Source organism: Melghirimyces algeriensis, assembly GCF_900182565.1.
Classification (GTDB): Bacteria; Bacillota; Bacilli; order Thermoactinomycetales; family DSM-45169; genus Melghirimyces; species Melghirimyces algeriensis.
The window spans coordinates 115343-173013 of record NZ_FXTI01000005.1; the positions used below are offsets into that span (position 1 = coordinate 115343).

Here is a 57671-nt window from a genome sequence, read left to right on the forward strand (position 1 = left end):
TGGACTTCTTCAAAGGGGATTCGTCCATGAAGATAAACTCCGTTCTTTTGAAGCTGTTCTTCATTGCGGTCCTCCGGTTTGATATGCTGGAGCGGTCCAATCAGGTGAAGTTCAGCGTTTAAAGAGGGAGACAGATAATCCATCATTTTCACCATTTCACGGTATCCTCGAAGGTATGATATCCCTCCCACATAAAGAATCCGGTTTGTTTCTTCCCCTTCCGGATGAATAGCTGGAAAAGGGAGCGGATAATTTTTGATTACCGTCACCTGTGGACAAGAGGCAAAATTGCGGGCAATCGGTTCCGTCGCGGTCACGACAGCCGCCAGTTGTCTTGCTGTCCATTTTTCAACCCGATCCGCAACCCAGGAAACTATTTTTCTTAAGGGAGCCGGGATCCATGGTTTGGTTTGAATCTGTTTTGGCAAATCCTCATGGGCATCGTAAATAACAGATGAACCCGTGATCCACTGAATCAACACACCCCAGGGAAGCAGCTCCGGATCATGAAAATGAAACCGATCTGCACCGCTGGAAAGGGCCCTTCGAAACAAACGCCAACCTCCCAAAAGTCGCATCCATTTGTTGTCCGGTTTAGGCAAGCCTACAATTTGGATACCTTGTATTTTGCGCCAGTCAAAGTCTGCAAGCGCATGCAGTTCCACATCATATCCGGCTTTTGCCAAAGAGACAGCTTCTTTATGAAACACACGGGAGTCATTGTAATGGTGTACGGAGGTGAATATCATGACTTTGCCCTTCACATGACGACTCTCCTTTAAGTTGACCCTTCAGCCTTTGCGACCCTTTCTTGTTCCCTTTCTCCTACGGCAACCACGGCCAATGCAAAGCCATATACAATCCACATTGGGGTGAAGTGAATGGCCGTACTGGGAGACATCGCTCCAAAAACATAACCGATTAAAGCGATCAGGCTGGCAGTGGCCCCCCATCGAATCACCGGGGATAGACCCGTATTTGTAATCCGTGCCAACCTCCACAATCTGTGAAGAAGCCAAATATATAAACACATATACAAGGTAAAAACCAATACACCAAAGTTCACAAGGATCTCTGCCCACCAATTGTGTATATTGGTCTTGTTATATACATTGGGGGCACCTTCCATGAAATATTCAATATTTCCGGCCCCCACCCCCAGGTAGTTACTGTGATGAAGAAATCGCAATCCATTGATAATCAACGCTTTTCGTATGCTGATGCTTTTACCCTCCGGAGCAGGGTCACCCGACTCTACTACATCCCCATCCTGCTGAAGTTGCCAGTCTTTCTGTAGATTCTGGATCACTCCCATCGTTGTTCCCAATTTGTCACGGATCTGTGGAGATATCAGAGTGGAGCTGAGAACCGCGACCAATAGAATGCCCAGAAAAACCCAGCCCACTCCTTTCAAAAAGTGACGGCGAAGCTTTGTACGTTCCACCGTAAAGAAAATAGATATCAACCAGCTGATTGTGATCAAAGGCAATGCAAAACCACTGTTGCTTCTGGAACCGGTAATCAATAGACAGCTCAGGGCTATAATCCCCGTGGTATAGATCAATCCCTTATTTCGACGACGCATGGGAATCATGTACAGAGCCGTAACCAAAAAAGGGAGCCCCAATGTAATGGTTGTGGCAAAATCGTTTTGGTTGGTAAAAAACGACGTTGGATAGGGAACATTTTGTTCATAATAGCGGGAGACGGGAAGGTGCCACAAAAAAACGGATTCAGACAAGCCAAAAACAACTAGGATGAAAAATACACCAAACAAAACCTTGGAGGTATTCTCCATGTTCAGGTGATTTTTAATGAATAGCGGAAAAGACAGACATAAGCTGAGCATGATTAGAAGAAAAGCAGAATATCTCAATCCTTTATAGAGATCGGCAACCCAGGTCAGGGAAACCGTTGCATACAGAATCCAAAAAGCAAAAAATGCGGTAAACCATCTGACAGGATACATATGTGAAGATTCCAGCGAATGTTCATTGACCCACCGAATGACCAGTCCGGCCACCAATAAGAAAAACGTGGCACGAAAAAATGTGACATTGAGCCATGGGTCAGACGTTCCCCATGGAACTTGAACCCCCAATGTCGGACCCAAAACAGCAAATACCACCATAAGATGGAACAGCCGATTGAGTTGTTGTGATCCCGGTAGAAGCAATGAACTCATCCAACTCACCTTTTTCCAATGATTTTCGGCAACCGGTGTCGAAGATAAGCAATGGATTCAGTATTAAACAAACCGGTCAAGAAGACGGACGCTACCATAACAGCCAAGGCGGTCAGATAATAAATCCACATTCCTTCCCAACCTGCTACCTGTCCCCATGTGATAAAAGAAAGTGTTGCCAGGTATATCAAGAGATAAACGAGCATTCTGCGCATGCGGAAATCCACCTGATATACTTTTTGGCTCTTGCGATAAATGGATAAAAAAGCATACAAGTATGTGACGACATTCATTACCGCAGTTCCCCATGGACCGAAGACAGGGATCAACAGAGCATTACCCGCCAAATAGATCCCTGCTGCAACTAGGAATGTCTTTGAGATATCCTTTGTCTTTTTCTGGATTAAAAGTCCAACGCCGACAATCAAATGCATGGTGTTCAGCATTGTTCCTGTTGCCAACATCCAGACAAACGGATACGCGTCAAAATACTCCTTCTTTCCGGCTACAACCTGAATGAGCGGTTCAATAAAAAAGGTAAGAAACAGAATGAAGAAGGTTCCTACCACAAGAAATGCTCGACCCAACAGGCTGTAGATATCGGGAGCATCTTCCCGTTCCTTGATTGAAACAGAAAAGGGTCGCCAAGCCAGTTGAAAAGCCGTCGTCAAAAGGGCAATCATACTGGCGAAGCGAAGAGCCAAGCCAAAAATCCCCGCTGCATCGGAAGAAACCATATGATAGATCATGGGACGACTGACAGCATTCATCACCCAAAAAGCAAACAATGCCGGTAACAGTGGAATTCCATAGCTTAACAGGTCATTGATATGCTTTTTCTTCACTGACAGGGTAAATTTGTCTCGGTAGTACCATAACAGGACAGCCGCCACCAGGGATTGTGCCAGAATCTGTCCATAGAAAATCCCCAGAACGCCTTGTTTTTCTACAACAACAAAGTAAACACTGGCAATCGATGAACCGATTACAAAGCTCATGCTTCCAAAGTTAAATGTCCAAACTTGCCGGCTGAAGCGGGCATAAGCCAGTGTCTGCTGAATGATCACGTTAAAAACAATCACTAAAACCGCTAATGTCAAAAGATGTGGATATCCTTGGGGGTCCTCATACAAAAGGAGTGCCGAAGGCTCACTCAAAAAAGACATAAGGGCAAGAAAAGCCAGACTGATCAAAGCTGGGACTCCCACTGCTGCCGTAAAATAGCGATTGCGCTCTTCTTCATCCTTTGCTTCAAAATAATAATAAGCAAACGCCGTATCGGTACCCAAAATGCACAGATAAGTGAGAACCATTGCAATGGTGTTGGTTAAATCCCAGTCGCCGAATTCAGATGTCTGAAGCTGGCGTGTATAAACCGGCACCAAGAGAAAGCTGACAATTTTGTTTCCCATTAAGGCCACAGCAAACGCAGTGGAATCAGAGAACAGTTGTTTAATCTTGGTCAGCATAGCGCTTTTACCTCTCTTACTCGCGCATCAGCTCCCTTTCCGGAACCGGTCGCAATGCATGGGCCGGCACCCCGACATAGACCATGGCAGGTTCCGTATCCCGGTTAACCACCGCACCTGCGGCAATGAAGCACTCCTGTGCAACAACCACACCAGGCAACAAGATTGCACCTCCCCCAATCCGGGCTCTTCGTTTAACAATCGGTCCCTGTACAGACTTGAAACGTTCCTCGGTTCGACCCATGAAGTTGTCATTGGTGGTTACTACACCCGGAGCAATGAATACATCCTCCTCCACCCGGGAATAGGCAGTGATATACGCGTTGGATTGTATTTTGGTGCGGGAGCCGACCTTCACTTGGTTTTCAAGAGCCACACCCCGGCCAATCACTACCCTGTTATCGATTGTGCACTTTTCTCGAATAAAGGACTGATCCGCCACCAGAACCTCCCGTCCGATGTAACTTCCTCGATAAAGGACAGTGTTGGCCCCAATTGTGCATTCTTCTCCAATCACCAATTCTGAAAGATCAGCATCCACCTTCACCGTGCTCGTTTTTGCCGGCCGGGGCCATCGTCCGACCACTGTATGGTCATCAATAACCGACCCATTTCCAATAACTGTATCCGAATGGATGGTTACATGGTTGCCGACCGTGACATTATCACCTAAAACAGCTCCCTCTTCAATAAGGGTAAAATGGCCTATACGTACATCTCTCCCAATCCGGGCAGTTGGATGGATCAATTGACTCATGCCGAATCCTCCATTTGGATTAGATCTTTTCGTAGTCTGCTGAGATCGACTGAATGTTTTTCATTCCATTTCGCGTATCAAATATTACTTTGGCATGATTGGCGATAAACTGATAGTCGTATACGCTATGGTCTGTTGTGATTAATACAATATCCGATGAGGCCAATAATTCCTCTGTCAATGTCTGACTTTCATAGGATCGCCCATTAAGCTGAAAAGATGAAATATACGGATCATTCACCCAAATTCGGGCACCTTTTTTCTCAAGCTTATGGATCACCTCAATTGCAGGTGACTCCCGGATATCATCAATATCTTTTTTATACGTGACGCCCAGAAGAAGGACGTTGGAGCCTTTCAATGGTTTTCCATGACGGTTTAGCATTTGTATCGTGCGTTCCACCACAAAGTCGGGCATATAATTGTTGATTTCCCCTGCCAGTTCAATCAACCGGGTATGGTACTTATACTCTCTGGCTTTCCATGTCAGATAGTACGGATCAATCGGAATACAATGTCCTCCCAATCCGGGCCCTGGGTAGAAAGGCATAAAACCGTAAGGCTTTGTTTTTGCAGCCTCAAGCACTTCCCAGTAGTCAATCCCCATTTTGTTACAAAGAATCGCCATTTCATTCGCTAAAGCAATATTAATATTTCGAAAGGTATTCTCCAGGATTTTTTCCATTTCAGCAACTGCCGGAACGGAAACCTCAAACACTTCACCTTCCAGCACATTGCGATAAAGGGCGGCAGCCACACGGGTGCAGTCTTTTGTCACGCCCCCTACCACTCTGGGCGTGTTTTTCGTTTTGTAAACTTTGTTCCCCGGATCAACCCGTTCCGGAGAAAAGGCAAGAAAAAAACCTTCACCCACTTTTAGGCCGCTTTCCTCCAAAATGGGCAAAACCACCTCTTCCGTTGTTCCCGGATACGTCGTACTTTCCAAAACAACCAACATGCCCGGATGAATCCGCTTGGCAATCTCTCTGGCAGAAGCCTCCACGTAAGAAGTGTCCGGTTGTTGGTACTGGTCAAGAGGTGTAGGAACACAAATCGCCACTGCATCCACTTCGCTGATATCGGAGTAGTTGGTTGTCGCCCGCAACTGTCCGGTCTGCACCATTCGGGTCAGTTCTTCGTCCACCACATCCCCAATATAATTGATCCCTTGGTTTACCATATCCACACGCTTTTGCTGAATATCAAAACCGATGACGCGGTATCCGGCATTTGCCTTTTCTACAGCCAATGGAAGTCCCACATACCCCAGACCCACCACACCGATCACGGCTTCTTTCCGATCGATTTTTTCCAATACTTTTTCAGCGATCATTCAGCCTCAACCCTTTTCACCATAAGTGAAAAACTGTTTGATTGCTTTCACCACTTGGAACTGACTTTCTTCGTCCAACTCTGGATGGAGGGGAAGCGCCATTGATCTTTTACATATTTTCTCAGATATCGGAAAATCTCCTTCTTGATACCCCAAACTTTTGTATACTTCTTGAAGATGGAGTGGAACCGGATAGTAGGCTGCTGTAGCAATTCCCTCGCTTTTAAGATGGGTGATCAATGCATCCCGCCGGTCTGTCTGAATGATGTACAAATGGTAGATATGCGTTCGGTCTCTTTCAGCAAAAGGCGTTATCACCGGAACGTCCTTCAGCAGTTGATTATAGAGGGTGGCTCGTTTCCTGCGAGCCTCATTCCATCGATCTAGATATGGAAGTTTCACTCTTAGTAGCGCGGCCTGCAATTCATCTAGCCGACTGTTGTATCCAACCGAGGCATGATGGTATTTGGATTGAGGACTTCGACCATGTACACGCAGACGGCGGATTTTTTCATTCAATCCTTCATCACTGGTAACCACCATTCCACCGTCTCCATATCCACCCAGATTTTTGGTGGGAAAAAAAGAGAACGTGCTGGCATCTCCGAATGAACCGATCTTCTGTCCTTTATATTCCGCCCCGATCGCCTGGGCGGCATCCTCAAGCACCCAAAGACCATGATCCCTGGCAACATCCATCACTTCATCCATGTCCACAGGCTGGCCAAAAATATGAACCGGAATGACCGCCTTGGTTTTATCCGTTATTTTTTCTTTTAATTGGGAGACATCCAAATTATATGTTTGTGGGTCCACATCCACAAATACAGGTCGGGCGCCCAATTGGGAGACAACTTCTGCTGTTGCAAAGAACGTAAAGGGGGTTGTAATCACTTCATCCCCTGGACCCACCCCCCAAGCATCCAATGTCAACTGAAGGGCATCGGTCCCGTTGGCAACACCGATCCCAAAGCGTGTACCGCACAATGCGGCCACTTCCCTTTCCAGAGCTTCCACTTCTGTACCCAGGATATACCGACCACTTTCCAAAACGCGGCTGATCGCTTCTTGAATGTCATCCTGTATCTGACGGTACTGTGCTTGAAGATCAAGCAAAGGGATCTCCTTCATTTCATCTCTCCCTCTTTTCCAACAAATTCTTCAAGGAGATCATCGATATAAACGGATTGGCCGGTCTCGGCCGATCTCTGACAAGCTACAGCCAGACTGAGTGCTCGCATACCATCTTCCCCGGTCACTAAAGGACGGCTCCCTTTTTGAACCGCTTCAGTCATATCCTGAATCAAACAGTGATGACCGGGAATGCCGTATGGATTATCATTCACCCGCCGCATCACCGCTTCTGTCTCTCCATCCGTCATATCTGCAAACTTCCAGGCTTGAATCCAGTTGGCGGTTGGACCTCCGACCACCGCAGTTCCGGTCTCACCAAACAGAGATAATGATTCTTCCAGATTACGCGGATAAAGTGTTACAGCCGCTTCAACCACTCCAAGAGCCCCGTTTTTAAAGGTCAGAATCGATACGGATGTATCTTCTGTTTCAATGTTACGTAGGCGGGTCGAGTGAAAGGATGATACTTTCTCCACCTCTCCCATCATCCAGAGAAGGAGATCCAGGTTATGAATCGCTTGATTCATCAACACACCACCATCCATCCTGCGGGTGCCACGCCATGAAGCTTGGTCGTAATACTCCTGATCCCGATTCCAGCGAACCGTCGCATTGGCGTGACTGAACGTTCCAAAAGCCCCCTCTTCCACCCGGCATCTCAATGCCCGGATGGCTGGGCGAAACCGATTGGGATGCACCACACTCAGCTGGACACCATGATGGTCACAAGCCTGAACCATGCGAACAGCATCCGTGAGTGTCAAAGCCATTGGCTTTTCTACGACAATATGCTTTCCCTGTTCAGCCGCCCGTACAGTCAAATCAGCGTGGAGACCGCTTGGAGTGCATATATTCACCACATCCACATCCGGGGAGGTCAGGATTTCCATCACATCCGTGCTCCCCGACACTCCCTGTTCGGTAAAATGTGTCAGCTTATCGGGATCTTTATCACAAACCCGAACCAATTTGGCTCCATCTACATCATCGATGGCTTTCTTGTGTTTTTTCGCAATATGCCCACAACCGATAATCCCATACCGTATCATCCTGATCCCTCTCCCCCCAATCGATCAAACAGGTCCGAGTTATATTTCTGTATTGTTACATTGTTACAATGAGGTTACAAACAATGTAGCATAGATTAGGTGGATGGATATTGTTTCGGGCGATTCTTAAAAAAATCTTAGCGATCTGTTAAAAAATATTTATATTTACAAAAGATCTTGGTACAAACCCTTCATTTTTTCCGCATTCTTTTGCCAAGTGTAGGAGCCGGATTCGGAATAGGCGCGCTCACCCATATCGCGGGCCAGTTCTTCATTTTCCACCAACAAAGTGGATAAACAGTGGGCCAATGCTTCCGGATTCTTCGGTTCCACCAAAAAACCCGTTTTACGGTGCTGAAGGACCTCGGAAATTCCTCCGACATCCGTCGCCACCACCGGCTTGCCACACCCCATGGCTTCCAAAAGAACGGATGGTAACCCTTCACTTAAACTAGGCAGGACAACGACATCACAACTGTTAATCCACCAAGGAATCTCATCGTGTGGTTTCCGTCCCACAAATTGAACGTTTTTTTGAATCCCGCTTTCCCTCGCCTGTTTCTTTAGTTGGGATCTGAGGGGGCCATCTCCCAACAAATACAATTGAACATCAACAGACTGGTGAATCAGTTTGGCAAACGCTTGCAAAAGATATTCAATCCCCTTCACTTTATAGAAATTGCCGATAAACAGAACATGCTTTTTCTCCTTTGGCAACCCCAGCTTTTGTCGAGCTTCATTCAAGGGTCGCGGATAAAAACGTTGCGGATCAAATCCATTGTATATCGTGACCGCCTCCACCCCGGCCACAATCTGTTGAGCATCCCGTTTCAAACGTTGACTGACTGTTACTACATGATCCAAAGTGCGCAAGGCAGACTCTGTTCGAGCGAAGACACCCCGACTCCGGAATGGATAGATCCGTATATCGGAGCCGTGAATGGTGCTTACCACCGGAACCTGAAACGTTTTTTTCAGTAGGCTTCCGGCATATCCATCCGGGTAAATGGTATGACAATGAATAAGGTCAAAGGGAAAACATTCCCTCAGTTTTTCCAGTTTTTCATGCAGTGACTGAAAATAAAGGTATCCATAAGCTTGAAAAAAGAGTCCTCCAGGAAACATCCAGGTGGGAACATAGCGAATCGGAATGCCATCCATCGTAGCGACTTTGGGAAACCGACGAAATGATCTCCATTTCGGGTAAAACGGAAATCGCGGGATCGGTGAGACAACTTGACAATTCACTTCCAACGCTTTTAATGCTTTCACCTGATTGTGCACAAAAATTCCGGACATTGGGTTCGCAGGGTTTGGATACATATGTGAAATAACCAGTATATTGAGACTCATGATGTTAAACGCTCTTCCCTTCTGGCACAGGAACCTCCATCTTTGTGGTTCACTGTGGTTTAATGAGATGTTTCACAATACGTTGTGATGCATTTCCCTCCCCAAAGATCGGTTTTACATTAGAAAAATCTACCTGGAAATGTTCCGCATGTTGGACGATTTTCCTTTTATCTGATCCAACCAAGATATTGGCCTTTTGTTCAATGGTTTCCGTCCACTCTGTTTCATCACGCATGGTAATACAAGGAACATTCAGTAAAAACGCTTCTTTTTGAACGCCTCCCGAATCTGTCAGAATTTTGGATGCATTGGCTTCCAACTGAATCATATCAAGATAACCGACTGGCTCAATCACTTTTAAACGGGGATTGGTAAATGACAAGCCAGACTGCTTGATTTTATTTCGAGTTCGGGGGTGAAGCGGCAATACAGCCGGTTTGGAAAGATGATTTAAGGCAGAAACGATGTTTTCTAGGCGGTGATCCACATCGGTGTTTTCTGCACGATGAAAGGTGACCAACAGGTATTCTTTCGGCTTGATTTCCAACCGTTCCAAAATGTTGGAATGATCCAAGGCAAGTTTCCGGTTGAATTGTAAAGCATCTGCCATGACATCACCCACATTGTACACTCCCCGTGTTATTCCCTCCGAAGATAAATGCTGTACAGCTGTTGTGGTTGGACAAAACAGGAGTGTGGATAGTTGATCCGTCAACACTCGGTTAATCTCTTCAGGCATCCGACGATTGAAGCTGCGCAAGCCCGCCTCCACATGAGCAATCGGAAGATGCATTTTGGATGCTGCCAATGCACCAGCCAGGGTACTGTTGGTATCTCCGTAAACCAATACCCAATCCGGTTTTTCCGTCAACAGGACACGTTCCACTTCACTCAACATCTCACCTGTTTGAGCTCCATGGGATTTGGAACCAATCCCTAGGTGATAATCGGGATGCGGAATGTTCAATTCCTTAAAAAAAATATGAGACATGGATGTATCATAATGTTGACCGGTATGAACCAGAATCTCTTTTCCATAACGACGAAGAGCACGGGATACGGGAGCTGCCTTGATAAATTGGGGTCGGGCTCCTACAACGGTTACTACTTTCATATCAATCCCCTCCAAGAATTATTCGTGGGAAATACAAATGAGCCCTTGTAAAAAACGGATAACCTTTACCCAAGGTTCCAAAATTCACCCCCTTTTAACCAATTCTTTACAAATAAAAAACAAAGCAATCCCTTATTTGATTTTATTTTCCAAAAAAATCAAAAACAAGCCCTTTCAACCAGGGCTTGTTCCAACCAACAATCGGTATCTACATATTTTTATTCCTGATCCTGAAAGGCAAACAAAAGTTCAGCTTCTGCAACTACCTGATTGTTGACACGGGCCACTCCTTTTCCCCTGCCAAGGGATGAACGCAAACGCAGCATCTCCACTTCCAGGTGCAATATATCGCCTGGCTTCACTTGCCCTCGAAAACGGCACTTTTCTATACCGGCAAGTAAACCGATTTTCCCCCTGTTTTCTTCCATCCCCAAAACCGCCACAGCTCCCACTTGAGCCAGAGCTTCAACGATCAGGACACCGGGCATCACAGGATACTGGGGGAAATGTCCTTGAAAAAACGGCTCATTCACCGTCACATTTTTAACGCCCACCGCTTTTTTACCCATCTCGCATTCCAAGATTTGATCCACCAATAAAAATGGATATCGGTGGGGAATCACTTTTTGTATTTGTGTGATATCCAGTTTCATCTGAATCCCTTCCCTTTTCATGGGTCCATTCGAACCGCAAACTTCAACTTGATTGTAACACAAAGAAAATCTCCCATAAAAAGAACCTTCAAAAAAAAGCTGTACCATCAATATGAATCAGGAAATCCTTCTTTGATGTATGAAAGTTATTGTTTGTCATTACAATAAAAATACCCCTCCATATATGGAGGGTTCAAATAAAGGCACCGGGGATCATCCCTGGTGCTTTTTATTTCACAAATTCCTTTTTGCCTTGGCTTCCACTGCCTGTGAAACCACACTGTGAACACGCGGGTCCAATGGATGTGGAACCAATTCCCCTTTTTTGGTGCTGTCTGCAATCGCTTCAGCTGCTGCCACCAGCATATCATGGGTGATCTCTTTCGCCCTGGCATTCAGGGCTCCCCGGAAAATTCCCGGAAATCCTAAAACATTGTTGACAGAACGACCATCAGCGGCATAAGCGGCTCCCGCCTCAAGCGCTGCTTCCGCCTCAATTTCCGGCTTGGGATTAGAAAGAGCAAGAATGATCTGCCCTTTTTTCACCCATTCTTTCTGAATCAACCCCGGAACCCCCGTCGTAGTTACCACGATGTCGGATCGTTCCATCAGTTCTTCCAGACTGTCAATGGTTTCTCCACCGTAATCTTGCAAATATTTTTTGGCTGCTTCCGATTTATCCGCTCCAATCACCTGACGAACACCATAAGCCATAAACATCCGACAAATGGCAAGCCCTGCCGCTCCAAGCCCAACTTGGCCCACCACGGCCTCCTTCAGATTGACACCCGTATGCCTTGATGCGGAAATGACTGCGGCCAGCGTTACAACAGCGGTACCATGCTGGTCATCATGCATCACCGGGATATCCAATTCTTTCTTCAGCCGCTCTTCCACTTCAAAACAATGGGGAGATCCAATATCCTCCAACAAGATCCCACCAAATCCGGACGCGATATGTTTTACCGTTTGAACGATGGCATCCGGATCCTTTGTCGACAAAAGGATCGGAATCCCGCTGATACCCACAAAACGATCAAAAAGAGCCGCCTTTCCTTCCATTACAGGCATACCGGCCAAAGGCCCCACATCGCCCAATCCCAGAATTGCCGTTCCATCTGTTACAATGGCAACATTATTCCCAATTCCTGTATATAAACGAGCTTTCTCCGGCTCTTTTTGAATCAAACGACACACATCCGCCACACCCGGAGTATATACCCGGCGCAGATCTGCGAGAGAACGAACATCCAAACGGCTCTTCATATGAATTTTACCACCTTCATGCGCCCGCAACACATCATCGGAGACGGCATGAAGATGGATTCCGTTCCCCAGTTGGTTAATCGTATCCAATACTTTATTCAGTTGTTCCTCATGATCACAATGAACGGTGATGTTGCGAATGGTGGAAGTAGGCCCCACCTGAACCGTTTCAATATCTCCGATATCAACACCGGCTAAACCGATGGCAGAAGCTACTTTCCCCAAGTTTCCAGGAGCAGAAGGGGTCTCCACCACCAACGCTCTGATAATATTTCTGTCAATCACAAATGGACACCTCCGACCGACTACACCTTACAAAAGATCGCAAATGGTTTTTGTCTTCCAGCATTCTTCATGAGTGTCTTCTTCATCTATCCATTAGAGCTTGTATAATCAATGAGCACAATGTGATAAAACATAACAAATAAATGCAATATCAGCCCAAAAGCCAAAATCAAGAAAGAACCCGCCTCCACCGTCCAGGGATGGGAAGCGGGAACGGATTTAACCGTAAATCAAATTGTAAATGTGTTCCCACATATCCAAATCAAATACCTCACCGACGGGATCTTCTCCAATGACACTGTAACCGATTAATATTCCACCGACAAGGGCGGCTACTGCCAACAGAGGAAGCCAAAGAAAGACGAACATCATCCAACGGGGACGTTTCCGCTTTTTTTCTTCAGACGCTGACTGCTCATCCTCTAGAGGTTCTGTTTTGGAATCGGATGCTGGCTCGTCCGATGGAGAAAGCTCTTCCACTTCATCGGATGTGATTCCATCAGCTTTTGTCCATTTCAAGACACCAGCCGGCTTGCGATATTCCGATTGGTTTTCTGTATCTTCCAGATCTTCGTCTTCCTTCTTCGACCGTTCCACCTCTAGTCTATCTTCATCTTCCTGTTTCGACCCTTCCAAGTTCTGTCCATCTTCAACTTCCTGTATTTCTTCTGAAGAACCCTTTTCTGCGGAAGAAGTGTTTTCCGGGGTATTCGGATGTTCATCCAGTCTCTCTTGAAGTTGATTACTGATGACTTCCTCGTGATCCCTTTTTTGTGAAGATACGTCTGTCCGTTCTTTCTGTACTCCTTCATCAGATTCAACTTCCGTCTTATTTCCAACGGGATCTTGCCCTGTAACGGATTCAGAAGGATTCTCTTTTCTTTCATCCATATCCGCCGTATCTTCTTGCGCTTCTGTCATAGTAGATTCATTTGTTTCCTCAACCGCCGCTTCGGAAGAAAAACCCAAACCCTCTTCCTCGTGGGAAAGCGTGGATTTAGGTTCCGGTGTCTTCTTCATCGGTTCGGTTGCGGTATCCGATGTCTCCGACCGGAAATCTTTCGTTGTACGCAATTCATCTGTTTTTTGTTTTTGTTCCGGTTCACCGTCCCGGATCCGTTTCTTTTCCTGCTGCATTGCTATCCTCTCCGAGCAGCCATTAGTTTTAGTTAAAAGCCTGTCCTTTCAAAGGCCATACAAGTTATTTATAACCAACCCGAAACAAATCACCCAATGACAAATCCTCCATAGATGTAATATATCGCAATCAGGAAGCGAAGTCTACATTTGTTCAAACCATCTTTTTCAGCAGAAACCAGGCGGAACCTCGCTATTTCCCCCTGGATCTTTTTTGCATGTAAAACCGGGATCAACCGGATTTTATATGAATATGTATCGGTTTTCAAAACGATCCCGGCAAATTTTCAACCTGATGGCGGACGGGGTGTGCGGACGCAGGGCGCTCAGACCTCTGTAGTCTCCATTTTCTTTTCTTTCTGTGGGCGTGTCAGTTTATATTTTACCTTTGTTGCTTCTCCTCCCCGCAGATGGCGAATCGATTTATGATACTCCAGGATTTCTTTTACCTGATTCGCCAAATCAGAGTTGATTTCGGGAAGCCGTTCCGTCAAATCTTTATGCACTGTACTCTTGGAAACCCCAAACTCTTTTGCAATGTTGCGGACCGTGTTTCGGGTTTCCACAAAGTAACGCCCTATTCTGATTGTCCGCTCTTTGATGTAATCATGCACTCCCCTCGCCTCCCTAATCCGAATGTCTGATACATTATATGAACGGATTGTGGGGTTATTCTCATCTAACAAGCCCTGACGAGCCTGAGAATACAAATTTTATCCAAACAAAAAAGGCCGCTCCCAAATGGAGCGGAACGACCGACATAGCATTCAATTTTTCAAATAGGATTCGGGGTTTACCGATTTACCATCTTTTCTGACTTCAAAGTGCAGATGTATCCCCGCTTCTTTCTCAAATTTATTTCGTCCAGCTTCAGCAATTTTGTCACCCTGTTCCACGGTGTCGCCCACTTGGACCCGAGGGTTGGACAAGCTTTGGTACACTGTGACCAATCCATTCTTATGCTTAAGCTCCACCTGTTTTCCGGTAAGCGGGTTTTCCTCCACCTTGATCACCTTCCCGCTGACAGCAGCCAGAACATCAAAGCTTTTGCCGTCTTTACGGGTGAAATCAAGACCGGTATGCGGCCAAAATGTTTTGTCATATTGGACCAACGCAGCCTCTTTCGATTTTTCTGAACCCGATTCCTCATAATAACCTTTTTGCTGATTTGCTTTGGAATCGGAATTAACCGGCAACTTCATCTGTTCTACCGTTTGATCTGCCGGTGTGGTTTCCTCCTGCCTCAGCTCTTCCAAGCCGGTATTGGGTTTAGTAACACCCATATCCTGAGCATTTTGATACCACCATACCAGGCTTAGAATGAGTGCTGCGACTGCCAGGTAGATGGCGGGAAAAAACCACTTCTTCGCCATCAGTCTTTTCCATTTTAAACGCGGAATTTTTTCAACCGAACCCGTCGGTTTTCGATCTTCTGGTTTCATTTTGGTTATCACCTCAAAATCCAGTGTGACCACAAGATCCCTCATTCATACCTTTTTCCATATTTTTCATCTATTAAATAGTAAGGTTGATGCTTTACCTGACAATCCTCAGGCCATAACCATATCCAAATTGCATCTCCTATAGATGTTCACTGCCAACTGCCCCCATACATACACGGAATCAGAAACAAGAACTCTGAGATAGAATAAGTCTGCCCTCCTTGACGGAAGGGCAGACTGAACGGATCGCGTAACTCTATTTTTTTCATCTTCTGATTGTAAAAGGTCATTTCCAACCCTTGGGCTAAAAATTTGCAATGATAGTCTTTAAATATAGATGCAGGTTCAGGTCGATGTTTTTATGCTTGAACGGACATAACCCTTAGATATGTTAAATAGTTTACCAGCCGAGAAATCATATATGTCCTCATAGAATCGAGTCTTTACATTGCACTTCTGGTATCACCAAAATTGAATTGCAACACAAAAAAACGGATGATTCTTTAGGTTGTTTTGTGATACAAGAATAAAGATGAGACCACATTACGTGTATAAATCGATTCAACCGGATCGAGAGGGAAGAGCTAAGGGAGAAAACCAAAAAAAAACCTTCGACAATGGAAGGCTTTCATCCTATTGTATTTTCTCTTTTCATTCTAAGGGGAGAATATTCATGACTTAAACCGATTCCTTTTTTATATATTGGTTCACTTTTTCAACCTCCATCAAGATGGTTTCAGCATGCTTTTTTAACAGTTTTCCTTCCGGAGTCAGTTGTACCCCTTTTCGCGTTCGCAATAGCAATTTCTGTCGCATTTCTTCTTCCAGACATTTCATCTGTTTACTCAAAGCCGGTTGGGTGATATGAAGCTGTTTTGCAGCTTTGGTGAAATTCTTACACTTTACAATCGTTAAAAAGTAACGGAGCTGGTAGATTTCCATCCTTGTCCCTCCCGCATCTGAAACGCTGTCATTCAGCAAGCTTTCAACGTGCTTTCAACCTAAATTCTCATTTGTAACTGGGCGGATTTCACACTCCGTTCCACTACTGAGATCGATCAAAACCTGTTGAAACCCGTTCCTTCCTGTTTTTAATGAGCTTGTTGCCATACAGTCAGTTTATTGTGAAGGAGGAAAATCACACCATCACATTGAAGCGTGGGGACAATGATTTCTACATATCCATCATAGTGTGTACAAGAGATCCCGCGATGCCTGCAAAGTATCTCCTTAAGCAGCTCTTCCATATCTACTGGTCTGTTTCGCGGTTCAAAAACAATCGTAATTCGCGCATATCCTTCTTCGTACTCTTGACTGGTCACGGAAAAACGAAAGAAGGGGTCTTTACCATTCTGTTGAACCGTCTCACCAATCCAGGTTCCAAGAGATGAGTCAAAACAATCAAAACGTGTAATACGCATCGGAATCCCAGCTTTAAAGGCCCAGCTGATCGATTCCTCATGAAGGACACCGGCTCCTTTGGATGCAAGCAACCGTGCAGCTTCATATGATAAACGGGGTACGACTTTCGCTTCCCGTACAATGTGAGGATCTGCGGTCAGAATACCGGGAACATCTGTAAACAACACAATTTCATCAGCATGTAAAGAAAGACCGATGGCAGCAGCCGTTGTATCGCTGCCACCCCGGCTTAACGTCGTAATGTCTCCAAGAACATTCCGCCCCTGAAACCCTGCAATCACAGGTACATACCCGTTTTGAATATGCTGTTGGGTCTCTGTGGAGTCCACATACAGCACAGACGAATTCACCACAGAACGGGTGGTAAAGATGCCCGCTTCCCCGCCAGTCAGGCAGATGGAATCAATCTGTTCCCGCTCCAGCATGTTGGAAAACAATGTTGCTGAGATAATCTCACCACATGTTGCCAAGAGGGTATAGTTTCTTGCTGACGGGTTTTTAAGCAGGCTGAGCAATTGATCCGTGGAATAGGGATTTTCCCTCCGTCCAATGGCAGACACCACAACAACAGGCGTAAAACCGGCCCGTAACGACTTTTTCACCTGAGAAACAGCAGAAATCCTTCGCTGATGGTCTAAGAGGGAAGTTCCTCCAAATTTTAGAATCTGAACCGTCATCTTAAACTCCCCTTCAATTGATCACTTGAAACCACCAAACGGTATACACTCTTTATGAAACGAAAGAGGAATCGGCTCAAGACTTTCCACGTGAGACCATTTAAGCGGCTGTGAAGGCATCCCCAAAGATTTGCACAGCTGGGTCGAAAATTCCGGCATGATGGGATAGGCAAAATAAACCAAACCATAGAACATAAAACCGGTTGAAATCAAGCGATCACGATAAGCCGTAACATTTGTAGAGCGCATGGGAAGAACATAACGGTTAAAATAGGATTGAATCGCTTGACTGTAATCACGAAGAACAGCACTTGATTGATACAAGCTGAATGAGTGAATATCCAAATAGGTTTCCATCCCTTTTTTCACCCATTCCAAACAGCCTTTCGTCTGCAAATCCAGTTTTTGAGGTTCCAGCAGTAATCCATGTGGAAAATCCGAATCAAGAAGATCACCAAATCTCTCCAGTGTTTCAACCAGTGGCTTTAGCTCATTTTGCATCATACGTTCAAACGCACGCTTCGAAAAGTTTGTTTGCATAAATTCCGGATTGGTGCGACACAGATAGTAACGCAAAGCATCCGATGGCACTTCCTCGAAGATTTCCCGTCCCCAAATGGCATGCCCTCTGCTTGTAGAGAACTTTTCATTCTCCAATAAATAGAATTCGTTTGTTATTACATGGTCCGGATAAATATATTTTCCATCTAATGCCAAACTGGCGGTTACGTGTAAGACGGCATTGAAGAAACTGTTATCATAGCCCAGAAATTGAACAAATGTGGTATCTTTATTGGTAGGGTTTAGATGGGGATGATCATACAATTGAGCCCATTGAAGTGCGGAGTAAATATGTCCCGGATACATCTCAAACCAGACATTGATGACTTGATCTTCAAATCCCTGAACAGGCACCCGAATTCCCCAATCCGCTGGATAGGTAACAGGATAATCAGGAATGGGCTGATCTGTAATCCACTGACAAAGAGCTTTTAAGTGCGGACGCCAACTTTTTCTGGAGTTATAAAATGACTGAAGGGCTGTTCGGTACTGATCAATGGGTAAGAAAAGCCCGCGGTATTGAGTGATTTGTGGTGGAGATTCACATGAACTGCAGTAAGAGTCAATCAATTCAACCGGTCTGTTCACACGACCGCAGGCTTCACACAGGTTTCCTGCCGCAACTTCATAGCAGTAAGGGCATTTCCCTTTAATATGTGATTCAAACAAATAGGTTTGACATTGATTACAATAGTGGATCGGTTCTGTTTTTTCTTTCAGGAGCCCTTTTTCATACATTTCTAGGAAAAAGTTCTGGACAAATTGGATGTACTCCCGATTCCCCAATGAGTTTATAAATCCATCCAGTTCAATGTTTGCCGCTTGAAAGGTGGATAAAATGTTCTCCGTCTGCTTTTTGATCAATCTTTCCGGGCTGGTTCCCAGCCGTTTGGAAGTTGTTACAACATAACTTTGATGGTCATCCCCACCGCTGAGATAAACAACATGGTTTTGTTGCATTTTTTGATAACGGCTAAACACATCCGCTGCCAAATACGGTCCCGATAAATGACCCACATGCAAATCTCCGTTTGTCGTGGGAGGGGTGGCCGTAACCAAATAGGTTTTCACATTCATCACACTCCTTTCTTATTTTTCGGACGTTTCTCCCCACCAAATACAAAGGATCTCCATATCCTTGGACCCTTCGTTTTTCACGGTATGAACAGCGAAGGGCTCAAGATAAACCACATCCCCTTTTGAGACAGGAAGACGATGCTCATCCACATTCATCGTGCCCGTTCCTTCCATAAACAGAAATGCTTCTTCCTCATCATGACAATGGGGAAGTGTATGCTTCCCTGGGCTTAAAACCGCCCAAGCTGCACCAAAAGGCGAGGATTGGGAAGAACCGGAAGGAAATAACCTGCGAAAGTCCGCCCCATATTCTGGATTAAATTTTTCCCTGGTTGGACGATCAATCGATTTATACTTGACTTCACTTGTCCGTTTCAAAGCTCTTCGAAGATATAAATCCACCATTTTTTCAGGATAATGTTTATTTAAACCTTTTCTCACTCTCCGGATATAGTCCGCAGAAGGAAGATTATAGGGTTGGATGATTTGGGGTTCTAACGTATATACCTTTCTTTCAACGCCTTCAATCAAAGCCCGATTCTGTTTGAGAACATACCCGTGACCGTTCTTGACCAGATCCTCCAAACGATTTTCCGATACCTGATAGGCAACACCGAGGACTTGTCCACCTTTCAACGGTACAAGCGTGGATGTTCCGCCATCATCAAAATCCGGATGCTCACCCGTAAATGTATAGATATAATCGGTCAATGTCGCGCGAACCATTCCGTCAACGTCACCTAGATCCCGTTTCATTTGATCGGGGTCTGTACTGATCCCATAGGCAAAAACATAAGGCATAATGATCCTCCCTACTTTAATTTTACAAACTCTCCATTCCGGATCTGATAAACCGCCCAGGGGAAGTTCATCCAGTTGCCGTGACTGTCAAACAAGAGCTTCCCCATCAATGAGTGATTGTGCATCGCATTCAGGGAGATCCGGCTAATCACCGCATGGGTATTCTCTGCTCCAACTTCTGCAGCTGCTTTAAGATACAGCTTCGTTGCCAGATAGCTGGTAATGGAGTAAGCTCCCGGTTTCAAACCTGCACGGGATTGATATCGTTGTAGAAATGCTGGGAAATCCGGATGAAGTGGATCATGATCTGTGGATACCACATAAGTCTTTTCTCCGGCTTCTCCCGCCAATATGGGCAGCTCAGCGATATAAGCATCATCCCCCATAATGACGGGCTTTGTAACCTTTTGTTGATTCAGCCAGCGCAGTACTTGACTGCCAACCTGATACCTGCCAGCATATAGAATGGCTTCTATATCTTCAGAAATATCGATGGGATCACCATCCCACACGGTTTCTTGGACATCCTGAACCCCTATCTGCTTGAGCCGATGCTGAAGCAGTGCTGATAGGCTCTGGCCATATTGAATCCCCTCTTTGATGATCAAAACGCGTTTCGCTCCCAATGACTGTGAGACAAAGCAAACCATTCGGTTTGCCAACCCTTCATCCCGACCGTAAAAACGTAAAACATGTTTGTACATGGGGTAAGTGAGCATCGGATGTGAGGTGGCCGGAGCCAGAAATGCGATTTGCTTTTCCTGGTATCGTTTGACCGCTTTTAAGGCTTCGGTACTGCTTAGATGACCAATAACTGCATGCACTTGTTGTTGAATGAGACAATCTGCTGCTAAACCGGGAGCGGATTCATCCAACTGATCTTCTTGCCAAATAACCTCTACAGAGAAAGAGGGGAAAGTGGCCATCCAGTCTTCCACAGCCAATGCAAAGCCTGTGCACAGTTCTCTGGTATGCCCTCCCAGATTCCCGCTAACGCCCACTCTGATAGTGTCACGATTCGGTTTGCATCGCTTCTCGGTCTCTAAAAGCTTCAGAGGTTGCAGAGGGGGGATTGATTTACACATAAAGCTGTCTCGCCTTTCGGTATTTCTCTTGGTCTCTTCGGATCAAATCGGGATTCAGACCTCTGTTTACAGCTGAATAATAAGCCATCAATTGAATCGGTATGGCATGTACAATCGGCTTTAAGGGACTGATACATAAAGGCAGGGCAACAGCCGAAATCTCCTCATATATGTGAGGCTTTGAGGTTAGAAGAATCGTTTGAGCGTCCACGGCTTTTACAGCTTGTATGGCTTCCTTTACCCGATCCCTGCTGCTGTTGGGAGGGTCAATCATCACAACCAGACTCTTTCTATCACACATCACCAGGTGTCCATGCAGTAATTGTTCCAGGTCCAAGCCCATTGAAAAAAGATAGCTGGTTTCTGCAATCTTCAGGGAAGCTTCCATGGCCAAAGGAAGCGTGCAGCCTGACCCTGCAAATATCCAGTTATTCACCTCGTTTCCAATCCCTTTTGATTGATCCAGCAACTGTTCATCCAAATCCAGGGCCTGACGTAACAAATCGGGAAGAGATTCCATACTTCCTGACAACAGATTTTTCCCAAAGAGAAGCAACAAAACGGTTGTGCTTAAGGTGTAACTGATGGTGTGTGCCAACGATTTTTCATAGGGATATCCCGTGTCCACCAAGTAGTCAACCTTCTCTTTTAAAAGACTGTCTGAAAAGCCACAGATCCCTGCCGTAGTGGCACCTTTGCTTCTCGCAACATCTAGGGCCTGAAGTGTCATATGTGTTTTTCCAGAATGACTGACACCAATCACCAAATCAGACTCTCCCAACTCCCAATGATGCAACAGTTCAAACGATGAAACAGCCTGAATATCCTTTTTTCCTTGGTAGATTTCGTGAGCAATCGACTCCCCGGCCAGACAAACATATTGGGACGTTCCACAACCGGTCAGAAGAATCCGTTGTTTGCTTTCCATCTCCTCTGCGATCCATTCCAACACGGTTGCTACCTCAATGTTTTGGAGCAATTTTTCGATATAATCCGGTTGAAGACGAATCTCTTCATACATGTAATAGGGATGTGACTCTCTTGATTTTGCACGCATCAAACCATCTCCTCACATATGGCGATAGGGATACTTTGGTTGAATCCATCGGTTTTGTTCAAAGCGGGATAATCGATAAGGTTGCAAATCTTCATGATCTTTCATCTCCATTAATTCATAAGCGATATATTCGCCCAATGCTGGAGCAATTTTAAACCCACCACCACTGAAACCTGTCGCAACATACAAACCTTCGATCTCTTGCAACCTGCCCACAATCCCATGTTTATCCGGTGAATAGCTGTCAAAGCTGGAACGGCCCCCTGCAAAAACCGTCTGATTTCTCAGTTTTGGAATACGATGCTGCATCAAGTGAAGGGCATCGTGAAAATCCTCCATTGTTAAAGGGGACAGGGTATCGGGATCTACATTCAACTGATTGGTGGAAATGCCAACCAATATTTTTCCATCTCCTGTTCTTCGGAAATAGGTACCGATTGTATCGTCGATGCAGGTTGCCAATGGCGGACTGATTTCCTCCGAAGGTTGAAAAAAACAGATCCCAATCTTCTTGGACTGAAGGGGGATATGGAGCCCTATGGACTGAAGCAAAGGTTTGGCATCGATGTTGTTACACAGTATCACCTCCTTTGCCTCAATCTCACCCACATTGGAATGGATACCGATGACTCGATCACCAACAGTCTTCAGCGAATGGACTTTGACGCCTTCCAATATGCCAAGACCGTTTTGCTGTGCCTGTTGCAAAAAGCTCATCGTCGCCTTAACCGGGTCAGCATAACCACTGTCCGGCTCATAAGCCACCACAGCAATATCTTCCGGGGAAAAGAATGGCTGGGCTTGGATGAAATCATCCGGGGAAAGCATTTGGATGCAAATTCCCAGTTTTTTCAGCATTCGGATGTTTTTTTTCGCATGTTCTTGATACCCCTTGCCAATCATCTGGAAAAAACCGGTTTTTTGAAATGCACAATCTCCCCCTACGATTTCATTCCAATGCTGGAAGTATGGATAACTGGACCATGCTAATTTAGCTTGGTAGGGGTTTGTGTGATGCATTCGAATCAATCCGCCTGACATAGCGGTTGATCCCATGCCTGGTGGGCGTCCTTTCTCACACAGCAACACCTGATGCTTTCCCTGGCGTGCCAAATGATAGGCGATGGAACTCCCAATCACACCTCCCCCAACGATTAGAAAATCGGCTGTCTTGACCATCCTTATACACCCTCTTTGAGGGCATGATCCAATGCCCATTCAAAAATATTCACAGCTTCCTCCACCTGTTGCGGTGTAATATTCAACGGAGGAATCCAGCGAATCACATGATTTTCCGTCCCGCATGTCAACAAAATCAACCTCTTTTTCAAACATTCCTTACGAACCCTTTCTGCGATATATTGTTTGGAATAATTCAAATAATCGACAAATTCGCAACCTATCATCAATCCCAGTCCCCGAATCTCCCCTAAATACGAACAGTACTTTGCTGTATCCCGCAACCGATTCATCAACCGATCGCCGGCCGTTTTTGCCTTAGCCAACAACCGTTCATCATGAATGACCCGAAGTGTCTCCGCCGCTGCTGCACAGGAAAGGGCATTTCCTCCATAGGTTCCCCCGTGGGATCCTTTTTGCCAATGATTCATCCATCGCCTATTTGCCACAACCCCACTCAATGGCATTCCGGATGCCAATCCTTTGGCAATCAAAAGAATATCCGGTTCCACACCAAAGTGTTCATAGGCAAAAAATTTTCCGGTCCGTCCAAAACCCGTCTGAATCTCATCCAAGATCAAGAGGATGCCATGCTGCTCACAGATTTCTTTCAGACGGGGCAGAAAGTTTTTTGGGGGAACGACGTATCCTCCTTCACCCAAGATCGGCTCAATAATCATCGCCGCAGTTTCTTCCGGTGACGTTTGCGTTCTTAACAAGTGTTGCAGTTCTTGAAGACACCATTCACTCAGGTCTTCGGGAGAAACACCCCGATATCGAAACGGATCCGGGTAAGGAGCAATATGAACACCGGGCATCAACGGTTGATAGTGTGAACGATAAATGGTTTTTGCGGTAGTGAGGGACATGGCTCCTACTGTTCTTCCATGATATCCGCCTTGAAACGCAATGATATTCGTTTTCTTCGTTGCTTGACGAGCCAGTTTCAGCGCGCTCTCCACCGCCTCACTCCCACTGTTTGCAAAAAAGAAGCTGTTCAAGTGAGTCGGCAACACTTTTTCCAACTCGGTTACCAGGTCCAGCATCGGTTGATGATAAACGACCGTTGCCTGTCCATGGATCAACCTTTCGGCCTGCCGCTGAATTGCCTGTACCACTCTGGGATGGCAATGCCCTATATTGGTGACACCGATCCCTGAGGTAAAATCCAAATAGGGCTGGTTCCTGGAATCAAACAGATAACTCCCTTTCGCATGGCTGACCTCAATTTGGGTAAAGTGGGGCCATACCGGGGAAAGCTTTTGCTTATGATTTTGGAAAATAGGAGACGAAGTCATTTTGGAATCCCTCCGATCCCGTACAGCATTGTTTTTGCTGCATTTGATTATAGTTGTTCAATATTCTTCCAGCCTTCACCGCAATCATACTGAACGAAGCCGCATCGCTGATCCCATGCGTCTTTTCCGTCAAACCATTGACAAAAATCCGGGGTTGAAAATGATTCTTCGTTTCCAGCTGATAATCTTTCGTAATCAATAAGTCTCCTTCCTGATCCGTTAAGAGATATTCACGTAATGGCTCAAGCATAAAGGGGATTTTTTCTTCCATAAACCCTGTACACAAGATCACCTTATCCGACATGACGTTCTGTTCGGAGGCGTTGTATTTATCCCGGATGGTTAACTGATACCTCTCATCCATCGGTTTAACGTGTGAAATCTCTGAGCACTTTGTCACATGAATCCGTTTTTTTCCCATGATACTTTCCTCATATACTTTCCAATAAAGCTCATGGCTGACATCTGCATCAACAGCAGAATAATTTGTAAAAATAATCTCATTCAAAAGGTCCATCCGCTGATCTTTGGACAAAGAATAAAAGTAATCCGTGAATTTCGGGAAAAAGACTTCATTGCTGAAATGTCCCAAATCATACAAACGAAATCCGGTATTTCGATTGATCGAGTAGATCTGGGAGTCAGGAAATTGATCGGCCAAGTAAAGAATAATCTCAATCGCATTTTGCCCTGACCCAACAACCGTAAATGTATAGTTTTTATTTTTATCCAAGGAAACGATTCGGCTTTTAAATGTGGTGGAATGAAAAATGTCTGATCCAATATGTGGCAAAAATGCTGACGGAATATTGGGTCTTCTTCCTGTGCTGAGCACTATGTTTTTGGCTGCATATTCCTTTTTTTCATTGCTTAAACGGTCGCGGGCAACCACTTTTACCCGGTCGACTTGATCTCCTTGTCGAACAGGCTCAACCTTTAAAACTTCCTGATTGTAAAGAGTATTTTCCGATACTTGCTCAGCTACCCATTTCACATAATCAGACCACTCAATCCGTCCAGGCGTGCCACCAATGAGTCCAAAGGAAAAGATGCGATCCTTTTCTTTTAAATAGTTTGCAAAGGTATATTTGCTTCGCGGATTGCGTGGAGTGGCGAAATCACGGAAAAAGTGATGTTGAATATCGGTCCGGGGCAAAAGCATTTCCGGTTGCCATTCCGAATTGGGCTGTTTTTCAAGAAAGAGAACATTTCCTTGATTCCATCTGCCATTGGCTTCTTCTTCATCTTTCATCGCTGTCGCCAGTGCAATTCCTGCCGGTCCAAAACCCAAACCCAAAAGATCATAGACATGGTTGCTCATCAATCTCCCACCTTTTTTGGAAATGTTGTCTGTTTCACTATTAATATATCATTAAATGGAAAGATTTCTAATAAATTATAGTTATTATTATTTTTTTTCATAAAAAAAAGATACTTTTAAATTCAATTTTTTATCGCATCTCCTTCATTCATGCCGTTTTTACTGACATTCTACCCCGCATTGAAAAGGTAAAAAATAACAGGTTTTTTCTTAAAAGCAACACTTCATCTTATATATATGAGGTGAAGCAAATGAAACCGTTCCAACCTGAACTCATTTTTTTTGAACCGGATGCTCTTACATATCCTTTGGGAAAAGAGATCTATGAAATGTATAAGGATACAGGCATTCCCATCAAGGAGACCACATCCCACAACCAAGTACGTGGAATTCCGGGAGAGTCAGAACTTCAAAAATATCGGGCAGCCAAAAAAACGCTGGTCGTCGGTGTAAGGAAGACATTGAAATTTGAACCATCCAAACCCTCAGCAGAGTACGCCATTCCCCTGGGAACAGGATGCATGGGGCATTGCCACTATTGCTATCTCCAAACCACTATGGGGCGTCGACCCTATATCCGGGTCTATGTCAACTTGGACGATATATTTGACAGGGCGCATGCGTATATTCTGGAACGCAAGCCAGAAATCACACGCTTTGAGGCAGCTTGTACGTCCGACCCGGTGGGCGTGGAACATATTACAGGGTCATTAAAAAAGGCAGTGGAATTCATGGGGAAGCAGGAATTGGGAAGATTGCGCTTTGTTACAAAATATAGTACTGTTGATTCCTTATTGGATGCCGATCACAATGGACATACTCAGTTTCGTTTCAGTCTAAATGCGGATTATGTAGTCAAGCATTTTGAACCGGGAACAGCTCCGCTTCATGAACGAATTGAAGCAGCAGGTAAAGTGGCCCGAGCCGGTTATTCTCTCGGTTTCATTCTCGCTCCGCTCATCCGTTTTGAAGGTTGGGAAGAAGGCTATGACGCTCTTCTCAGAAAACTTCGGGAAGAACTTCCCGGAGAGTCCTTGAAGCACTTGTCTTTTGAATTGATCTCCCATCGCTATACCAAAGCTGCGAAAAATATTATCATGGAGCATTACCCAAAAACAAAACTGAACATGGATGATGAAGAACGGGAAAAAAAGTGGGGACGTTATGGTCGATACAAGTATGTTTATCCCAAAAAAGAATTGAAGTCGCTCCGCGATTTTATGGAAAACAGAATACAGCACTACTTTCCGGAGTCCAACATTTTATACTTTACATGAAAAAACGGGAGAGAGAACCTTGCGATTCATCCCTCCCGAAAAAGAGTATTTCAGCCCTTTTCTTTCCGAGCCAGCTTTTTATTCATTTGGGTTACCTCTACCCCCTGATAATAATAACGCACAATCTCTTTTGCCTTCTTACCACGGTTCGCCAACAGATTGGCCCCCCATTGACTCATCCCGACCCCATGTCCATAACCTTTGGTAACCAGCGTAATCTGTCCATTAGAAAGAGACCATTCAAAGTCAGCGGACGAAAGATCCAATGCTTCCCGAATCTGTCTTCCGGTAAACACCTGATCCCCCACCTGGATTTTGCTGATCTGCCCTCCTTCTGTCCGTTCTGTCACCTTTATCCACCCATTTCCCGCAGAAGCAGGTACAGATATCTGTTTACCCGTCGATTCCGTCAGACGGCGCGTAAACTCTTTCAGTTTAAATTCCTTTTGGTCTTTGTACTTTGGGGATGCTTTATCCCACGGTGAAGGAACACTGCGCAGGTACGGATAGGAGGTGGAAAAATAATCTTCTGAATTCTCCGTTTTCCCATTGCTTGTGGAAAAAAACGCAGCATAGATCGGTTTGCCTTTGTAATGAATCACCTGTCCCTTTGTATCCTTCACAGCTTGATTCACTCGGTTCGAATAGGTTTCGTAATCCTCTCCCCATTTCTCTTTTAGTTGCTCATCAGTCAAGTATACTTGATGATCCACTGTATCGGTTACATAAGCCTTTGTTGCTTTTCCTCCCCTCGCCTTCATATCTTCATAGTCTCCACGCAAAAGCCGATCCACAATATAGGTTCGGGCGGCCAGCGCCTGCGCCTTCAGTGCTTCCAAATGAAAATCAGCTGGCATCTCCGCCGCCACCACTCCGCGTATATATCGCTCCATCGGAATTTTTTTCACTTTTTTTTCTTTGGTCAGGTATACTTTTATCTCAGGACCAGCATTTAAGGATATATCTTCATCCTGGTCGGAAGGGGATTTCCCATCCAACGGGTCATCATGATCAAAGCTTACCAAAATGGCTGGTACGGCAACCATCACTCCGATCAGCACCACTGCAATAAGAAGCAACTTTTTTTGCAATACGATCCGCCTCCCTGTGGTTGTTCGTCTGAAGGGACAACCTCTTACATAGTCTATGAGGAGACAGAATCCAGTAGAACTTGCCACAAGAAAAGACAACTTCAGCCACAGTGACTAAAGTTGTCCTTTTATCGCTCAATTATGCATATGATTGCTGAACTTCAAGCCCTTCTTTACCGGTATCTGCGGAAACCCGTTCAATATCCGCTCCGAGAGATGCCAGTTTTTCCACTAACCGGACATATCCTCGATCAATATGATGCAGTTCTGTCACTTCTGTCGTTCCCTGCGCCACCAGACCCGCAAGAACCAAGGCCGCTCCAGCCCTTAGATCCGTTGCTTTCACCTGTGCGCCAGACAGCGGATATCCGCCTTCGATCAGAACGGAACGACCGTCAATCTTCATCTTAGCGCCCATCCGTTTCATTTCTTCCACATGCATAAAACGATTTTCAAACACCGTTTCCGTAATGATGCTATTTCCCTTCGCGGTCATCAACAAAGCCATCATCTGGGATTGCATATCTGTCGGAAAGCCTGGATAGGGTAAGGTCTTCACATCCACCGGCTTCAGGGGCTGGTCCGCACGAACGTGTACACCATTTTCCCCTTCCAAAATCTCTACGCCCATCTCCCGCATTTTGGCAATCAGTGGATTCAAATGATCAGGGATCGCCCCTTCAACAAAGACTTCCCCGCCGGTAATCGCTGCAGCCACCATATAGGTTCCTGCCTCAATCCGATCCGGAATCACTGTGTATTCCACACCGCGTAAAAAGTCTTTACCTTCCACCCGGATGGTATCGGTTCCAGCACCCCGCACATGACCACCCAATGCATTGATGAAGTTGGCCAAGTCAACAATTTCCGGTTCACAGGCAGCATTCTCAATCACCGTGCGTCCTTCGGCCAACGCAGCTGCCATGATGATGTTTTCCGTCGCTCCCACGCTGGCAACGTCCAGATAGATTCGAGCACCCCGGAGACGGTCAGGCACCGTTCCTTCTATAAAACCCTGACCAATATGAAATTCCGCTCCCATTGCCTCCAAACCTTTCAAATGTTGGTCAATGGGGCGACTGCCAATTGCACAACCTCCAGGGAGAGGAATTCTGGCATGTTTTTTCCGTGCCAAAAGAGGACCCATTACTAAAAAGGAGGCCCGCATTTTTCGAACCAGTTCATAGGGTGCTTCCGTTTGTTCCACCGTTTCCGCATTGATTCGAATGGTTTCGGATTTCTCATCCAGTTCGGTATAGATTCCCATACTGCACAGCAATTGCGTAATGGTTTTCACATCTTCCAACATGGGAATATCCTGAATGAGAATTTCTCCCCGAGAAGGCAGAATAGAAGCAGCAATGATTGGTAAAACGGCATTTTTAGCACCATGTGTTCGAACTCGCCCCTTCAATCGATTGCCGCCTCTTACAATGATTTTGTCCAAGACTCTTCCCTCCGAGAATGCTAATATTCTATCGTAATGATCGGGGTACCCAAGGTAAGAATCACTTGATCGTCCCTGTCACCAGCCTTAGCTGCCACCTGAACGTTCATGGTTCCACCCTTGGTTTTCACCCCCCCATTAAAAAAAGGGGTGTGCGCAGAAACACTGGTCATCCGTTTCGTCCGCATCGATTCAACTTCACTGGCCTCCAAGTCCTTTAGAACCTGACGAACCAGATGCTCCCGCCCCCGTCCACGCTTTCCAGTCGATTCGGAAATCATTCCCTGAATGGAAAAATGGGCACGGGACTGAATACCGAATTCCGGCAACGTCCGATTCAGACGGTTGCGGGCGTCAAACAGATGAGTACGAACCAAACCGTGTCCCTCAGCACGAATGGCAATATATGGCTTCACAAAAAGAGCATCAGGCCTATCGTTAATAACGGTCAATTCCACTTGAATGTTTCGTTTCCAATTTCCTTTCGCTTCAAAACGTGTCCCTTCATCCAGGGTTTTGACACGCAATGGCCCCAGTTCCAGCTCATTTGCTAGATCCTGTGCCAAACCCTTCACATCGTCTCCAGAGACCTTTTGTTCGATCCGGCTTCCGTAATGCAACATATACGTTTTCACTTTGGCCCCGGTACGATCAAAGGTGCGAATCAGTTTCTCTTCATCATGAGGGGTTGTCGAAGAAGCGATTAAAAAGATGGATAAAAGCAACAACAAAGGGATTGTTATCCATTTGCGAATCATGGTCCATCCTCTCCCTGTCTCTTTTTCTACCATTGTTTACATGACAGGAAAAGGATATACCTAGTGACTCCCCTTCTAGCCGAAGAGCGAGCCTACCATTCTCGACCAGCCCATATAATCGATGAGGAACGTGGCCAAACCATGACCCAGAATAATGGACAACAATACATACAACACTTTCGCCTGAATGCTTTTTGGATCCCGTAGAAACAAGTCCAGACGAATATTTTGCAAGACCCACCAGCTTAAAGCAATACTGACTAGGGACAGCAAGATGTTGACGAGTGCAGTAACAGCAAAACCCGTCGCTCCATCCATAACTATATGCACTCCTCGTACAGTGGGTTCACACGATATTCCCATGCTACCCCAAAACGCTGTGAAACGCAACGACTTTTCAAGGATTTGCCACAAATACCAACTCTCCGACTGCCTTTCGTTTCACTGATGTTGCGTTCCTACGGGAGATAAAGTGGAGACCCAATCCAACTGTCCTATAAAATCCAAGGTCCATTGAGGAAAAAGCCCGAAAAAAATCGTTCCTGTCAAGGAAACCAGAATCACGGCAACCGCCCCGAACGGAATCGCAAATCTGCCTTTGGAGGAAGGGCGGAAATACATCATCCGAATGATTTTGAAATAATAAAAATAGGAAATCACTGTGGTAATCACCATCACAGCTGCAATCCAGAATGTTTGACCTGTGATGGCATGAATCAGAATATAAAATTTTCCAAAGAATCCGGCCGTCACAGGGATTCCTGCCAGTGAAACCAGAAAGACCGTCATCGCAACAGCCAGCAAGGGATTTCGCCGGGAAAGACCGGCAAAGGCGGCCACATCCCCTGTCTTCCCATCCTGCTCCACCACATTTAAAACGGTAAAAGCCCCCAAGGTCATCAACAGGTAAGCCATTAGATAGTAAACCGTACTTTCAAACAACATTCCACCGGAAATCACCGCAAGCGGAACCAAGAGATAACCGGCATGGGCCACACTGGAGTACGCCATCAGCCGTTTGGTTTGACTCTGTCGCAGAGCCCCTGTGTTCCCTACTACCATTGAGACAGCGGAGAGAACCAATAACGCCGGACCCACCACGTCTTGCCATGGACCTGTTTCATAGAGAAACAGATAGGTAACGAGAAGAACCCGTAATACGAAGGCAAAAGCAGCCGTTTTAGAAACAACAGCCAAAAATGCTGTCACCGGCGTGGGAGCGCCTTGGTACACATCCGGCACCCACATATGAAAAGGTGCAGAAGCCACCTTGAATCCAAACCCAAGAAGCATCAGAAACAGAGACAGAAGAACAAATGATTCATATCCGCTGTTAAAAGCTTCATAAAGACGTTTCTGCGCCATATACAGATTGGTTGTCCCGGACAGTCCGTAAACAAAGGACATCCCGTACAAAATAAATGCGGAAGAAACACTGCCTGTGATAAAGTACTTCCAGGCCGCTTCATTGGATGGAAGCCGTTTCCGACGAATACAGGCCAATACGTAGGAAGAGAGGCTTAACAGCTCCAATCCCACAAAGAGAGTGATCAAATCGGCGGAAGAGGTTAAAATCATCCCTCCCAGCAAAGCGGTTAGCAATAGATAGATATACTCTCCCCCGACATGTTCCCCTTCTTTCCGGATCTCCCTCAAAAAAGCGAGAAGTACCAACGCCGTACCCGCTAGCAAGATCAGTTTGAACGCTAGCGCAAAATCATCCACCCGATACGTATCTGACAAGATCTCATATGGCGGTTTTCCTACACGCCACAGGGTAAACGCTCCTGCTGTTGCCACAGCCATGATCCCCATCCAACCAAGTATACGGCGATCTGTTTCCTTTTTCATGAGAAGATCGATCACGGTCAGCAGTGCAGCGGCAACAAGGATCGTCAATTCCGGTGCCATCACCGTCCAGTTGTAATCCAGAAGATATTTTTCCATTCCCTACCCTCCGATCCTTGAGGCGATCATTTGCATGGTAGCTTTGATCGGTTCTCCCAGAACATCAGGATAGACACCGATCAGAAGAATAAAGGCCAGTAACATCAGCATCGGTGCCGCTTCCGAAGGTTTGATATCCGTGATATCAGATAAACGACTCTTCAATGGACCAAAACCGGTTGCCAATACCGCTCGCAGTGTATAGGCTGCTGTTAGCACCAACCCCAATATCCCCACAGCCGCCAAAGCCGGTTCCTGCTGAAACAATCCAACAAAGACCAGGAACTCCGAAACAAATCCGGACATTCCGGGAAGACCGAGCAAAGCCAACCCTCCGGCGAGAAAAACACCTGTCAATACCGGTGCCGACCGGGCCATCCCTCCAAGTTTTCCAATCTCGGTCGTTCCTGCCCGATCGACCAGGCTGGCAATGAAGAAAAAGAGTACGGCGGAGATCAATCCATGAGAAACTGCTTGGAATACCGCTCCAGTCAACCCGGAAACATTGGCGGAGGCAACGCCAAACAGAATGATCCCCATATGGCTGATACTTGCATACGCCAGCACTCTCTTCAGATCCTGTTGAACAAAGGCCAGCACCGCACCGTACAAGATGTTGACAAGACCAAGTACTGCCAACGTCGTGGCGATTGTACGCATTTGGTCCGGAAAGAGCTGTACCCCAAAGCGTATCAAACCATAGGCTCCCATTTTCAAGAGAACCCCCGAATGAACCATCACTACAGCCGGCGGTGCTTCTGTATGCACCTTCAGCATCCATCTGTGAAATGGAAAAATGGGAAGTTTGATCCCAAAAGCTACCACCATGGAAAGAAATATCCCCCACACAATCTCCTTTAAAGGACTTTGCGATAACACTCCCTTGGTTCGGGGATGATCCGACAATTCCTGTAACTGATTGAAATCCAGCGTTCCAAATAGGACCAACAATCCGACAAGCGATATGAGAAGAAACGCGGAACCCAATCCGTTATACAGCAAAAATTGATTGGCCGCTCTTTCTCTGTGCACAAACCCCCAGATGCCAATGAGAAAATAAAGGGAAACCAGCGTGATTTCAAAAAACAGAAAGAAAAGAAAGAGGTTTTGGGCCAGAAAGACCCCCAACATTCCCATCTCCAGAATGAGAAAGAACAGAAAATATTCCTTCTGTCTCTTTTGTATGTACGTGGAAGCAAATGCTGCCAAGGTAGCAACCACTGTTGCCATGACCACCAAAGGCATCGACAGGCCATCCACTCCCATATGATAGGTCAACTCCCAGGATGCTCCCCCGGAAAGCGGGATTTCAAACCATTGAAGCCGATGTTCAAATTGAACGCTGTCCATACCGGAATGAAATGTTCCATACAGTAAAAGGGCCAGCACCAGAGGTGGAAACGTAGCCAATATACCCAGCCTCTTTAACCAACCGGTTCTTTTCTGCGGCACCAGTAACAGTAACATGGCTCCCAGAAGAGGAGAGAAAGCCAACCATGTGGGAAGCATATTGAGAACGTTCTCCATCATCCAAACAACCTCCCCGCTGTCAGGCCAATGATCAACAGAACAAGCCCGATGACACTCACCAAGGCATACGTTTGGGCCTGCCCGTTCTGAAGCCTCGTAACAATTGCTCCTGCAAAACGGGGGATTCCCGCCACCAGATGAACGATTCCCTGGACAATATATCGATCAAAGGCGGACAATAAGAATCCCAACATCCGATAAGGTTCAACCACGATCGCTCTTTGCATTTCATCCACATAACATTTCCGGTGCAGAAACGAGTACAACCAGGGAAACGGCTTTTGCAAAAGATCTCGTGGAATACTTTTATTGGCATATACAGCCCAAGCAAGAATGATCCCCGCCAGGGAAACGGCAATGGAAAAGAAAGCAACCCAGATGGAGGCTTCCCCCACTTTACCCGATATGGTGTCAGATCCTTCCCTTAACCAAAAGCTTAAATGATGTCCGGGAACCTCGACAAACCCGGCAAGAATGGACAGAAGGGCCAAAACCCCCATGGGCCATATCATTGTGGAAGCAACTGTCTTCCCTCTTGTCTCGATGGAGCTCTTTCCCCAAAAAGCGAGAAAAAAGAGGCGAAACATGTAAAAGGCAGTTAAGAAAGCCGTCACAATCCCCAGAATGAAGATTCCCATACGCCCGTCAGCAAAAGCGGCCAACAGAACCTCTTCTTTGGAAAAAAATCCGGAAAACGGTGGGATGCCGGCAATCGACAGGCAACCAATTACAAAGAACCAACCCAATGTTGGATGCGTTTTCCAAAGTCCTCCCATCCTTCGGAGATCCTGCTCATGGTTGAAGACAATGATGATGGCTCCGGCGACAAGGAACAAAAGAGCCTTAAACACTCCGTGAGTCATGAGGTGAAAGATCCCAGCCACATATCCTCCTGCACCCAACGCAAACATCATATAGCCCAATTGACTGATGGTGGAATAGGCCAGCACTCGCTTGATATCATATTGCACCAGCCCGATGCCAGCAGCAAAAATCGCTGTAAACGCCCCGGTCCATGCTACGGTATCCATCGCTACGGAAGAGGATTGAAACAATGGAAACATGCGGGCCACCAGAAATACTCCTGCTGCCACCATTGTCGCAGCATGAATAAGGGCACTGACCGGCGTTGGTCCTTCCATCGCATCCGGTAACCAGGTATGTAGCGGAAACTGCCCTGACTTCCCCACTGCGCCCACAAAGACCAGCAAAGCGATAAGCGTCACCATTCCCGGAGGAATCTCCCCGGCATCCAGGGATGCAAAAATCGTCGTCAATTCCAAATTCCCCACATAAAGCAACGTGAGAATCACAGCGATCAACAGACCAACATCCCCGATCCGTGTCACAATAAACGCTTTTTGTGCAGCACGCTTGGCCTCCGGTTTAAAATACCAGTAGCCGATCAACAAAAACGAACAAACCCCGACCAATTCCCAAAAGATATACAGTTGAAGAAGATTGGGGGATAGAACCAGCCCCAGCATGGAAAACGTAAATAGACTCAAATAAGCGTGGAAGATAGGGACGCGCTGATCTCCCTTCATATAGGAGTGGGAGTAGACCTGAACAAGGAAGCTGATCAGACTGACCAAAATCATCATCAAAACATTCAGTTGATTCAGCTCAATCCCGAACCGTATGGTTGTTTCCCCAAAGGACAGCCATGGAAAGAGAGAGAGGTGGTTCCCTTCACTCAATTGCACCCACAAAGCAGCCACTGATCCGAGAAAGGATAGAAAAGCGGAAAGGCTTCCCACCCATGTCGCTGTTTTCGCTTGAAAAACGTTTCGGCCTGCCAACAGGAGGACAAAGGCGATCAAGGGAAAAAGCGGGATCGCCCATATATTTTCAATCATTGATTGAATCACCCTTTGTTTGACGTATTGCTCAGCCTTTCATCATATTGTAATGATCCGCCTTCACGGAATTTCTGTTACGGTAGAGAGCAATAAGAATTGCGATTCCCACAGCCGCTTCCGCAGCGGCTACAGTAATAGTGAATAGGGTAAACACATGCCCTGTCTGATTGGCATATAATCCGTATTTGGAAAAAGCCACAAGATTGATGTTAGCAGCATTTAACATTAACTCAATGCAAAACAATACCACAACAGCATTTCGTTTGGTCAACACACCATACAACCCCAGACTGAACAGAATCGCACTCAACGCGAGATAAGAAGTGATCGGCATTATGGTTTCGACTCCTTCCGTGCCAAAATGACAGCCCCCACCAAAGCGATTAAAAGAAGAACGGAAACCGCTTCAAAAGGAATGACATACTGTTTGAAAACAGCCTCTCCCAACCAAGCGGTTGAAAATGTCCCCACCTCCGCAGTGATCTCCGTCAAAGGGGCATTGTAAATGGTATGGATCACAATTCCCAAAAACGACCCCACTCCCAGAAAGCTGAGTAGATTGTGCCACGGACGCACGGAATCCCCTTCCTGATCCCGGTGACGGGTTAGCATAATTCCAAATAACATCAGAATGGAAACGCCACCTGTATAGATCAAAACCTGTACCACCGCTAAAAACTCCGCATTCAATAGAAGGTAGATGCCGGCGATACTGAGCAGTGTAAACGCCAATGCCAGCGCCATGTGAACCACTCGGACTAGGTTCATCAGAAGCACCGCTCCACCGATTGCAAAGATTGACAGGACAAAAAAAGCGATAAACTCGCCATTGATCTGCATCACTTTTTCACACCCCGTGCATTCACATTGTTCACACTTCGAATCTTGCTATCATTTTCATGAAGCCATCCCATGTCTTTAAATAATTCATCCCTGGTATACACAGCCAGTTCAAAGTGTTGAGTCATCACCACTGCTTCAGTGGGACAAACTTCCGTACACAAATCACACAAAATACAGATTTCAAAGTTGATGTCATACGTATCAATCACTTTTCCCCGCTTTCCCGGATCCGGATGTTTCCGGCCCGTCAGGGAAATGCAATCCGTGGGACAAACCCGGACACATTGATTGCAGACGATACACTTTTCCGGATCAAAATGCTGAATGCCACGAAACCGATCGGGCATCTCCATCGGTTCGTCAGGGTATTTACGGGTAACTTTTTGCTTGGTCATCGTCTTCAGCGTGACACCCATCCCTTTGATGAGGCCCATCATGGGAATCCCTCCATCCCTGATAAAGATGTGGTTGTTAATAGACTCCAGGAAACACTTCCTTTAGGACGGCTGACAAAAAAATATTGAGGAGTGCCAGGGGAAGGAGCAGCTTCCATCCGAGTTGCATCAATTGATCCATCCGAATCCGGGGAAGTGTCGCCCGAATCCAAAACAGTGAAAAGACAACCAAAAGAAATTTAAGACTGAACCACAGGATCGGTGGAACCAGATCGAGACCGAAGACAGGCTTCCACCCACCGAGGAACAATACGGTCGTCAATGATGCCATCGCAAAAACATAGACGTATTCCGCCAACATAAAAAACGCAAAACGAAAACCGCTGTACTCCACATGATAGCCTGCCACCAATTCCGATTCCGCTTCCGGAAGGTCAAAGGGAGTCCGGTTCAATTCCGCCAGTGAAGCGATGAAAAAAACGATAAAACCGAGAAACTGCGGAACAATAAACCACAGATCTTCCTGCGCTTCCACAATCTTTGTCAAATTGAGTGTCTGTGCACTTAAAATTACTCCCACGACGGACATGATCAAAGGAATTTCATAACTGATCATCTGCGCAACCGACCGCAATGCTCCAAGCAGTGCATACTTGTTATTGGAGGCCCATCCTCCAGCCAGCATCCCAATGGTTGTGATACTGGATACAGCGATATAATACAACAGACCCACACCGAGATCAGCAAAGACCCATTGATCGGTAAAGGGAATCACTGCCAACACTGCAAATGAAGGGACAAAAGCGATCACCGGTGCCCATTTAAACAGGGGATGATCCGCTTTGGACGGAATGGTATCCTCTTTGATCAACAATTTCAAAATATCCGCGACGGTTTGCAACATTCCCCAAGGCCCCACCCGATTGGGACCGATCCGTGCCTGCATCCAGCCGATCACTTTTCGCTCAAACAGAATGGCAAAGGTGACAAATCCAAGAACGATGAACAAAAGACCCACTGGACCCATCAGTATCCCCATACTCATGTCCATCCATCACCCCAATCACTAAATCCCGTGCTTTAAGCGGATTCCTTCCATTCAATCTTCGCTATAATCCCTGGTCATAAGGTTTGTAATCTTTTCTCAGGGGATGGCCCACCCAGTCCTCCGGCATCAGAATCCGTTTCAGTTCCGGATGTCCTTGAAAGCGGATTCCCAAAAGATCATAAACCTCCCGCTCATGCCAGTTGGCGGCCGGCCATACATCCGTTACGGAGGGAATCCGGGGATCTTCCCGGTCTGTTTTTACTTTGATACACAAGGTATGACCGTGCTTCAAAGAAACAAAATGGTATAACACTTCCATATGTTCTTCATAATCCACGCCTGACAAATTTTCCAAATACTCAAATGCAAGGGATTCCTCCTCCAAAAGTAGACGGGAGACTTCCGGCCACTTTGTGTTGGAAACTGCAATCGTCGGCCGATGATGATCCGGACGGTTGATATAAGCTTCTTCCACCACCCCATCCCCTATCTTTTCTGTCAAAAGACGGGTCCACCGATCCAACAGCGGTTGATTGTGAGAGGGTTCCAAGGGTTCTTCCCGTTTTTTTCGTTTTCTGGCTGGAGCAGACCTTTTAGCCTTGGCTTTCGCTTTTGCTACAGCAGAAACTTTTTCCTCTGTCTCCTTTGAGGAATCCCGTCCGTTGTTTTCTTTTCCCTGCTGATTTAAATCTCCTCCCCGTCCCTCAGTCAACGATCCGTCACCTTCTTTCCCGTTTTCGCTTCGTAACGTATTTTTTCCTGTAATTTGTTGATTCCGTAAATCAGTGCTGCCGGATTGGGGGGACATCCGGGAATATAGACATCCACAGGGACAATCTGATCCACCCCTTTAATCACTGCATACGATTTCACATAGGGACCCCCTGCTGTTGCACAGGAACCCATGGCAATCACCCATTTGGGTTCCGGCATCTGATCATAAAGCCTGCGCAAAAGAGGACCCATCTTTTTGGTAACGGTACCGGCTACAATCATGACATCGGATTGGCGAGGCGATGCCCGAAAGAAAGAACCGAATCGGTCCATATCGTAATGAGCCGCCCCCGTCCCCATCATCTCAATGGCACAACAGGCCAGACCAAACGTCATGGGCCACAGGGAATTGCTTCTCGCCCAAGCCTTCACATTGTCCAACGTGGTGGTCATGATATTTCGCTTCAGCAGTTCTTCCTCTTCATTGGGTTGAATCCGTTCCAGATCTAGGTCCATTCCAACACCTTCTTCTTCCAGGCATAAAGAAGTCCTATCAGCAAAAAGAAAACAAAAACCAGCATTTCTACCAAGATAAATATCCCAATATCCGCCCGTAAGGCATCATATGCAACGGCCCAAGGGTAGAGAAAAACCGTTTCCACATCAAAGATGACAAACAGAAGCGCAAACAGATAATACCTCACATTAAACTGTACCCAACTGTCACCAGTGGGATCGACACCACTTTCATACGCAATCGCTTTCGCTTCGGAAGGCTTGTGCGGCCGAAGCCAACGCCCCACGGTCAGGGCCACTGCCGGCAATGCCAAACCGACCAAGATAAAGACGGCCACTGAAACATAGTTTTCAACCACGTTCAACCAGCCCCCAATCACTCATTTCTTCACAAAATAATGGATAAAATCGGAATTTACACCGGTACCGCTTTTTTGTCTGTTCGTAGCAGTACAACTCTCCTATCATTTGTATTTTAGCCCCATTTTGATATTCCACTCCCCAAGTTATTCCATAGGCTACCCCCAAATTCCTTCAAAAATCATGGACAACCGCTAACAGAGAAGGTATATCTGAAAAACAAAAAAAGCCACTTTGGGAAAGCGGCAGTGTGTACAAATATACCTTTCAGAAAAAGTTGCAGCACATAATAGAAAAAAGTTAACGCCACAATAAACACTAAAATATATACATACCTTTTTCTTGTATTCCAGTTGTCATACAGATGATAACAGGCATACACCACAACCATTATCGCAAAAAGCATGGAATAAAGACTGTTATCCGAACAAATTGCGATCGCTCCAGTTATCGCCATGAAACCACTAAGGATTCTTTCCATGATCATCCTTCATCTCAACCCTTCAATAATAATCAAATTTCAAAAAATTATATCGGCTTGTTATACGAAATGTCAATTAAATTTGAGAACAAAATATAAATTAAAATCCTCTCCCACAATATATGAGAGAGGAAGCTTGGATCACACGTCTTTTAAGGACAGCGTGTCCTCCCTGCATAAGAAATAATTCCTTTCCTAATGGCCTTCTTTCTCTTACTGTCCTTATATAGATTAGTTTTAAATTTGAAACAAGGATTCAACTTGGATCGACCTGTTTTCTTCAGATCAGGGTAACAGGTGCCTGATATCTGTCAAAACAATCTCGAAATACAATGTTTCATGTGGAACATTGTTGGTTTTTGTCTATTTATGGCTCCCTCAATCAGTCATCTAACATCGTCGGAGAGAAAGGATTCAATGTCTTTTTTCCATAAGTCCAAGTTCCTTTCCTACAATCGTACTGTCCGGATTAAATAACCTCAGCCACTCTCTTAGGAGGGCGTTTTTTAACTTCAACCATCAATATATTTTTATGTCGCATTAGATGACATAAAGACGATTCATTCCTACAATTGTGCAGCATCTAAAAAATTCCAAGCAAAACCTATCAATCCGATGGTAAATACGGCAATCCATCTATTCGTCGCCTTTCTTTTTTGCATTCATGTACAAGTCCTAAAACTGAAGCAATCGATAGAATGAAATAAACAATCACCAACAAAACGCTGAACAATCCAACCCCTAATCGCCAGTTATTTTATTTATGTTTCTATCTGGCTGATTCAACGCATTCGTATACATTATTTCAGGATGGCGGAACATTCTCCGTTCATTAACCAAACAAAAACAACCCACGAGATCGTGGGTTGTTTTGCGCCTTGCTCATCGGTTTTTCCCGACTTGAAGCCGGATCATCGCTTTTTGCAGGGCAATCTGTGCCCTTTTAAAGTTAATCTCTTCGTTTTGCTCGTCGGACAAACGTTCTTCCGCACGTTTTTTCGCCGCTTCCGCACGCTCAACGTCGATTTCATCGGGGAGTTCAGCGGTTTCAGCGAGAATCGTTACCTTGTTCTCGCTTACTTCGATAAAACCTCCGCTGACGGCGACGAGTGATTCTTCCCCGCCTTTTTTCACTTTGACTGCCGTAATCTTAAGCGGGCTGACAAAGGGGGCGTGGTTTGGAAGAATCCCGATATCGCCTTCGGCGGCGCGGGCGATCACCATTTCCACTTCTTCCGAGTAGACTTTTCTCTCAGGTGTCACAATGTCCAACTGCATGGTGCTCATGGACACTCTCTCCTTCCAGCCCGTCAGACGAGGGTTTTCGCCTTTTCAACCGCTTCTTCGATGGTTCCCACCATATAGAAAGCATCTTCCGGCAGGTCGTCGTGTTTTCCGTCCAGAATCTCTTTGAAACTGCGGACGGTCTCCTTCACAGGAACATATTTTCCGGGAACATTGGTAAACTGTTCGGCCACATTCATCGGCTGGGAGAGGAACTTTTCAATTCGGCGGGCACGGCCCACAATGGTTTTATCCTCTTCTGTCAGTTCATCCATTCCAAGAATAGCAATAATGTCCTGCAATTCCTTGTAGCGTTGCAGTACTTCCTGCACACCACGAGCCACTTTGTAGTGTTCTTCACCCACAACCGCCGGAGTCAGAATCCGAGAGGTAGAAGCCAACGGATCGACGGCGGGGAAAATCGCCTTGGCCGCCAAGGAACGTTCCAGGTTGGTGGTGGCATCCAAGTGGGCAAAGGTGGTTGCCGGCGCCGGGTCCGTATAGTCGTCAGCCGGCACATAAATCGCCTGGATCGAGGTAACCGATCCTTTTTTGGTCGAGGTAATCCGCTCCTGAAGCTGACCCATTTCTGTGGCCAACGTCGGCTGATACCCCACCGCAGAAGGAATGCGGCCCAACAAGGCGGACACTTCCGAACCCGCCTGGGTAAACCGGAAAATGTTGTCCACAAAGAACAACACATCCTGTCCTTCTTCATCACGGAAATATTCCGCCATGGTCAGACCCGTCAAGGCCACACGCATACGGGCACCCGGCGGTTCATTCATCTGACCGAACACCATGGTGGTTTTCTCAATCACACCGGAATCGCTCATCTCATGATAAAGGTCATTTCCTTCCCGCGTGCGCTCTCCCACTCCGGCAAAGACGGACAAACCACCATGCTCTTGAGCGATATTATGAATCAGCTCCTGAATCAAAACGGTTTTCCCTACACCGGCACCGCCAAAGAGACCGATCTTACCCCCTTTAGCATAAGGAGCCAAGAGGTCGACGACTTTGATTCCTGTCTCCAATATCTCTTCCTGAGTGGACAAATCTTCATATCCCGGTGCAGGACGGTGAATCGAGTAGTTGGTTTCCGAAGTCACCGACTCTTTTTCATCAATGGGGTCTCCCAACACATTAAATACCCGACCCAATGTGGGACGACCCACCGGAACGGTAATCGGTTTTCCGGTATCCACCGCTTCCATTCCACGAACCAAACCGTCAGTGGAACCCATCGCAACACAGCGAACCGTGTTGTCCCCCAATTGAAGCGCCACTTCGACGGTCAGATCAATGTCTTTCTCGCTCGAAGTTTTCGCCTTATATTCAACCTTAATTGCGTTATTGATTTCAGGTAGGTGTCCTTGGTCGAACTGAATGTCGACAACGGGACCCATTACCTGCAAGACGCGTCCAGTGCTCATCCGTTTCCCTCCTTAAACTGCAAGTGCAATCTCTTAAACGGGGCTTTACAAATCGTTCAGGCTGTCATCATCGTTATTACTCCTGAGCACTGGCACCCCCGACAATCTCGGCCAGTTCCTGGGTGATGGCAGCCTGTCGTGCACGGTTGTACTGCAAAGTCAAGTTTCCGATCAGATCGGATGCGTTGTCGGTTGCACTGCCCATTGCCGACATTCGTGCTCCATGTTCGCTGGCTTTCGACTCAAGGAGCGCGCTGTAGATCAATGTTTCCGCATAACGGGGCAAAAGCTCAGCCAGAACTTCCTCTGCGGTAGGCTCATATTCATAAAAGGTTTTGGCCCCTTCGTCCCCTTTCTTTCCTTTGAGATCCACCAAAGGCAGGAGACGATGTTCGACGGGACGTTGTGTAACCGGATTGATAAATTCATTGTAAAGAAGAACCAACTCGTCGTATGCCTCATCCGCATACATGCCAACCGCTTGGGATGCAATTTGTTTAATGTCACTGAACTTCGGGCTGTCCGACAATCCGGTTACTTCTCCAATAACCGGATAGTCTCTCCGTTTCAGAAACTCAAGACCCTTTCGTCCAATCACAAAGATGACATACTCATCTTTGCTCTGGTGCCGATCCGCCACCGTCTTGACCAAGGTGCGCAGGAGGTTTCCGTTAAATCCTCCGGCAAGCCCCCGGTCGGACGTAATCACCAAGTAGCCCGTTTTCTTCACGGTGCGGGAAGTCAGCATTGGATGTTGCACCCCTTGGGTTCCAGCAGCAACAGACGCGATCACTTCCCGAATCTTGCTCGCATAAGGACGACCGGACTCAACCTGCTCCTGTGCACGGCGAAGCTTTGCCGCCGAAACCATTTCAAAAGCCTTGGTGATCTGTTTCATATTCTGAAAGGAGTTGATCCGCCGTTTAATATCCCGCATGCTTTCCGCCATACCATCTTCACCGCCTTTCCTCCGTCAGGCAGGCAACTGTCGGCTCTTTCAGGAAAGAGCCGGTTCCCGTGTTGCCTCAACTGACCCTCCGATCATTGATTGGAAGGAGCAAAACCCTTCTTAAAATCCTGAACCGCTTTTTTGATTGCTTCGTCAATCTCATCCGAGAGGTTCTTCTCTTCTCGTATTTTCTTCAGCAAGCCGGAGTGCTCTGCGTCCACAAAAGAGAGAAGATCCGCTTCAAAGCGTTGTACATCTTCCACCGGAATATCATCCAGATAACCTCTTGTGGCTGCATAGATGGAGATAATCTGTTTTTCCACAGGCATTGGCTGTCCTTCATCCTGCTTCAAAATCTCCACCAGACGCTCCCCACGGGCCAGTTTGGCTTGAGTCGCTTTATCCAGATCCGAACCAAACTGGGCGAAGGCTTGCAGATCACGATACTGGGCCAAGTCCAGCTTCAAGGTTCCGGACACTTTTTTCATCGCCTTGATCTGGGCATCCCCACCCACACGGGACACGGAGGTACCGACGTTTACCGCCGGACGGACACCGGAATAGAAAAGATCGGATTCCAAGAAAATCTGTCCATCGGTAATTGAAATCACGTTCGTGGGAATATAGGCGGAGATATCGCCTGCCTGCGTCTCGATAAAGGGAAGAGCCGTCAATGACCCGCCACCTTTTTCATCGGAAAGTTTTGCGGCACGCTCCAACAGGCGGGAGTGGAGGTAGAATACATCTCCCGGAAAGGCTTCACGACCTGGCGGGCGGCGCAAGAGCAACGAAAGCTCACGGTAAGCGGCGGCCTGTTTGGACAGATCGTCATAAACCACCAGCACATGCTTTCCTTGATACATAAAGTGTTCACCCATCGAACACCCGGCATAAGGAGCCAGGAACAAAAGCGGTGAAGGATCAGAAGCGGAGGCACTTACCACAATGGTGTAATCCAGAGCCCCTGCTTTCCGCAGTTTTTCCACCACACCGACCACAGTGGATTGCTTTTGCCCGATGGCCACATAGATACAGATCATATCTTCGTCTTTTTGGTTGATAATCGTATCTACCGCAATGGTCGTTTTACCGGTTTGCCGATCCCCGATGATCAATTCCCGCTGACCGCGGCCGATCGGAATCATGGAGTCAACGGCCTTGATCCCCGTTTGCAGGGGTTCATGAACCGATTTCCGATCCATCACGCCCGGAGCGGGGGATTCAATTGGACGGTATTCACTTGTCTCAATACTCCCCTTGCCGTCCAACGGCTGACCGAGAGGGTTTACCACACGGCCCAGCAGGGAGTCGCCCACCGGAACTTCCATAATGCGCCCGGTCCGCTTGACTTGATCCCCTTCCCGAATTTCCGAGTAGGGACCCAGAATGACGACACCGACATGGTCCTCTTCCAGGTTTTGCGCCATACCCATTACGCCGTTTTGAAACTCCACGAGCTCACCGGCCATGGCATTTTTCAATCCGTGGACGCGAGCAATTCCATCACCGATTTGAATGACGCTGCCCACATCGACCACTTCGATGTTTCCTTCAAACTGCTCAATCTGCTTTTTAATGAGAGAGCTAATCTCTTCAGGCTTAATGCTCATGATTTCACCCCTATCCTTCCAATCCGTTTATCCAACACTGGATTCGGCCATTTGGTTCCGGAACCGCTTCAGTTTATTCACAAGACTGCCATCATACAGACGGTCGCCAATCCTGACAATAACGCCTCCCAGAATATCGGAGTCCACACGGTTGATAATCACCAGACTCTTTCCGATCTTTTTCTGAAAAACGGAAATCAGTTCTTTTTCCTTCGCCTTGGAAAGAGGTCTCGGTGTGATCACTTCCGCCTCCGCAATCCCTTTGGCATCATGGACAAGGCTCCTATACTCGGCTCCAATGGCTTCAATCACATTTTCGCGGTTTCTTTCAGCGAGGAGATGAAGCAGGTTTCGGGACAAGTCGGACAGATCGCTGAACAGCTTGTCATAAACCTCTTTTTTCTCCTCGGACCTTACACGGGGGTGAATCGCCCATTCCCGAAGTTCGGGGTGGTTGACCCACACATCATGAACCGCTTGCCACTCCTGTTCCACCTGATCCAAAAGGTTGTGTTCCTTTGCCACTTCAAACAGGGCCTTTGCATAACGTTTCGCGATAATGGATTGACTCATTGCAATTCGCCTACCTGATTCAGATAGCTTTCCACCAACTTGGATTGATCTTTCACTTTCACTTCTTTTTCAATCAGCTTGGAAGCCAGTGAAACCGAAAGGTTGCCCACTTCGTTCCGAAGTTCCTTGATCGCCTTTTCCTTTTCCAAAGCAATTTCCTCTTTGGCATCCTGAATCATCCGATCGGCACGTTTACGGGCATCTTGCAAAATCTCTTCCGATTCCCGTTCCTTCTGGACTTTTGCCCGCTCCAGCAACTCCTTAGCCTCTTCCCGTGCTTGAATGAGTGCTTCTTTTTGCTCGGAAACCATTTTTTCCGCTTCCGCCCGCTTTTCATCCGCAATGGTCAGTTGCTGTTCAATATGCTCCTGCCGTTCATTCATCACCTTCATCATCGGTCCCAAGGCGTAACGTTTCAGCAGAAGCATCAAAATCAACACAGCACCAACCTGGAATAACATCGTCCCCAGGTGAATACTCAATCCGGTTCACTCCCTTCAACGTTGTCCGTTGTATCGAACAGATGGCGGGGAAGGATATACTCCCCCGCCATTACACTTTGCCGGTCCTTAAATGACCCCGAAAGCCAGCAGGATTCCAATACCGACACCGATAATCGGCAGCGCCTCAATCAGACCGAAGAGAATCATGGTTTGACCAAACAGCGTACTGCGCACTTCCGGTTGCCGTGTAATCCCTTCAATGTACTTGCTGAACAGAAAGCTGTTACCCAGAGCTGCACCCAAAGCAGCAAAACCAATCATAATACCAGCAGCGAGAATGTTAAGATCCATGGTTATTTTTCCTCCCTTAACCTGTTGAAAAATAATTTATTAATGTGCCATCTTCTGTGAGATATACACATTGGCCAAAACGGTAAAGATGTAGGCTTGAATGGCTCCGACAAAGAGAGAGAAGCCCATCCATACGACGAGAGGAGCTCCGGTGATCCACGGGGCACCTTCTGTAATCATAATGGTGATCAAAACCTCACCGGCGAAAATATTCGCCCAAAGACGCATTCCATGGGTAAGCGGTTTGGAAAACTCCTCAAGCAGGTGAATCAAACCCATTGGGGGGATATAATGCTTCAGGTAACTTTTCAGACCCGACCGAATTCCCACAATATGTGTGTAAAGGGCAACAGCAATCGCCATTCCCAATGCGGCACTTAAATCTGCTGTGGGAGACTTAAACCAGGCAATGCCATGGGTCTCTTTCAAAGCCTCTTCCGTAATCCCCAAAGCGGGGAACGGATGATGCGCTTCAGCAGTTACCATCATAATGATACCCAGCTGGTTGGCAACAAAAATGAACATAAACAGTGTAAAACTTAAGACCACATACCTCTCGGCTGTCTTGGCATCATAGGTCATCCGGGTGATACCCTTGCTAAATTCAATGAGCATCTCCACCAAGTTCTGCAATCCTTTGGGTACCATACTGCGGCTACGGGTGGCCAGCACTGCAATGAGAAAGACAATGATGCAGGTTACCACTGTTGCAATCATAATCGTCAAATCAAAGGTTAACCCAAGGAACTCAATCTTCGGTGTCAACTCCATTCCATTCGTTCACCCCTTTCTTCTGTGGTATTGAAGGATCAGTTTTTATGCAACTTAACTCTACCACAATGGCAGTCACATACCCGATCGGAAGCCCCAAGAAAATACTGAGAACATTTACCTGCTCCGGAAAACGTATTCCCAAAATCAAAGGAAGCACCAAGGCGAGGAATCGATTGGCCATTCCAAGACCGCGGGTCTTTGCCCCGGATAAAACCGCCTCTCCCGCCAGCCGAAGTTTTCTTGAAATATGGAGCACATTGTACAGGCTAACCAGACCACCGAGAAATAACCCGGCGAAAAACGATTTGGCGGGGAAGATCAACCACATAAGGAAAATGAGTGCCAGAACAGAAGCAGTGAAGATAAGTACGCGGTGGCGCCGGATTCCCAGCGATTCTCTGTAAGGTTGAAAGTCCAATTGCATCCTCCCAAACGGAAAATGACTGTTGTGGTGAGAGAAGTTTTCAAAAGAGGAACTGCAGTTATTTTTTCCATAAATAGCGGATGGTTATTACAGAACTGATAATTCCCAGCAACATGCCTCCCAAAAGACCGGTCGCTGTCCACGTGGGGAAACTCGCCCATCGGTCATCCAAATACCGACCGAGCCATGCGCCTCCAACGATCAGCACCAGGAGCTCCACTCCCAAAGAACCAAGCAAACCGATCATTTTCCAAGGATTATCCGGCAGTCTACTCAAAGATAACCCCCCGATCATGACAAGGTTCGTAAGTTTTTCCATTGCTGAGAATAATCCTAAACTTGTTCCATCCCGCTTTACATAGTAACCAAGGCCTAAGTACTATGTCAACGCTTTCTTGACACAGAATGTTGAACAATTTGTAACATGTAGTTTTCATGAATTTATAACGTTTTATGGAAATGGATGGTGAGGCCGAAGAGACCGCCTGAAAACAGCGGACCCTGCCTTTCAACCTTACATAGGAATGCTTTTTCATAACGACGACGGCAAACCCGTTAACGCGTGCCATAAAGGCGGTCACCGGCATCCCCAAGACCTGGAACAATGTAACTGTTTTCATCCAACTTCTCATCCACCGCAGCCACATAAATATCCACATCATCATGATCCTTTTGCACCCGTTGAACACCTTCAGGAGCAGCAATCAAACACATCAACTTGATATTCTTGGCCCCCATTTGCTTGATTTCCCGAATCGCTTCGGAAGCAGACCCTCCGGTGGCAAGCATGGGGTCAATAACAATCAGTTCCCGCTCTCCAATATCTGAAGGCATTTTGGCATAATACGAAACCGGTTCCAGCGTATCCGGATCGCGGTACAGTCCGACATGGCCCACTTTGGCTGCTGGAATCAACCGCAAGATTCCGTCCACCATTCCAAGACCCGCCCTCAGAATGGGAACCAGACCCAACTTCTTTCCGGCAAGCACCTTGCACTGTGCTTTGGAAACAGGGGTATCCACCGTCACTTCTTGCAACGGCATGTCCCTGGTGATTTCATAGGCCATCAGCGCAGCCACTTCATCCACCAGCTCCCTGAACTCCTTGGTTCCTGTCTCTTTATCCCGAATAAAGGTCAGTTTGTGCTGGATCAGCGGGTGGTCAAATACATACACACTTCCCATCAGTAGTGAACACTCCTTTTCCTGGCTGGGTCATTCTCGTATCCTTCAGTCTCACACATTGTACTGATCTTTTTTGCAAATGTCTATTCCCGGAAAAAAGAACAGAAAGTTGGGTCATTCCTTCTGCAACCACGATCCTCCTGAAAAAAATTCATTCTGAAAAATATATGGCATAGATCTCCCACCAACAAAAAACTGAACATTCTTTCGATTATGACATAATTTAATACCCTATAAATAGAGCTTACATAAGAGCGAGGTGGGAAAATGGCTGGTCCAGGTGGACGAATGTCGGGCAGTGAAGATCCAAGCCGCTTTGATCCCAAAACCAGGGATAATAAATACGGTTGTTTAACCCTTTTAACGGTTTTAATCGCGCTTCTTCTGCTTCTGTCTTGGTTGGATGTAATATGAAAGAAAAAAAGAAGGGGGGATCAATCCCTCCTCCTTATTTTTTCTTTACTCTTGACTGGTATTATGAGGATAAGTCTCTTTCATAATTTGATGTTGATTTTTAACAAATTCACTCAAAGGAACTTTCTTAATGATATTCCCATCTTTGTCTTTAAGTATAACTGGTACATTCGGATCTCCAGGTACTTCTTTTAAGTCTTCATATTTTTCAGCTTTACCTGCATTGGTAGTGTACCGGTCAGCAGGTGGTTCAACACCTGAATCCACCTTTTCACCAAGGGCAAAAGTCCCTGTTGTAATCCCAAAAATTAAAGCTAAACCAACTACGGTCAAACCAAGAAATTTCTTTTTCAAACTGCATTCCTCCTTTAATTAATTGTAGCTGCATCAGTGGTATAAAAATGGGTGCGAGTAGAGTATGCAAATTCACCTGCTTTAAACTGAATGCCATATGTTTTACCATTATGCGGAAGATTACGCCACTTATATGTATCTGAACCACCTGACCAAGTAAGGTAAACACTGGAACATGCATATTGACCAGAGTGAGCATGGTCTCCGTCTCCTTCTACACCATATTTAACTGTGATTTCATAGTCATCATCATTGGGTAATCCATCTGGAGCGATTTCAAAAGAATCTACATAGACATCCCTTAATGTTGCTATAATAATCAAATCTCATATTGTCGGGATCATAGCTAACTTTATAAAGAAAATTTTTATCTCCACTAGTTCTATTCAGGAATTTGTGATATGCACGAATATTTTGTCCATTATCAAGAAATGTGGGAGAATATTCTACATAAAAAGCCATAACACTATTTGAACCTGAACCACTCCAATAGTCATCTGAACCATGATAATATAGAGGGATATCTGTTGACGCATAGGCTGGAGTAGTCAAGAATGCAAATATCATAATAGACAAGATAAGGATCGAATGACCCTACAAACGCAGAATATAAAAAAGCGTGGAGAAATATAGGAACTTTCCCCACGCTTTAAGCCTCCCCAGAGAACGCCTCCACTCAGATTTTCATATCCGGGTACAGCGGATAACGAGCGGTCAGACGGGCCACGCGCTCAGCAGCCTGTTTTTGTTCTTCTGCGTTCTCCGGATGTTTCAACACCTGGGCCATAATATCTGCAATTTCCTCCATGGCTTCCGTATCCATGTGGCGAGAGGTGACAGCTGGCGTGCCGATCCGGATTCCGCTGGTGACAAAGGGGCTTTCCGGATCGAAGGGAATTGCGTTTTTGTTCACTGTGATCCCCACTTCATCCAGAAGATGTTCCGCTTTCTTTCCGGTCAATCCCAGATTGCGGACATCGATCAGAATCAAGTGGTTATCCGTTCCCCCGGAAATCAACTGGAACCCTCGCTTGACCAGCGCTTCTCCCAAACGGGCGGCATTGTCCACCACGTTCTGGGAGTATTCCTTGAAGGAATCGGCTAAAGCTTCCTTAAAGGCGACTGCCTTGGCAGCGATCACATGCATCAAGGGTCCACCCTGGATTCCGGGAAAGATGGATTTATCAATCGTTTTGGCAAATTCCCCCTTACACAGAATCATGCCGCCACGGGGACCACGAAGCGTTTTATGGGTGGTAGTGGTAACAAAGTCAGCATAGGGAACCGGGTTGGGATGATGACCTGTTGCCACCAAACCGGCAATATGTGCCATGTCTACCATCAGGGGACAACCCACTTCATCCGCAATCGCCTTCAATTTATCAAAGTCAATGGTCCGGGGATAGGCACTCGCACCGGCCACCAGCAGCTTGGGCTGATGCTTCAAGGCTGCATTGCGCACTTCATCATAGTCAATCCGATGCGTCTCTTGGTCCACCCCGTAAGAAACAAAGTTATACATTTTTCCGGAAAAGTTGACCGGACTTCCATGGGTTAGGTGACCACCGTGCGCCAGATTCATTCCGAGGACCGTATCCCCCGGCTCCAGTACGGAAAAGTAGACAGCCATATTGGCTTGAGCACCGGAATGGGGCTGAACATTGGCATGTTCGGCTCCAAACAGCGCTTTGGCTCGTTCCCGTGCCAGTTCTTCCACTTCGTCAACAAATTCACAACCGCCATAATAGCGTTTTCCAGGATACCCTTCCGCATATTTATTGGTCAGCACACTTCCCATCGCTTCCAAGACAGACGGGCTGACAAAGTTTTCAGAGGCGATCAGTTCGATTTTCTGCTGTTGGCGACCCAATTCCTTGCTGATGGCTGCCGTCACTTCAGGGTCCACTTCTCGGATATGACTCACTCAATGTTCCTCCTTTGGTTTCTCATCCAGTTTTCTTTATCTTATCAAATCGGAGAAGTCTGCGCGGGATAAATTGCAATCTTTCTATTCCATGATCTTATAGACCGCTCTTGCTCCTCCGATCAGTTTCGGTCGGGTAATAGCCATGGTGACATGGGCTTTTCCAATCTCCCGGATCGAAGAACGAATCGGTACGGCCACTGGTTTCATATGCATTCCGATGAGCGTATCTCCAATATCGATTCCCGCATCGGCGGATACTTTCTCTACCAAAACCGCATGTGGCAAATGCCTGTATGCATAAGCCGCCATCGCCCCTCCAGCTCCAGGAACGGGAACGGCCGTTACTTCGGTCAAACCGAACGTTTCCTGTGTGGCACGGGTAACGGCCAAGGCGCGGTTTAAGTGTTCACAGCATTGGAAGGCAAGATGGTATCCGTATTTTTCCTGAACGGTTAAAGCTCCTTTGAGAATGGCCGAAGCAATTTCGTCGCTGCCTGCCGTGCCAATCCGCTTCCCAATCACTTCGCTGGTACTGACCCCCATCACCAGTAGATGACGGTTGTCCAGGGGTTTTGCTTTCAGAAGTTCTTCGGTCACCTGCGTCACAGATTGTTGTATGGACTCCTTCAACCGGATCAATCCTCTTCCAATGCCCCGATTTTCTCTACGCGCCGTTCATGACGTCCACTGGCGAATTCTGTGGAGAGCCACCGTCGGACAATCGCTTCCGCCAGACCGGGTCCCACAACCCGTTCACCCAAAGCGAGCACATTGGCGTTATTGTGCTCCCGACTCATTTGAGCGGAATATTCATCGGAAACCACCGCACACCGAATGCCACGAACTTTGTTTGCTGCTATGGACATCCCGATTCCCGTGCCACAAATCAGAATTCCACGATCAAACTCCCCCTTGGCCACTCTTTCCGCTACAGGCAAGGCATAATCAGGATAATCCACAGACTCTTTACAGTCACAACCTACATCAACAAACTCCATCCCTAAATCCTTCAGCACGTGTTTGACGGACTCCTTTAATTGCAACCCTCCGTGATCAGAACCGATGATAATACGCATTCAACCTCACTCCCTCACTCGCCATCATTGACGTTTCTTTTATTCTCCCATTGATCCAGCAACTTTTCCAATTCATTTTCAATTTCTGCCGCACATTGGCGATATTCCTCTACATCCCCGCCAAAGGGGTCCACAATATCCCCACGCTCCACCCATTCGGACACCTCCTTTTGCAGGGAGTTCATTTCCCTTTCCAGTTTTTTCAGTTCCTTTGATGGTTCTCCCGTCAGGGTTGCCCGTCGGGTCTCCCATTCAACCTGCAATTGTGAAAGGGCTTCCAGCTTCTTTTTTTGCGAGTCGGAAAGGGTATACTCCTTTAATGTATATAGCTTGTCCGCCGCTTTCGGATAGGAATGTACCATTAACTGTTTATGGCCGACGGTCATCACCAGAATCAAATCCGCCCATTGAACCAGTTCCTCGGAAACCATTCTGGACTGATGCGAACCATGATGAATTCCTTTTTCCTTCATGACCCGAACAGCCGGCTCCGTTGCGGGAGACCCGTTTACAGCAGAAATACCCGCAGAACGCACTTTTACATCCATCTTCCTCTTCCTCGCTTTTTCTCTTAACAAGGCTTCCGCCATCGGACTGCGACAGGTATTCCCTGTACAGACGAACAAAACCTTTTTCATCCAACCCCTCCCTGCACCCTTTACTGGACTGTTGTATATGATGATATCTTACATTTTCTCAAGGCCTTTGCCTGTTATGCAACCAAAATTGAATCCACGCTGAAAGGACCTATCCATGCAGGGTGTGGATCATCAATGAAAACAGAAGGCCGAAAACCGATCCCCAACGTGCAGCTTTCGGAGAAATTTCCATCGCCCGCGGGAAAACTTCCTGCGTCACCACCCAGATCATGGCTGTAGCCGCAAAAATAAGACTGATTGCTACCCAATCCAATGAACCTGTCAAGAGGTAAAAGCCCAACCACGTTCCCAGAGGAAGAGCTCCTGAAGCTCCCAGACTGATCAGTACGATCCAACGCCGTCGAACTCCAGACGCAAGCAGAGGGGCAGCCATTCCAATTCCCTCCGGAAGGTTATGTACAGCCATCGCTAAAGCCAAGGTAACACCCAATTCCGGCTTGACTCCGAAACCCACTCCAATCGCCGCTCCTTCCGGAAAATTATGGGCAATCACCGCCAGGGATAACACCCATCCCAGTCGACGATCCCGATCCATGGCGTTCTTTTTGCCTGCTCCGGCTTCACTGAAACAGTGAATGCTCTCCATCAGTGTAAGGCCCATCATCATTCCGATCCCAAGATGAATCCAGGAGGGACACAATTTTAAAGCGGTCGGCAACATTTCAAACAGGCTGACAAATAACATCACTGTAGCCGACAATCCCAGAGAACAGGCAATCCACTGTAAAGAAAAACGCTTCAATCGAAGGACCAGCATAGTACCCAACAGTGTGGCAGCCCCAGTCAGGCTGCTAAACCACAATGCCTCCATCATAGTAAAAACCGGAGGCCCAGAGAAATCAGGATGATGCCTCCCACCGCTTCCCCATAGTCGCCAATCCATGGTCCAACATTCCGTCCCAGAAGCAACCCCATAAAAGCCATCAACCCACCTACAAACCCGAACAAAAGGACAGCGAGAAGGATATCCACTTCAAACAGACCCAGGGAAAAGCCTGCAGAAAGAGAATCCAAGCTGACACTGAGAGAAAACATCAAAACCCCCCAGCCGGTAGATGAGTGAAAAGCTACCTCTTCTTTCTCCGAATCACACGCATGCCACACCATTTGTGCTCCTAGAATACAAAGCAGGACCCCACCTGTGATGACTGCAATGTTCTCCACCAACGCGCCCAGATACCGACCCGTCAAAAGCCCCAGCAATGGCATAACGACATGAAAAAAACCGATGATCAAGCTGATTTTCAAACCTTCAAAAAGCATGAGACCACGCATTCCAATGCCAATTCCCAAAGAGAAGGCATCCATTCCAAGTGCGACAGAAACCATAAACAGGGTCAATAATTGACCCCACTGGGGTAAGGTGAGCTCCATTGCCGATCCTCCCCGCACACGCTTGTCTTTGTCAAGGTATGCGAAAGCACGGACAAAAAGAACTCTTCTTGTCCCAGATCAAAAAAATCCCGTTTTCCAAAAACGGGATCAAAGAACCAATCAGGCTTTTATCACTCGACCTTCCGCTGCTTTTATCAACCGGTTCATCACCGAAAAAAGCACTCCCTCGGATGGAAACCCTTCCGCCACAATCCATTCCGCACCGACTTCATCAAACGTCCGAAGAGACTGATAAAGGCCTTTTGCAATGCTTTCCGGTTCCGACTTCCGCCCGCAGGGTATAATCCAATCCGCCTGATATTCTTGTACTTTTTCCTCTGTCGTCAAAATTCCAACTGTTTTTCCTTTCCGAAACCCTTCATCCGCCAATTCCTGCACTCGCCTCGTCAGAGCATCCGCTTCTCCCGTCACCAACCACATCGTTCCATGGGGGGCATAATGACGATATTTCATACCTGGAGAACGAGGCGCTTTGATTTCCGATTCAAGTCCCAGGTCCACCACAATTTCTCCCACCGCTTCCTGAAGCATCTCCAGGGTAATTCCCCCAGGGCGGAGCAACACCGGTGTTTCCGCCGTAACATCCACTACTGTCGATTCAACCCCAACCCCTGTCATTCCTCCATCCAACAACCCATCAATCCTCCCTGACAGATCCTTCCATACATGATCCGCTTGGGTAGGACTGGGCTTTCCAGATCGATTGGCGCTGGGAGCAGCGACGGGGAGTTGGCACGCCTTTAACAGAGCAAGAGCGACAGGATGGGATGGAATGCGAATTCCTACAGTGGGAAGACCGGCAGTCACTTCAGGAGCCAAGTTGCCTCGATGGGGAAGCACCAGAGTCAGGGGACCCGGCCAAAATCTGTGAGCCAACGTTCTTCCCTTTTCGGAAATCTCCCCCACCCAATGGCTGATCTGGGTTGGATCAGCAATATGTACGATCAAGGGATTGTCCGAAGGGCGTCCTTTCGCACGAAAAATGGAAGCTACCGCTTCCCTTGATGTGGCATTCGCCCCCAACCCATAGACCGTTTCCGTAGGAAAGGCTACAAGTCCCCCCTTCTTTAAATAGGATGCCGCCTCTTGAATCAGAGGATTCCCGTCCAATCCAAAGGTTTCAGGATCAATTCTCCATCGCTGAGTCTCCATTTACAAAAACCCTCTCATGCTTCTCAACTATTTTTACAGGATATCACTACTCGTGTCAGACAGAAGTTGATCAATTTTCATCATATTACACCTTTTTGCTATCCCACTCAATCTTTGTCGAGCTGTTATTCCCACACCGATAAATCATGGGAATCCCTTCTTGAGGCCCGACGTTTCGATTCTGGGCAGAACTGCGAATTTCCTCCGGAAGTGATTCCCAATCCAACGGCTCAAACCCAAAAACTTGAAAAATATCAGGGTTGATTCCTGTGATCAGGTAGATTTCTTGTAAACTGGAACGCTGAACATGGGAAAGAATCACTCCGATAAGCTCAAGAATGCTTTTCGCATTCCGAAAGCGTTTCTCCAGAACAAAAGAACGCAAAACCCCTTTCGTTCCATATACCTCTAACCCAACTGTACCAACAGACTGATGGGACCGGCAATCGTCCACCATCAGAAAATTTTCCGGGTGGCATTCAACACCCCAATCGCTGACGGATGCCTGTCGCAGAAGTCGGACAATGGTTTCCCTGTCCTTAGTATTTGCCTGTCTGACAGAATACATATCATTTCCTCCCACCTGTTTGTCTCTCTATGAAACTATGGAAGTCTGCTGAAAAATAGAACAAGAAACCAATAAAAAAAGGTCCGTGAGGACCCGATCTCGTTTACAGGAACTGCTGTCTGAAAGTCCAGGGTTTGAATCGTGGGATGAAAGATGGCCTTGCTCGAAGCCCCTTCTTTTAGGGGGGAGCAAGAGCAACCCCAGTCCGAGGACAATCGAACGTATGAGTGGCGCTCATCCTACTCGCAGTGGGTTGTTTCTTGAAAATGTTATGGAATGGGGTTCCAGCGGCAAACGCGTCTCTCCCGCTGGGTAAAGCCATAAGAGTAAGTGAAAGGGACCAGCGTACTGGTAACAGGTACGCCGCCCATGCGGGTACATGCGGCTTAGCCTTAGACTGCATGGGGCGGGCTGATTTGGGAGTTGTCCGAAACAGAAATGGACTGAGGAAGGACAAGCTTTGGATCGTTCAATCTTCCAAACCAAACAACCCGGAAAAAAAGCTTTTGACGGAATCAAAGAAGAAAAAGCGGATCTCCACGTCTTTTTCTTCCACATCCGAGGAAGAATCCATTTGTGCCGGTGCGGCCATTGCCCGATCCGCCACGGCTGTCCGTGCAGAAACGGCATCCCCATTGCTCATATCCACAAAACAGAGGGGAGGAAACAAAACACACCACCAATTGTCTCCCTTTCCTTGTCCAAGTGTAATCAACACCGCTTCATACTCACCAGCAGGATATACCTGGTCACCATACAATTTGGTGGGAAAAGAGACCGGGCCAAATTCCACATTTACAGGATATTGAAATCCTTTTTCCTTAACCGTTTGTTTCGCAATCGACTCCAGTCGGGGTAGATGGGAACGAATCATTTGACGAGCTTCTTTCAGTGTTTCAGGCTTGTCCGCCCAATGTTCCACTTCCTGGATAACTGCATCTCTCACCTTGCGCTTCAGCTGTTGATCCTGGGTGGAGTCACTGTTGGCCAAGATTCGCAGTCGAATGGCCTGTTCCGGTATCTTGTTGTTTTCCCCAGCTTTTTCAGCCTTCACAGAAAGAATATCTTCCCCAAGCCCACCACCATTCGTCAAAAACATCAAAGCAAACAGACCGACCGATAATAGAAGCAAAAACAAATAAGACCGCATCCGCATGTAAACCCCTCCTCCAT

At 46.7% G+C, this 57671-nt stretch carries 61 protein-coding genes (1 of these 61 cut by a window edge); 2 read left to right on the forward strand and 59 right to left on the reverse strand.

Annotated features, from left to right (window positions below; translation table 11 throughout):
• The 23 genes from FN782_RS08920 to FN782_RS09030 all read right to left on the reverse strand — a co-directional run.
• Positions 1 to 764, reverse strand: partial view of a glycosyltransferase family 4 protein gene (locus FN782_RS08920; RefSeq protein WP_142505443.1) — the 5' portion only. It extends 337 nt beyond the left edge of the window; only the first 764 of its 1101 coding nucleotides appear in the window; the start codon lies at positions 762 to 764; the stop codon falls past the left edge of the window.
• A 14-nt stretch (positions 765 to 778) separates the two neighbouring features.
• Entirely contained in the window at positions 779 to 2185 is a 1407-nt protein-coding gene (locus FN782_RS08925) for an O-antigen ligase family protein (protein WP_142505444.1), read from the reverse strand.
• Positions 2186 to 2190: 5 nt separating this feature from the next.
• The gene (locus tag FN782_RS08930; RefSeq protein ID WP_142505445.1) at positions 2191 to 3654 is read right to left on the reverse strand and encodes a lipopolysaccharide biosynthesis protein; all 1464 of its coding nucleotides are present in this window, start codon (positions 3652 to 3654) and stop codon (positions 2191 to 2193) included.
• Positions 3655 to 3670: 16 nt separating this feature from the next.
• Positions 3671 to 4411 carry an acyltransferase gene (locus FN782_RS08935; protein WP_142505446.1) on the reverse strand — a complete coding sequence of 247 codons (741 nt, stop codon included), beginning with the start codon at positions 4409 to 4411 and terminating at the stop codon, positions 3671 to 3673.
• A 19-nt stretch (positions 4412 to 4430) separates the two neighbouring features.
• Complete coding sequence (locus FN782_RS08940; RefSeq protein ID WP_142505447.1) at positions 4431 to 5744, reverse strand: nucleotide sugar dehydrogenase; 1314 nt, start codon at positions 5742 to 5744, stop codon at positions 4431 to 4433.
• A gap of 6 nt (positions 5745 to 5750) precedes the next feature.
• Complete coding sequence (locus FN782_RS08945) at positions 5751 to 6875, reverse strand: DegT/DnrJ/EryC1/StrS family aminotransferase (RefSeq protein ID WP_142505448.1); 1125 nt, start codon at positions 6873 to 6875, stop codon at positions 5751 to 5753.
• Positions 6872 to 7927, reverse strand: coding sequence for a Gfo/Idh/MocA family protein (locus FN782_RS08950; RefSeq protein ID WP_142505449.1), 1056 nt, complete (start codon positions 7925 to 7927; stop codon positions 6872 to 6874). The genes FN782_RS08945 and FN782_RS08950 overlap by 4 nt, the downstream gene beginning before the upstream one ends.
• Before the next feature lie 165 nt (positions 7928 to 8092).
• Positions 8093 to 9280, reverse strand: coding sequence for a glycosyltransferase family 4 protein (locus tag FN782_RS08955; RefSeq protein WP_142505450.1), 1188 nt, complete (start codon positions 9278 to 9280; stop codon positions 8093 to 8095).
• A gap of 49 nt (positions 9281 to 9329) precedes the next feature.
• Positions 9330 to 10394 carry a non-hydrolyzing UDP-N-acetylglucosamine 2-epimerase gene (wecB, locus tag FN782_RS08960; protein WP_142505451.1) on the reverse strand — a complete coding sequence of 355 codons (1065 nt, stop codon included), beginning with the start codon at positions 10392 to 10394 and terminating at the stop codon, positions 9330 to 9332.
• Between the two features lie 218 nt (positions 10395 to 10612).
• Positions 10613 to 11047 carry a 3-hydroxyacyl-ACP dehydratase FabZ gene (gene fabZ / locus FN782_RS08965; protein ID WP_246064903.1) on the reverse strand — a complete coding sequence of 145 codons (435 nt, stop codon included), beginning with the start codon at positions 11045 to 11047 and terminating at the stop codon, positions 10613 to 10615.
• Between the two features lie 234 nt (positions 11048 to 11281).
• The gene (locus FN782_RS08970) at positions 11282 to 12598 is read right to left on the reverse strand and encodes an NAD-dependent malic enzyme (RefSeq protein WP_142505452.1); all 1317 of its coding nucleotides are present in this window, start codon (positions 12596 to 12598) and stop codon (positions 11282 to 11284) included.
• Positions 12599 to 12817: 219 nt separating this feature from the next.
• Complete coding sequence (locus FN782_RS08975) at positions 12818 to 13735, reverse strand: DNA-directed RNA polymerase subunit beta (protein ID WP_142505453.1); 918 nt, start codon at positions 13733 to 13735, stop codon at positions 12818 to 12820.
• Positions 13736 to 14061: 326 nt separating this feature from the next.
• Positions 14062 to 14349 carry a sporulation transcriptional regulator SpoIIID gene (gene spoIIID / locus FN782_RS08980; protein WP_142505454.1) on the reverse strand — a complete coding sequence of 96 codons (288 nt, stop codon included), beginning with the start codon at positions 14347 to 14349 and terminating at the stop codon, positions 14062 to 14064.
• A gap of 153 nt (positions 14350 to 14502) precedes the next feature.
• Positions 14503 to 15177 carry a stage II sporulation protein SpoIIQ gene (gene spoIIQ / locus FN782_RS08985; protein ID WP_142505455.1) on the reverse strand — a complete coding sequence of 225 codons (675 nt, stop codon included), beginning with the start codon at positions 15175 to 15177 and terminating at the stop codon, positions 14503 to 14505.
• 678 nt (positions 15178 to 15855) lie between these two features.
• Positions 15856 to 16119, reverse strand: coding sequence for a LysR family transcriptional regulator (locus tag FN782_RS08990; protein WP_142505456.1), 264 nt, complete (start codon positions 16117 to 16119; stop codon positions 15856 to 15858).
• Between the two features lie 149 nt (positions 16120 to 16268).
• Positions 16269 to 17276, reverse strand: a complete 1008-nt coding sequence (locus FN782_RS08995) for an amino acid kinase family protein (protein WP_142505457.1) — start codon at positions 17274 to 17276, stop codon at positions 16269 to 16271.
• A gap of 21 nt (positions 17277 to 17297) precedes the next feature.
• Positions 17298 to 18908: a class I tRNA ligase family protein gene (locus FN782_RS09000; protein WP_185956170.1), complete on the reverse strand. Its 1611-nt coding sequence runs from the start codon at positions 18906 to 18908 to the stop codon at positions 17298 to 17300.
• Positions 18909 to 18926: 18 nt separating this feature from the next.
• Positions 18927 to 19715, reverse strand: a complete 789-nt coding sequence (locus FN782_RS09005; RefSeq protein WP_142505459.1) for a cupin domain-containing protein — start codon at positions 19713 to 19715, stop codon at positions 18927 to 18929.
• An 11-nt stretch (positions 19716 to 19726) separates the two neighbouring features.
• Positions 19727 to 20800 carry a branched-chain amino acid ABC transporter substrate-binding protein gene (locus FN782_RS09010; protein WP_142505460.1) on the reverse strand — a complete coding sequence of 358 codons (1074 nt, stop codon included), beginning with the start codon at positions 20798 to 20800 and terminating at the stop codon, positions 19727 to 19729.
• On the reverse strand, positions 20793 to 21857 hold the full coding sequence (locus FN782_RS09015) for an SIS domain-containing protein (RefSeq protein WP_142505461.1): 1065 nt from the start codon (positions 21855 to 21857) through the stop codon (positions 20793 to 20795). The genes FN782_RS09010 and FN782_RS09015 overlap by 8 nt, the downstream gene beginning before the upstream one ends.
• Positions 21858 to 21869: 12 nt before the next feature.
• A complete protein-coding gene (locus FN782_RS09020) occupies positions 21870 to 23036 on the reverse strand; it encodes an NAD(P)/FAD-dependent oxidoreductase (RefSeq protein ID WP_185956171.1) in 1167 nt (388 codons plus the stop codon).
• A gap of 2 nt (positions 23037 to 23038) precedes the next feature.
• Positions 23039 to 24334: an aspartate aminotransferase family protein gene (locus FN782_RS09025; protein ID WP_142505463.1), complete on the reverse strand. Its 1296-nt coding sequence runs from the start codon at positions 24332 to 24334 to the stop codon at positions 23039 to 23041.
• Positions 24303 to 25655 carry a SidA/IucD/PvdA family monooxygenase gene (locus tag FN782_RS09030; RefSeq protein ID WP_142505464.1) on the reverse strand — a complete coding sequence of 451 codons (1353 nt, stop codon included), beginning with the start codon at positions 25653 to 25655 and terminating at the stop codon, positions 24303 to 24305. Before FN782_RS09030 ends, FN782_RS09025 begins: the two co-directional genes overlap by 32 nt.
• A 251-nt stretch (positions 25656 to 25906) precedes the next feature.
• On the opposite strand from FN782_RS09030, the gene splB reads away from it, so the two are divergent.
• Positions 25907 to 26932: a spore photoproduct lyase gene (gene splB, locus FN782_RS09035; RefSeq protein ID WP_142505465.1), complete on the forward strand. Its 1026-nt coding sequence runs from the start codon at positions 25907 to 25909 to the stop codon at positions 26930 to 26932.
• A 50-nt stretch (positions 26933 to 26982) separates the two neighbouring features.
• On the opposite strand, the gene spoIID is transcribed toward splB, so the two are convergent.
• The 25 genes from spoIID to upp all read right to left on the reverse strand — a co-directional run bounded on the left by spoIID (position 26983) and on the right by upp (position 48953).
• Positions 26983 to 28023, reverse strand: a complete 1041-nt coding sequence (spoIID, locus tag FN782_RS09040; RefSeq protein WP_142505466.1) for a stage II sporulation protein D — start codon at positions 28021 to 28023, stop codon at positions 26983 to 26985.
• Positions 28024 to 28162: 139 nt separating this feature from the next.
• Positions 28163 to 29470, reverse strand: coding sequence for a UDP-N-acetylglucosamine 1-carboxyvinyltransferase (murA, locus tag FN782_RS09045; protein ID WP_142505467.1), 1308 nt, complete (start codon positions 29468 to 29470; stop codon positions 28163 to 28165).
• A gap of 20 nt (positions 29471 to 29490) precedes the next feature.
• A complete protein-coding gene (locus tag FN782_RS09050) occupies positions 29491 to 30228 on the reverse strand; it encodes a YwmB family TATA-box binding protein (RefSeq protein ID WP_185956172.1) in 738 nt (245 codons plus the stop codon).
• A gap of 75 nt (positions 30229 to 30303) precedes the next feature.
• The gene (locus tag FN782_RS09055) at positions 30304 to 30546 is read right to left on the reverse strand and encodes a DUF1146 family protein (RefSeq protein ID WP_142505469.1); all 243 of its coding nucleotides are present in this window, start codon (positions 30544 to 30546) and stop codon (positions 30304 to 30306) included.
• Between the two features lie 123 nt (positions 30547 to 30669).
• Entirely contained in the window at positions 30670 to 32175 is a 1506-nt protein-coding gene (locus FN782_RS09060; protein WP_142505470.1) for an NADH-quinone oxidoreductase subunit N, read from the reverse strand.
• 3 nt (positions 32176 to 32178) lie between these two features.
• The gene (locus FN782_RS09065; protein WP_425462698.1) at positions 32179 to 33705 is read right to left on the reverse strand and encodes a complex I subunit 4 family protein; all 1527 of its coding nucleotides are present in this window, start codon (positions 33703 to 33705) and stop codon (positions 32179 to 32181) included.
• The gene (nuoL, locus tag FN782_RS09070) at positions 33702 to 35564 is read right to left on the reverse strand and encodes an NADH-quinone oxidoreductase subunit L (RefSeq protein ID WP_142505471.1); all 1863 of its coding nucleotides are present in this window, start codon (positions 35562 to 35564) and stop codon (positions 33702 to 33704) included. Before nuoL ends, FN782_RS09065 begins: the two co-directional genes overlap by 4 nt.
• A gap of 31 nt (positions 35565 to 35595) precedes the next feature.
• Positions 35596 to 35901 carry an NADH-quinone oxidoreductase subunit NuoK gene (nuoK, locus tag FN782_RS09075; protein WP_142505472.1) on the reverse strand — a complete coding sequence of 102 codons (306 nt, stop codon included), beginning with the start codon at positions 35899 to 35901 and terminating at the stop codon, positions 35596 to 35598.
• Positions 35901 to 36407 carry an NADH-quinone oxidoreductase subunit J gene (locus FN782_RS09080; protein WP_185956186.1) on the reverse strand — a complete coding sequence of 169 codons (507 nt, stop codon included), beginning with the start codon at positions 36405 to 36407 and terminating at the stop codon, positions 35901 to 35903. Before FN782_RS09080 ends, nuoK begins: the two co-directional genes overlap by 1 nt.
• A complete protein-coding gene (gene nuoI / locus FN782_RS09085; protein ID WP_142505473.1) occupies positions 36407 to 36847 on the reverse strand; it encodes an NADH-quinone oxidoreductase subunit NuoI in 441 nt (146 codons plus the stop codon). The genes FN782_RS09080 and nuoI overlap by 1 nt, the downstream gene beginning before the upstream one ends.
• A gap of 34 nt (positions 36848 to 36881) precedes the next feature.
• The gene (gene nuoH / locus FN782_RS09090) at positions 36882 to 37850 is read right to left on the reverse strand and encodes an NADH-quinone oxidoreductase subunit NuoH (RefSeq protein ID WP_142505588.1); all 969 of its coding nucleotides are present in this window, start codon (positions 37848 to 37850) and stop codon (positions 36882 to 36884) included.
• Between the two features lie 64 nt (positions 37851 to 37914).
• Positions 37915 to 38565, reverse strand: a complete 651-nt coding sequence (locus FN782_RS09095; RefSeq protein WP_281285932.1) for an NADH-quinone oxidoreductase subunit C — start codon at positions 38563 to 38565, stop codon at positions 37915 to 37917.
• Positions 38562 to 39083 (reverse strand): NuoB/complex I 20 kDa subunit family protein, encoded by a 522-nt coding sequence (locus FN782_RS09100; RefSeq protein ID WP_142505475.1) that lies wholly within the window; start codon positions 39081 to 39083, stop codon positions 38562 to 38564. Before FN782_RS09100 ends, FN782_RS09095 begins: the two co-directional genes overlap by 4 nt.
• Positions 39074 to 39448, reverse strand: coding sequence for an NADH-quinone oxidoreductase subunit A (locus FN782_RS09105; protein ID WP_142505476.1), 375 nt, complete (start codon positions 39446 to 39448; stop codon positions 39074 to 39076). The genes FN782_RS09100 and FN782_RS09105 overlap by 10 nt, the downstream gene beginning before the upstream one ends.
• 1358 nt (positions 39449 to 40806) lie before the next feature.
• Positions 40807 to 41211, reverse strand: a complete 405-nt coding sequence (locus tag FN782_RS09110) for a F0F1 ATP synthase subunit epsilon (RefSeq protein ID WP_142505477.1) — start codon at positions 41209 to 41211, stop codon at positions 40807 to 40809.
• A gap of 23 nt (positions 41212 to 41234) precedes the next feature.
• Entirely contained in the window at positions 41235 to 42644 is a 1410-nt protein-coding gene (gene atpD, locus FN782_RS09115) for a F0F1 ATP synthase subunit beta (RefSeq protein ID WP_142505478.1), read from the reverse strand.
• Between the two features lie 76 nt (positions 42645 to 42720).
• Positions 42721 to 43593: an ATP synthase F1 subunit gamma gene (gene atpG, locus FN782_RS09120; RefSeq protein WP_142505479.1), complete on the reverse strand. Its 873-nt coding sequence runs from the start codon at positions 43591 to 43593 to the stop codon at positions 42721 to 42723.
• Positions 43594 to 43685: 92 nt separating this feature from the next.
• Positions 43686 to 45203 carry a F0F1 ATP synthase subunit alpha gene (gene atpA / locus FN782_RS09125; RefSeq protein ID WP_142505480.1) on the reverse strand — a complete coding sequence of 506 codons (1518 nt, stop codon included), beginning with the start codon at positions 45201 to 45203 and terminating at the stop codon, positions 43686 to 43688.
• Between the two features lie 27 nt (positions 45204 to 45230).
• Entirely contained in the window at positions 45231 to 45776 is a 546-nt protein-coding gene (locus FN782_RS09130) for a F0F1 ATP synthase subunit delta (protein ID WP_142505481.1), read from the reverse strand.
• Positions 45773 to 46258 (reverse strand): F0F1 ATP synthase subunit B, encoded by a 486-nt coding sequence (atpF, locus tag FN782_RS09135; RefSeq protein ID WP_246064904.1) that lies wholly within the window; start codon positions 46256 to 46258, stop codon positions 45773 to 45775. The genes FN782_RS09130 and atpF overlap by 4 nt, the downstream gene beginning before the upstream one ends.
• A gap of 87 nt (positions 46259 to 46345) precedes the next feature.
• Complete coding sequence (gene atpE, locus FN782_RS09140) at positions 46346 to 46570, reverse strand: F0F1 ATP synthase subunit C (protein ID WP_142505482.1); 225 nt, start codon at positions 46568 to 46570, stop codon at positions 46346 to 46348.
• 39 nt (positions 46571 to 46609) lie between these two features.
• A complete protein-coding gene (gene atpB / locus FN782_RS09145; RefSeq protein WP_142505483.1) occupies positions 46610 to 47341 on the reverse strand; it encodes a F0F1 ATP synthase subunit A in 732 nt (243 codons plus the stop codon).
• The gene (locus tag FN782_RS09150) at positions 47319 to 47762 is read right to left on the reverse strand and encodes an ATP synthase subunit I (protein ID WP_185956173.1); all 444 of its coding nucleotides are present in this window, start codon (positions 47760 to 47762) and stop codon (positions 47319 to 47321) included. The genes atpB and FN782_RS09150 overlap by 23 nt, the downstream gene beginning before the upstream one ends.
• Positions 47763 to 47826: 64 nt before the next feature.
• Entirely contained in the window at positions 47827 to 48045 is a 219-nt protein-coding gene (locus FN782_RS09155; RefSeq protein ID WP_185956174.1) for an AtpZ/AtpI family protein, read from the reverse strand.
• A 278-nt stretch (positions 48046 to 48323) separates the two neighbouring features.
• On the reverse strand, positions 48324 to 48953 hold the full coding sequence (gene upp / locus FN782_RS09160; protein ID WP_142505486.1) for a uracil phosphoribosyltransferase: 630 nt from the start codon (positions 48951 to 48953) through the stop codon (positions 48324 to 48326).
• Between the two features lie 267 nt (positions 48954 to 49220).
• Between upp and FN782_RS16830 the strand changes: the two genes are divergently transcribed.
• Positions 49221 to 49367, forward strand: a complete 147-nt coding sequence (locus FN782_RS16830; protein WP_185956175.1) for a hypothetical protein — start codon at positions 49221 to 49223, stop codon at positions 49365 to 49367.
• A 45-nt stretch (positions 49368 to 49412) separates the two neighbouring features.
• On the opposite strand, the gene FN782_RS09165 is transcribed toward FN782_RS16830, so the two are convergent.
• The 11 genes from FN782_RS09165 to spoIIR all read right to left on the reverse strand — a co-directional run bounded on the left by FN782_RS09165 (position 49413) and on the right by spoIIR (position 57597).
• Positions 49413 to 49721 (reverse strand): hypothetical protein, encoded by a 309-nt coding sequence (locus FN782_RS09165; protein WP_142505487.1) that lies wholly within the window; start codon positions 49719 to 49721, stop codon positions 49413 to 49415.
• Between the two features lie 14 nt (positions 49722 to 49735).
• A complete protein-coding gene (locus FN782_RS09170; protein ID WP_142505488.1) occupies positions 49736 to 50044 on the reverse strand; it encodes a hypothetical protein in 309 nt (102 codons plus the stop codon).
• Between the two features lie 353 nt (positions 50045 to 50397).
• Positions 50398 to 51645, reverse strand: a complete 1248-nt coding sequence (locus tag FN782_RS09175; RefSeq protein ID WP_142505489.1) for a serine hydroxymethyltransferase — start codon at positions 51643 to 51645, stop codon at positions 50398 to 50400.
• 84 nt (positions 51646 to 51729) lie between these two features.
• Complete coding sequence (locus FN782_RS09180; RefSeq protein ID WP_425462699.1) at positions 51730 to 52278, reverse strand: TIGR01440 family protein; 549 nt, start codon at positions 52276 to 52278, stop codon at positions 51730 to 51732.
• 5 nt (positions 52279 to 52283) lie between these two features.
• A complete protein-coding gene (gene rpiB / locus FN782_RS09185) occupies positions 52284 to 52724 on the reverse strand; it encodes a ribose 5-phosphate isomerase B (RefSeq protein WP_142505491.1) in 441 nt (146 codons plus the stop codon).
• A gap of 14 nt (positions 52725 to 52738) precedes the next feature.
• Positions 52739 to 53362 (reverse strand): low molecular weight protein arginine phosphatase, encoded by a 624-nt coding sequence (locus FN782_RS09190; RefSeq protein WP_142505492.1) that lies wholly within the window; start codon positions 53360 to 53362, stop codon positions 52739 to 52741.
• Between the two features lie 109 nt (positions 53363 to 53471).
• Positions 53472 to 54185 carry a ZIP family metal transporter gene (locus tag FN782_RS09195; RefSeq protein ID WP_185956176.1) on the reverse strand — a complete coding sequence of 238 codons (714 nt, stop codon included), beginning with the start codon at positions 54183 to 54185 and terminating at the stop codon, positions 53472 to 53474.
• Between the two features lie 8 nt (positions 54186 to 54193).
• Positions 54194 to 54757, reverse strand: coding sequence for a manganese efflux pump MntP (locus FN782_RS09200; RefSeq protein ID WP_142505494.1), 564 nt, complete (start codon positions 54755 to 54757; stop codon positions 54194 to 54196).
• Between the two features lie 120 nt (positions 54758 to 54877).
• On the reverse strand, positions 54878 to 55930 hold the full coding sequence (locus FN782_RS09205; protein ID WP_142505495.1) for an L-threonylcarbamoyladenylate synthase: 1053 nt from the start codon (positions 55928 to 55930) through the stop codon (positions 54878 to 54880).
• Between the two features lie 85 nt (positions 55931 to 56015).
• Positions 56016 to 56498: a GNAT family N-acetyltransferase gene (locus FN782_RS09210; protein ID WP_142505496.1), complete on the reverse strand. Its 483-nt coding sequence runs from the start codon at positions 56496 to 56498 to the stop codon at positions 56016 to 56018.
• A gap of 469 nt (positions 56499 to 56967) precedes the next feature.
• Entirely contained in the window at positions 56968 to 57597 is a 630-nt protein-coding gene (gene spoIIR, locus FN782_RS09215) for a stage II sporulation protein R (protein WP_425462701.1), read from the reverse strand.
• Positions 57598 to 57671: the final 74 nt, after the last annotated feature.

Excerpts from the sequence above, each read along its gene's own strand:
- FN782_RS08925 (WP_142505444.1), bottom strand. The coding sequence starts at position 2,185 with ATGAGTTCATTGCTTCTACCGGGATCACAACAACTCAATCGGCTGTTC.
- FN782_RS08930 (WP_142505445.1), bottom strand. The coding sequence starts at position 3,654 with ATGCTGACCAAGATTAAACAACTGTTCTCTGATTCCACTGCGTTTGCT.
- FN782_RS08935 (WP_142505446.1), bottom strand. The coding sequence starts at position 4,411 with ATGAGTCAATTGATCCATCCAACTGCCCGGATTGGGAGAGATGTACGT.
- FN782_RS08940 (WP_142505447.1), bottom strand. The coding sequence starts at position 5,744 with ATGATCGCTGAAAAAGTATTGGAAAAAATCGATCGGAAAGAAGCCGTG.
- FN782_RS08945 (WP_142505448.1), bottom strand. The coding sequence starts at position 6,875 with ATGAAGGAGATCCCTTTGCTTGATCTTCAAGCACAGTACCGTCAGATA.
- FN782_RS08950 (WP_142505449.1), bottom strand. The coding sequence starts at position 7,927 with ATGATACGGTATGGGATTATCGGTTGTGGGCATATTGCGAAAAAACAC.
- FN782_RS08955 (WP_142505450.1), bottom strand. The coding sequence starts at position 9,280 with ATGAGTCTCAATATACTGGTTATTTCACATATGTATCCAAACCCTGCG.
- wecB (WP_142505451.1), bottom strand. The coding sequence starts at position 10,394 with ATGAAAGTAGTAACCGTTGTAGGAGCCCGACCCCAATTTATCAAGGCA.
- fabZ (WP_246064903.1), bottom strand. The coding sequence starts at position 11,047 with ATGAAACTGGATATCACACAAATACAAAAAGTGATTCCCCACCGATAT.
- FN782_RS08975 (WP_142505453.1), bottom strand. The coding sequence starts at position 13,735 with ATGCAGCAGGAAAAGAAACGGATCCGGGACGGTGAACCGGAACAAAAA.
- spoIIQ (WP_142505455.1), bottom strand. The coding sequence starts at position 15,177 with ATGAAACCAGAAGATCGAAAACCGACGGGTTCGGTTGAAAAAATTCCG.
- FN782_RS08990 (WP_142505456.1), bottom strand. The coding sequence starts at position 16,119 with ATGGAAATCTACCAGCTCCGTTACTTTTTAACGATTGTAAAGTGTAAG.
- FN782_RS08995 (WP_142505457.1), bottom strand. The coding sequence starts at position 17,276 with ATGACGGTTCAGATTCTAAAATTTGGAGGAACTTCCCTCTTAGACCAT.
- FN782_RS09005 (WP_142505459.1), bottom strand. The coding sequence starts at position 19,715 with ATGCCTTATGTTTTTGCCTATGGGATCAGTACAGACCCCGATCAAATG.
- FN782_RS09010 (WP_142505460.1), bottom strand. The coding sequence starts at position 20,800 with ATGTGTAAATCAATCCCCCCTCTGCAACCTCTGAAGCTTTTAGAGACC.
- FN782_RS09015 (WP_142505461.1), bottom strand. The coding sequence starts at position 21,857 with ATGCGTGCAAAATCAAGAGAGTCACATCCCTATTACATGTATGAAGAG.
- FN782_RS09020 (WP_185956171.1), bottom strand. The coding sequence starts at position 23,036 with ATGGTCAAGACAGCCGATTTTCTAATCGTTGGGGGAGGTGTGATTGGG.
- FN782_RS09025 (WP_142505463.1), bottom strand. The coding sequence starts at position 24,334 with ATGACTTCGTCTCCTATTTTCCAAAATCATAAGCAAAAGCTTTCCCCG.
- FN782_RS09030 (WP_142505464.1), bottom strand. The coding sequence starts at position 25,655 with ATGAGCAACCATGTCTATGATCTTTTGGGTTTGGGTTTTGGACCGGCA.
- splB (WP_142505465.1), top strand. The coding sequence starts at position 25,907 with ATGAAACCGTTCCAACCTGAACTCATTTTTTTTGAACCGGATGCTCTT.
- FN782_RS09050 (WP_185956172.1), bottom strand. The coding sequence starts at position 30,228 with ATGATTCGCAAATGGATAACAATCCCTTTGTTGTTGCTTTTATCCATC.
- FN782_RS09055 (WP_142505469.1), bottom strand. The coding sequence starts at position 30,546 with ATGGATGGAGCGACGGGTTTTGCTGTTACTGCACTCGTCAACATCTTG.
- FN782_RS09060 (WP_142505470.1), bottom strand. The coding sequence starts at position 32,175 with ATGGAAAAATATCTTCTGGATTACAACTGGACGGTGATGGCACCGGAA.
- FN782_RS09065 (WP_425462698.1), bottom strand. The coding sequence starts at position 33,705 with ATGATGGAGAACGTTCTCAATATGCTTCCCACATGGTTGGCTTTCTCT.
- nuoL (WP_142505471.1), bottom strand. The coding sequence starts at position 35,564 with ATGATTGAAAATATATGGGCGATCCCGCTTTTTCCCTTGATCGCCTTT.
- nuoK (WP_142505472.1), bottom strand. The coding sequence starts at position 35,901 with ATGCCGATCACTTCTTATCTCGCGTTGAGTGCGATTCTGTTCAGTCTG.
- FN782_RS09080 (WP_185956186.1), bottom strand. The coding sequence starts at position 36,407 with ATGCAGATCAATGGCGAGTTTATCGCTTTTTTTGTCCTGTCAATCTTT.
- nuoI (WP_142505473.1), bottom strand. The coding sequence starts at position 36,847 with ATGATGGGCCTCATCAAAGGGATGGGTGTCACGCTGAAGACGATGACC.
- nuoH (WP_142505588.1), bottom strand. The coding sequence starts at position 37,850 with ATGAGTATGGGGATACTGATGGGTCCAGTGGGTCTTTTGTTCATCGTT.
- FN782_RS09100 (WP_142505475.1), bottom strand. The coding sequence starts at position 39,083 with ATGGACCTAGATCTGGAACGGATTCAACCCAATGAAGAGGAAGAACTG.
- FN782_RS09110 (WP_142505477.1), bottom strand. The coding sequence starts at position 41,211 with ATGAGCACCATGCAGTTGGACATTGTGACACCTGAGAGAAAAGTCTAC.
- atpD (WP_142505478.1), bottom strand. The coding sequence starts at position 42,644 with ATGAGCACTGGACGCGTCTTGCAGGTAATGGGTCCCGTTGTCGACATT.
- atpG (WP_142505479.1), bottom strand. The coding sequence starts at position 43,593 with ATGGCGGAAAGCATGCGGGATATTAAACGGCGGATCAACTCCTTTCAG.
- atpA (WP_142505480.1), bottom strand. The coding sequence starts at position 45,203 with ATGAGCATTAAGCCTGAAGAGATTAGCTCTCTCATTAAAAAGCAGATT.
- FN782_RS09130 (WP_142505481.1), bottom strand. The coding sequence starts at position 45,776 with ATGAGTCAATCCATTATCGCGAAACGTTATGCAAAGGCCCTGTTTGAA.
- atpE (WP_142505482.1), bottom strand. The coding sequence starts at position 46,570 with ATGGATCTTAACATTCTCGCTGCTGGTATTATGATTGGTTTTGCTGCT.
- atpB (WP_142505483.1), bottom strand. The coding sequence starts at position 47,341 with ATGGAGTTGACACCGAAGATTGAGTTCCTTGGGTTAACCTTTGATTTG.
- upp (WP_142505486.1), bottom strand. The coding sequence starts at position 48,953 with ATGGGAAGTGTGTATGTATTTGACCACCCGCTGATCCAGCACAAACTG.
- FN782_RS16830 (WP_185956175.1), top strand. The coding sequence starts at position 49,221 with ATGGCTGGTCCAGGTGGACGAATGTCGGGCAGTGAAGATCCAAGCCGC.
- rpiB (WP_142505491.1), bottom strand. The coding sequence starts at position 52,724 with ATGCGTATTATCATCGGTTCTGATCACGGAGGGTTGCAATTAAAGGAG.
- FN782_RS09190 (WP_142505492.1), bottom strand. The coding sequence starts at position 53,362 with ATGAAAAAGGTTTTGTTCGTCTGTACAGGGAATACCTGTCGCAGTCCG.
- FN782_RS09200 (WP_142505494.1), bottom strand. The coding sequence starts at position 54,757 with ATGGAGCTCACCTTACCCCAGTGGGGTCAATTATTGACCCTGTTTATG.
- FN782_RS09205 (WP_142505495.1), bottom strand. The coding sequence starts at position 55,930 with ATGGAGACTCAGCGATGGAGAATTGATCCTGAAACCTTTGGATTGGAC.
- FN782_RS09210 (WP_142505496.1), bottom strand. The coding sequence starts at position 56,498 with ATGTATTCTGTCAGACAGGCAAATACTAAGGACAGGGAAACCATTGTC.
- spoIIR (WP_425462701.1), bottom strand. The coding sequence starts at position 57,597 with ATGTTTTTGACGAATGGTGGTGGGCTTGGGGAAGATATTCTTTCTGTG.